60 protein-coding genes and 1 tRNA gene (2 of these 61 only partly in view) are annotated in these 54,337 nt (G+C 62.9%); 32 read left to right on the forward strand and 29 right to left on the reverse strand.

The genetic code is table 11. The features are described from left to right. On the reverse strand, positions 1–65 hold the beginning of the coding sequence (gene gnd, locus LSG43_RS08485) for an NADP-dependent phosphogluconate dehydrogenase (protein ID WP_231803077.1). Its footprint begins 1,351 nt before the window's first position; 65 of the gene's 1,416 nt are visible here — the first part of the coding sequence; its start codon is at positions 63–65; the stop codon falls past the left edge of the window. A 230-nt stretch (positions 66–295) separates the two neighbouring features. On the opposite strand from gnd, the gene LSG43_RS08490 reads away from it, so the two are divergent. Continuing rightward, positions 296–823 carry a gluconokinase gene (locus LSG43_RS08490; RefSeq protein WP_231803079.1) on the forward strand — a complete coding sequence of 176 codons (528 nt, stop codon included), beginning with the start codon at positions 296–298 and terminating at the stop codon, positions 821–823. Here the strand turns inward: LSG43_RS08490 and LSG43_RS08495 are convergent. The 5 genes from LSG43_RS08495 to LSG43_RS08515 all read right to left on the reverse strand — a co-directional run bounded on the left by LSG43_RS08495 (position 820) and on the right by LSG43_RS08515 (position 3,999). Beyond that, positions 820–1,692 (reverse strand): TraB/GumN family protein, encoded by an 873-nt coding sequence (locus LSG43_RS08495; RefSeq protein ID WP_231803081.1) that lies wholly within the window; start codon positions 1,690–1,692, stop codon positions 820–822. The genes LSG43_RS08490 and LSG43_RS08495 overlap by 4 nt on opposite strands. Before the next feature lie 118 nt (positions 1,693–1,810). Then, positions 1,811–2,065 carry a TfoX/Sxy family protein gene (locus tag LSG43_RS08500; protein ID WP_231803083.1) on the reverse strand — a complete coding sequence of 85 codons (255 nt, stop codon included), beginning with the start codon at positions 2,063–2,065 and terminating at the stop codon, positions 1,811–1,813. After that, on the reverse strand, positions 2,046–2,732 hold the full coding sequence (locus LSG43_RS08505; protein WP_231803085.1) for a helix-turn-helix transcriptional regulator: 687 nt from the start codon (positions 2,730–2,732) through the stop codon (positions 2,046–2,048). The genes LSG43_RS08500 and LSG43_RS08505 overlap by 20 nt, the downstream gene beginning before the upstream one ends. Before the next feature lie 115 nt (positions 2,733–2,847). Then, complete coding sequence (locus tag LSG43_RS08510) at positions 2,848–3,153, reverse strand: antibiotic biosynthesis monooxygenase family protein (RefSeq protein WP_231803087.1); 306 nt, start codon at positions 3,151–3,153, stop codon at positions 2,848–2,850. A 75-nt stretch (positions 3,154–3,228) separates the two neighbouring features. Next, entirely contained in the window at positions 3,229–3,999 is a 771-nt protein-coding gene (locus LSG43_RS08515) for a MerR family transcriptional regulator (RefSeq protein ID WP_231803089.1), read from the reverse strand. Positions 4,000–4,211: 212 nt separating this feature from the next. Here LSG43_RS08515 and LSG43_RS08520 point away from each other — a divergent pair, with 212 nt between their 5' ends. Then, complete coding sequence (locus LSG43_RS08520; RefSeq protein ID WP_231803091.1) at positions 4,212–4,529, forward strand: hypothetical protein; 318 nt, start codon at positions 4,212–4,214, stop codon at positions 4,527–4,529. Between the two features lie 207 nt (positions 4,530–4,736). Beyond that, a complete protein-coding gene (locus LSG43_RS08525; protein ID WP_231803093.1) occupies positions 4,737–5,006 on the forward strand; it encodes an EF-hand domain-containing protein in 270 nt (89 codons plus the stop codon). 52 nt (positions 5,007–5,058) lie between these two features. On the opposite strand, the gene LSG43_RS08530 is transcribed toward LSG43_RS08525, so the two are convergent. From LSG43_RS08530 to LSG43_RS08560, 7 genes are all read right to left on the reverse strand, one after another. Next, complete coding sequence (locus tag LSG43_RS08530; protein WP_231803095.1) at positions 5,059–6,024, reverse strand: NAD(P)-dependent alcohol dehydrogenase; 966 nt, start codon at positions 6,022–6,024, stop codon at positions 5,059–5,061. 5 nt (positions 6,025–6,029) lie between these two features. Further along, complete coding sequence (locus LSG43_RS08535) at positions 6,030–7,010, reverse strand: NAD(P)-dependent alcohol dehydrogenase (protein WP_231803097.1); 981 nt, start codon at positions 7,008–7,010, stop codon at positions 6,030–6,032. Between the two features lie 102 nt (positions 7,011–7,112). Beyond that, positions 7,113–7,198 (reverse strand) — tRNA-Leu (locus LSG43_RS08540). Positions 7,199–7,255: 57 nt separating this feature from the next. Beyond that, positions 7,256–8,167, reverse strand: coding sequence for a 5'-methylthioadenosine/S-adenosylhomocysteine nucleosidase (locus LSG43_RS08545; protein ID WP_231803099.1), 912 nt, complete (start codon positions 8,165–8,167; stop codon positions 7,256–7,258). A gap of 91 nt (positions 8,168–8,258) precedes the next feature. Further along, positions 8,259–8,834: an ASCH domain-containing protein gene (locus LSG43_RS08550; RefSeq protein WP_231803101.1), complete on the reverse strand. Its 576-nt coding sequence runs from the start codon at positions 8,832–8,834 to the stop codon at positions 8,259–8,261. 1 nt (position 8,835) lies between these two features. After that, entirely contained in the window at positions 8,836–9,333 is a 498-nt protein-coding gene (gpt, locus tag LSG43_RS08555) for a xanthine phosphoribosyltransferase (protein ID WP_231803103.1), read from the reverse strand. Continuing rightward, on the reverse strand, positions 9,330–10,103 hold the full coding sequence (locus LSG43_RS08560; RefSeq protein ID WP_231803105.1) for a competence/damage-inducible protein A: 774 nt from the start codon (positions 10,101–10,103) through the stop codon (positions 9,330–9,332). The genes gpt and LSG43_RS08560 overlap by 4 nt, the downstream gene beginning before the upstream one ends. Positions 10,104–10,177: 74 nt before the next feature. On the opposite strand from LSG43_RS08560, the gene sfsA reads away from it, so the two are divergent. Genes sfsA through radC form a run of 3 tightly spaced genes read left to right on the forward strand, consistent with a single transcriptional unit; the run spans position 10,178 to position 12,457 of the window. Then, positions 10,178–10,888 (forward strand): DNA/RNA nuclease SfsA, encoded by a 711-nt coding sequence (gene sfsA / locus LSG43_RS08565; RefSeq protein WP_231803107.1) that lies wholly within the window; start codon positions 10,178–10,180, stop codon positions 10,886–10,888. Positions 10,889–10,916: 28 nt separating this feature from the next. Further along, a complete protein-coding gene (gene map / locus LSG43_RS08570; protein WP_231803109.1) occupies positions 10,917–11,750 on the forward strand; it encodes a type I methionyl aminopeptidase in 834 nt (277 codons plus the stop codon). Then, entirely contained in the window at positions 11,747–12,457 is a 711-nt protein-coding gene (gene radC / locus LSG43_RS08575) for a RadC family protein (RefSeq protein WP_231803111.1), read from the forward strand. Before map ends, radC begins: the two co-directional genes overlap by 4 nt. 44 nt (positions 12,458–12,501) lie before the next feature. On the opposite strand, the gene LSG43_RS08580 is transcribed toward radC, so the two are convergent. Next, entirely contained in the window at positions 12,502–13,284 is a 783-nt protein-coding gene (locus LSG43_RS08580) for an alpha/beta fold hydrolase (RefSeq protein WP_231803113.1), read from the reverse strand. 204 nt (positions 13,285–13,488) lie between these two features. On the opposite strand from LSG43_RS08580, the gene LSG43_RS08585 reads away from it, so the two are divergent. Further along, positions 13,489–14,163: a class I SAM-dependent methyltransferase gene (locus LSG43_RS08585; protein ID WP_231803115.1), complete on the forward strand. Its 675-nt coding sequence runs from the start codon at positions 13,489–13,491 to the stop codon at positions 14,161–14,163. A gap of 238 nt (positions 14,164–14,401) precedes the next feature. On the opposite strand, the gene LSG43_RS08590 is transcribed toward LSG43_RS08585, so the two are convergent. Further along, entirely contained in the window at positions 14,402–15,139 is a 738-nt protein-coding gene (locus LSG43_RS08590) for a cytochrome c biogenesis CcdA family protein (protein ID WP_231803117.1), read from the reverse strand. Positions 15,140–15,327: 188 nt separating this feature from the next. Here LSG43_RS08590 and LSG43_RS08595 point away from each other — a divergent pair, with 188 nt between their 5' ends. The 6 genes from LSG43_RS08595 (at position 15,328) to LSG43_RS08620 (ending at position 20,536) form a co-directional block, all read left to right on the forward strand. After that, positions 15,328–16,500 carry an MFS transporter gene (locus LSG43_RS08595; protein ID WP_231803119.1) on the forward strand — a complete coding sequence of 391 codons (1,173 nt, stop codon included), beginning with the start codon at positions 15,328–15,330 and terminating at the stop codon, positions 16,498–16,500. Between the two features lie 53 nt (positions 16,501–16,553). Continuing rightward, complete coding sequence (locus LSG43_RS08600) at positions 16,554–17,396, forward strand: DMT family transporter (RefSeq protein ID WP_231803121.1); 843 nt, start codon at positions 16,554–16,556, stop codon at positions 17,394–17,396. Between the two features lie 81 nt (positions 17,397–17,477). Continuing rightward, positions 17,478–18,158, forward strand: coding sequence for a ribulose-phosphate 3-epimerase (rpe, locus tag LSG43_RS08605; RefSeq protein WP_231803123.1), 681 nt, complete (start codon positions 17,478–17,480; stop codon positions 18,156–18,158). 38 nt (positions 18,159–18,196) lie between these two features. Then, a complete protein-coding gene (purB, locus tag LSG43_RS08610; RefSeq protein WP_231803125.1) occupies positions 18,197–19,501 on the forward strand; it encodes an adenylosuccinate lyase in 1,305 nt (434 codons plus the stop codon). Between the two features lie 6 nt (positions 19,502–19,507). Further along, positions 19,508–19,921 (forward strand): GNAT family N-acetyltransferase, encoded by a 414-nt coding sequence (locus tag LSG43_RS08615; protein WP_231803127.1) that lies wholly within the window; start codon positions 19,508–19,510, stop codon positions 19,919–19,921. 63 nt (positions 19,922–19,984) lie between these two features. After that, positions 19,985–20,536 carry an RBBP9/YdeN family alpha/beta hydrolase gene (locus tag LSG43_RS08620; protein ID WP_231803129.1) on the forward strand — a complete coding sequence of 184 codons (552 nt, stop codon included), beginning with the start codon at positions 19,985–19,987 and terminating at the stop codon, positions 20,534–20,536. Positions 20,537–20,604: 68 nt separating this feature from the next. Here LSG43_RS08620 and LSG43_RS08625 read toward each other — a convergent pair whose 3' ends face one another. Continuing rightward, entirely contained in the window at positions 20,605–20,931 is a 327-nt protein-coding gene (locus LSG43_RS08625; RefSeq protein WP_231803131.1) for a DUF1476 domain-containing protein, read from the reverse strand. 286 nt (positions 20,932–21,217) lie between these two features. Between LSG43_RS08625 and purC the strand changes: the two genes are divergently transcribed. The 12 genes from purC to LSG43_RS08685 all read left to right on the forward strand — a co-directional run bounded on the left by purC (position 21,218) and on the right by LSG43_RS08685 (position 33,047). Next, on the forward strand, positions 21,218–21,982 hold the full coding sequence (purC, locus tag LSG43_RS08630; protein ID WP_231803133.1) for a phosphoribosylaminoimidazolesuccinocarboxamide synthase: 765 nt from the start codon (positions 21,218–21,220) through the stop codon (positions 21,980–21,982). Between the two features lie 66 nt (positions 21,983–22,048). Then, a complete protein-coding gene (gene purS, locus LSG43_RS08635) occupies positions 22,049–22,291 on the forward strand; it encodes a phosphoribosylformylglycinamidine synthase subunit PurS (RefSeq protein WP_231803135.1) in 243 nt (80 codons plus the stop codon). A gap of 339 nt (positions 22,292–22,630) precedes the next feature. After that, on the forward strand, positions 22,631–23,716 hold the full coding sequence (locus LSG43_RS08640; protein WP_231803137.1) for an acyltransferase family protein: 1,086 nt from the start codon (positions 22,631–22,633) through the stop codon (positions 23,714–23,716). A gap of 123 nt (positions 23,717–23,839) precedes the next feature. Beyond that, positions 23,840–24,517, forward strand: a complete 678-nt coding sequence (gene purQ / locus LSG43_RS08645) for a phosphoribosylformylglycinamidine synthase subunit PurQ (protein ID WP_231803139.1) — start codon at positions 23,840–23,842, stop codon at positions 24,515–24,517. 282 nt (positions 24,518–24,799) lie between these two features. Next, positions 24,800–27,010, forward strand: coding sequence for a phosphoribosylformylglycinamidine synthase subunit PurL (gene purL / locus LSG43_RS08650; protein WP_231803141.1), 2,211 nt, complete (start codon positions 24,800–24,802; stop codon positions 27,008–27,010). 53 nt (positions 27,011–27,063) lie between these two features. Next, on the forward strand, positions 27,064–27,297 hold the full coding sequence (locus LSG43_RS08655; protein ID WP_231803143.1) for a BolA family protein: 234 nt from the start codon (positions 27,064–27,066) through the stop codon (positions 27,295–27,297). Between the two features lie 26 nt (positions 27,298–27,323). Continuing rightward, positions 27,324–27,635: a DUF6665 family protein gene (locus tag LSG43_RS08660; RefSeq protein ID WP_231803145.1), complete on the forward strand. Its 312-nt coding sequence runs from the start codon at positions 27,324–27,326 to the stop codon at positions 27,633–27,635. Then, entirely contained in the window at positions 27,635–28,264 is a 630-nt protein-coding gene (locus tag LSG43_RS08665) for an HAD-IA family hydrolase (protein ID WP_231803147.1), read from the forward strand. Before LSG43_RS08660 ends, LSG43_RS08665 begins: the two co-directional genes overlap by 1 nt. A 661-nt stretch (positions 28,265–28,925) precedes the next feature. Then, positions 28,926–29,261: a Grx4 family monothiol glutaredoxin gene (gene grxD, locus LSG43_RS08670; RefSeq protein WP_231803149.1), complete on the forward strand. Its 336-nt coding sequence runs from the start codon at positions 28,926–28,928 to the stop codon at positions 29,259–29,261. Between the two features lie 84 nt (positions 29,262–29,345). Then, the gene (locus LSG43_RS08675) at positions 29,346–30,347 is read left to right on the forward strand and encodes an alpha/beta hydrolase (RefSeq protein ID WP_231803151.1); all 1,002 of its coding nucleotides are present in this window, start codon (positions 29,346–29,348) and stop codon (positions 30,345–30,347) included. Between the two features lie 108 nt (positions 30,348–30,455). Continuing rightward, a complete protein-coding gene (locus LSG43_RS08680) occupies positions 30,456–31,694 on the forward strand; it encodes an MFS transporter (protein ID WP_231803153.1) in 1,239 nt (412 codons plus the stop codon). 114 nt (positions 31,695–31,808) lie between these two features. Beyond that, positions 31,809–33,047, forward strand: coding sequence for a multidrug effflux MFS transporter (locus LSG43_RS08685; RefSeq protein WP_231803155.1), 1,239 nt, complete (start codon positions 31,809–31,811; stop codon positions 33,045–33,047). On the opposite strand, the gene LSG43_RS08690 is transcribed toward LSG43_RS08685, so the two are convergent. Further along, on the reverse strand, positions 33,044–33,487 hold the full coding sequence (locus LSG43_RS08690) for a MarR family winged helix-turn-helix transcriptional regulator (RefSeq protein WP_304622648.1): 444 nt from the start codon (positions 33,485–33,487) through the stop codon (positions 33,044–33,046). The two genes, LSG43_RS08685 and LSG43_RS08690, sit on opposite strands and share 4 nt — an antisense overlap. Before the next feature lie 102 nt (positions 33,488–33,589). Here LSG43_RS08690 and LSG43_RS08695 point away from each other — a divergent pair, with 102 nt between their 5' ends. Beyond that, the gene (locus LSG43_RS08695; RefSeq protein WP_231803157.1) at positions 33,590–33,916 is read left to right on the forward strand and encodes a rhodanese-like domain-containing protein; all 327 of its coding nucleotides are present in this window, start codon (positions 33,590–33,592) and stop codon (positions 33,914–33,916) included. A 9-nt stretch (positions 33,917–33,925) separates the two neighbouring features. On the opposite strand, the gene LSG43_RS08700 is transcribed toward LSG43_RS08695, so the two are convergent. Together LSG43_RS08700 and ttcA are read right to left on the reverse strand one after the other, a co-directional pair. After that, positions 33,926–34,738 carry an inositol monophosphatase family protein gene (locus LSG43_RS08700; protein WP_231803159.1) on the reverse strand — a complete coding sequence of 271 codons (813 nt, stop codon included), beginning with the start codon at positions 34,736–34,738 and terminating at the stop codon, positions 33,926–33,928. Beyond that, positions 34,735–35,598: a tRNA 2-thiocytidine(32) synthetase TtcA gene (gene ttcA / locus LSG43_RS08705; RefSeq protein ID WP_231803161.1), complete on the reverse strand. Its 864-nt coding sequence runs from the start codon at positions 35,596–35,598 to the stop codon at positions 34,735–34,737. The genes LSG43_RS08700 and ttcA overlap by 4 nt, the downstream gene beginning before the upstream one ends. 444 nt (positions 35,599–36,042) lie before the next feature. Between ttcA and sbmA the strand changes: the two genes are divergently transcribed. Then, positions 36,043–37,284, forward strand: a complete 1,242-nt coding sequence (sbmA, locus tag LSG43_RS08710; protein ID WP_231803163.1) for a peptide antibiotic transporter SbmA — start codon at positions 36,043–36,045, stop codon at positions 37,282–37,284. Between the two features lie 58 nt (positions 37,285–37,342). Here the strand turns inward: sbmA and rpsD are convergent, their stop codons facing one another. The 3 genes from rpsD to LSG43_RS08725 form a co-directional block, all read right to left on the reverse strand. Next, positions 37,343–37,960, reverse strand: coding sequence for a 30S ribosomal protein S4 (gene rpsD, locus LSG43_RS08715; RefSeq protein ID WP_231803165.1), 618 nt, complete (start codon positions 37,958–37,960; stop codon positions 37,343–37,345). 216 nt (positions 37,961–38,176) lie between these two features. Then, on the reverse strand, positions 38,177–39,124 hold the full coding sequence (locus tag LSG43_RS08720; RefSeq protein ID WP_231803167.1) for a DMT family transporter: 948 nt from the start codon (positions 39,122–39,124) through the stop codon (positions 38,177–38,179). A 57-nt stretch (positions 39,125–39,181) separates the two neighbouring features. Next, the gene (locus LSG43_RS08725; RefSeq protein ID WP_231803169.1) at positions 39,182–39,991 is read right to left on the reverse strand and encodes an RNA methyltransferase; all 810 of its coding nucleotides are present in this window, start codon (positions 39,989–39,991) and stop codon (positions 39,182–39,184) included. Between the two features lie 94 nt (positions 39,992–40,085). On the opposite strand from LSG43_RS08725, the gene LSG43_RS08730 reads away from it, so the two are divergent. Genes LSG43_RS08730 through LSG43_RS08740 form a run of 3 tightly spaced genes read left to right on the forward strand, consistent with a single transcriptional unit; the run spans position 40,086 to position 41,249 of the window. Next, entirely contained in the window at positions 40,086–40,511 is a 426-nt protein-coding gene (locus LSG43_RS08730) for a GFA family protein (protein WP_231803171.1), read from the forward strand. Positions 40,512–40,514: 3 nt separating this feature from the next. Then, positions 40,515–40,913, forward strand: a complete 399-nt coding sequence (locus LSG43_RS08735) for a GFA family protein (protein ID WP_231803173.1) — start codon at positions 40,515–40,517, stop codon at positions 40,911–40,913. Then, positions 40,914–41,249: a TfoX/Sxy family protein gene (locus LSG43_RS08740; protein ID WP_231803175.1), complete on the forward strand. Its 336-nt coding sequence runs from the start codon at positions 40,914–40,916 to the stop codon at positions 41,247–41,249. It abuts the gene before it with no gap. Here LSG43_RS08740 and fabF read toward each other — a convergent pair whose 3' ends face one another. After that, a complete protein-coding gene (gene fabF, locus LSG43_RS08745) occupies positions 41,250–42,521 on the reverse strand; it encodes a beta-ketoacyl-ACP synthase II (RefSeq protein ID WP_231803177.1) in 1,272 nt (423 codons plus the stop codon). 38 nt (positions 42,522–42,559) lie between these two features. Continuing rightward, positions 42,560–42,997, reverse strand: coding sequence for a MarR family winged helix-turn-helix transcriptional regulator (locus tag LSG43_RS08750; RefSeq protein WP_231803179.1), 438 nt, complete (start codon positions 42,995–42,997; stop codon positions 42,560–42,562). 238 nt (positions 42,998–43,235) lie between these two features. Between LSG43_RS08750 and LSG43_RS08755 the strand changes: the two genes are divergently transcribed. Then, complete coding sequence (locus LSG43_RS08755) at positions 43,236–44,447, forward strand: NADP-dependent isocitrate dehydrogenase (protein WP_231803181.1); 1,212 nt, start codon at positions 43,236–43,238, stop codon at positions 44,445–44,447. A 354-nt stretch (positions 44,448–44,801) separates the two neighbouring features. Beyond that, positions 44,802–45,914, forward strand: a complete 1,113-nt coding sequence (locus LSG43_RS08760; RefSeq protein ID WP_231803183.1) for an OmpP1/FadL family transporter — start codon at positions 44,802–44,804, stop codon at positions 45,912–45,914. 163 nt (positions 45,915–46,077) lie between these two features. On the opposite strand, the gene alaS is transcribed toward LSG43_RS08760, so the two are convergent. The 5 genes from alaS to fliR all read right to left on the reverse strand — a co-directional run. After that, positions 46,078–48,741, reverse strand: a complete 2,664-nt coding sequence (gene alaS, locus LSG43_RS08765; RefSeq protein WP_231803185.1) for an alanine--tRNA ligase — start codon at positions 48,739–48,741, stop codon at positions 46,078–46,080. A 196-nt stretch (positions 48,742–48,937) separates the two neighbouring features. Then, the gene (gene recA / locus LSG43_RS08770) at positions 48,938–50,005 is read right to left on the reverse strand and encodes a recombinase RecA (RefSeq protein WP_231803187.1); all 1,068 of its coding nucleotides are present in this window, start codon (positions 50,003–50,005) and stop codon (positions 48,938–48,940) included. A 295-nt stretch (positions 50,006–50,300) separates the two neighbouring features. Further along, a complete protein-coding gene (gene cckA / locus LSG43_RS08775) occupies positions 50,301–52,847 on the reverse strand; it encodes a cell cycle histidine kinase CckA (RefSeq protein WP_231803189.1) in 2,547 nt (848 codons plus the stop codon). A 134-nt stretch (positions 52,848–52,981) separates the two neighbouring features. Beyond that, positions 52,982–54,061 carry a flagellar biosynthesis protein FlhB gene (flhB, locus tag LSG43_RS08780; protein WP_231803191.1) on the reverse strand — a complete coding sequence of 360 codons (1,080 nt, stop codon included), beginning with the start codon at positions 54,059–54,061 and terminating at the stop codon, positions 52,982–52,984. A 9-nt stretch (positions 54,062–54,070) separates the two neighbouring features. Then, positions 54,071–54,337 carry the 3' end of a flagellar biosynthetic protein FliR gene (fliR, locus tag LSG43_RS08785; RefSeq protein ID WP_231803193.1) on the reverse strand. Its footprint extends 495 nt past the window's final position, so only the last 267 of its 762 coding nucleotides appear in the window; the start codon falls outside the window, past its right edge; its stop codon occupies positions 54,071–54,073.

Consider the following 54,337-nt stretch of genomic DNA (forward strand, 5'->3'; position numbering starts at 1 on the left):
ATATTGAGCGCGAGATTTTCGCCCATCACACCAAGCCCGATCAGGCCGATGTCAGCTTGTGCCATCGTTCATGTCTCCGAATATTATAGTTCGTGATCTTCCCAGAAAGTGCCGGTCGCGCCCAACCGAAGCGGGCGCATGCCACCACAAAGTCCCGGCGCGATAAAGCGAAAAGTGGCTTGATCTCAGAAACATCGCCAATGCCCTACCCCGCCCGGGTGATTGCGCACCCGCCGCCGGCGTGGCAGACAGGCGCAATATGTAATCGTGTACATTCATGTAGGGGGACGACGCCATGCCCGCAACCGATTCGGCCCTGGAGGCCGTCCGTCTCATCGTCGTGATGGGCGTTTCGGGCGCGGGAAAATCCACTGTGGGGTCAGCACTGGCCGATAAAATCGGCGTTTCTTTCATCGATGCCGACCACCTGCATCCAAAGGCCAACGTCGAAAAAATGCGCGGCGGCAAACCGCTTGCCGATGAAGACCGTTGGCCCTGGCTCGAACGCGTTGCCCAGGCCATGGTCAACGCCGCCGATCAGAACGGTCGGGTCGTATGCGCCTGCTCGTCTCTGCGATACGCCTATCGCGCTTTCCTCAGGCAGAAGGCCGGAGAGGCCATTTGCTTCGTTCTGCTGAACGGCGACAAGTCCACCATTGCCAGGCGTCAGGCTGACCGGCCGGGCCATTTCATGCCCGCCGCGCTGCTCGACAGCCAGTTCGCAACGCTCGAACCTTTCCAGGCAGACGAGTGCGCCCTGACGATGGATGTGGAGATGGAGCTCGCCGAAATCGTCGAAAAAATCGCCAAATCGATAGGTTAATCCAGGACGTCGACTGTAAATCCCCGCTCTTCGAGCAGGTCCGGGATTGAGCCTTCGCCGACAAAATGCCCAAGCCCCACCGCAATCAGCACCGTCCCCTCGCCTGCCAGAATCTCTTCGATGTCATCGACAAAGGCGACATTACGCTCGAGGAAAAGCGCCTCATGGAATTCAGGCGCGATCGCATAAGCCTCCGCAATCGCGTCCTCGAGTGCTGCAAGGTCCCCGTCGATCCAGGCTTCGACCTGCGTGACGAGCGTATCGCCGGCACGCTCGAATTCGATCAGGGTCTGGCGCAGCATCTCGATCTGCTCGTCTTCGCTTAGCCCGGCGAGCATCGATATCTGCTCCTCGGCCGTTTCGAACGCCCTCAGCCGCTTTCCCGCATTCTGCGCCTCACCCTCGATCATGAGGTCGAGGCTCATCGCCGGATCGAACCCTGCTTCAAGCAGTGGCAGGGTTGCCAATTGTATCGCCGCAAACCAGGGCCGCATTCCATCCATGCTTTCGAGTGGAATGCCGTAGGGTTCGAGCGCAGCTTCAAGCAAGGCCAGATCGTCGTCCGACAGGATGTCGGACAGCGGTTCGTCCGGCGACATGCCGTGCCGCATCACCATCGGGCCCAGTTCCGCCGCGTTGCCGGCGCCGAGAATTTCGAGCCAGACTTCGTCGGCCTGCGCAAACGCTTCCTCAAAAGCCTTGGTGCGCCATGCGCCGCCCTCGCGCATCAGATGAATGGTGCCCATCATGTAGACGGTGGAATTGGCGTCCTCGACCACCCAGATCGGCGGGGCTGCGGCGACAGGTCCTGCCACCAGCAAGCCCGCCGACGCCACGATGCGCGCCAGAATCGCAGATTTACTCAACATTACCGCACTCCTGTTGCCTCGATACTGGAGCAATCGGCCGCATCACGAAAGGGGTGCCCGTACGTGGCACGCAAGCGTGATGTGTCAATGACGGCGAATGCCGATGCAAGGGCGCCAATCAGCCGCCGGCTTCGGCCCGCAACGCCGCCTTGCGGTCCTCCGGGACCTCCCGCCAATCGCACCCAGAAAGCGCTGCATCCATCGCATAAAGCGCATTGAGCGAAACCCGCTTGCCAAAAACGAACTTGAGCCGCCGATACGCAACGGCCGCGCCGACGGCCCGCAGCGCATCGGCATCCGCGATTCCCGCCTCGATCAGCATGGCCTGCGTCACCGGCCCGAGATTGCGCAATTCAGAGAGCGCCTGTGCCATGCTTCATCGCTTCCATCTGCGCCACGAAATCCTCGAGCGTTTTGCCCTGCTCCTCACGGAACGGCGCACCGGGTTCCGCCTCGATGATCCGGTCGCACCGGAACACGCGGAAATCCGCGCGCAATTCACACCACGCCGTCAAGGTCCAGACGTGCCCCCAGAATTCGAGCCCCAATGGCCGCACGACCCGGCGCGTCTTCGCGCCACCCGCATCCTCATACGCGACGGCAAGCCGGTGCCGGCCCGTAACCGCAGCGCGCAGCCGGGCCAGCACCACACGCGCTTCCCGGCTGTTCGCCGTGGCGAAGACGCTCATGCCGCCCAGCGCGATGGCGCCCTTGGCCACCGCCCCGATCTTGACCAGAAGCTCGTCAGCCGCACCCGCCAGCGCTGCATCCGCATTGGCCCGCACCATGCGCACACCGAGATCGAGCGCCTCGAATTCAAGCGGCGTCAGCGCCAAAGGCGGCAGAAAATACTCGTCGCGCAACAGATAGCCGACGCCCCGCTCTCCATCGATAGGGACGCCCTGCGCCTGCAAGTCCGCAATGTCCCGATAAACAGTGCGCGACGACACCTCCAGCGCGTCCGCCAATTGCTCGGCCGTGCGCAGCCGACCGCCCCTCAGGAGCTGCAAAAGCTCGAAAAGGCGGTCGGCCCGGCGCATGGCTAGTGTCCCGCTTCGTTCAAATTATCGGGCGACAGCCCGGTGATTTGGACGAAGATCACAAGGCCACGCGGGGGAAAAGGAGAATGAACCCGCTCAATTCGATTGGATAGGTTCATTCGTGGCGCACCTTGATGTCGAGATGCCGCATCACGACGGTGTCCATGTCGATCGCCGCAAAGCACGGTCCGATCCCCTCGGCGTCGCCAATCGCGTTCGCCGCGGCCTCGGCGGCCCTCATATCGGTCCATTCGACCACGTCGATCCATCCGCCGTCCGCGTCGCGCGTCAGCCGCCGCGAGATAAAGCCGGGCTGTGCCTTGCAGAACCGCTCGACCGCGCCGTTGTCGGCGAGAAATTTCGCCTCGTCGGCACCCGGCTTAAGGGTGAAAGTGACCACTTCAAGAACTTCCGGGTTCATAAAAGAACGCTCCTCATTGCTGTAGACGAGGAGCGTTCTAACCTTACCCAACTGACAGCATTCTGTCAGGAGTGTTTATCCATCGAGCCGCCCGGCATAGGCTTTCATCGCCTTGGCGAGGTATTCGGCAAATCCTTCGGCAATGGCTTCATACCGAGCGACGAAATCCGGGTGGGCAAGGTACATATCCGCCAGCCCGGCATAGGCTTCCGCCGGGCATGGCCGGTCCCACATCCTGGAAACCCAGGCACGGTGCCGCTCGAGCAGTGCGTCGTTCGCACCACCCTCCGGCGCGGTGCCGTCCTTCATGGCCTGCGCAAGGCCCTGTTCGACGGCCTTGAGTTCGTCCATGGCAGCAGCCATCTCGGCTTCCGGCAGAGCCCCGGCGCGGGCTTTCGACTCCTCGATCTGCCGGGCAACCCCGGGACCATATCGCTTAGCGAGCCAATCCTCGTACTCGGCCTGTTTTCTCGGGTCCACAATGCCCGAATAGAGGTCTTCATCTTTCATACCGCGATCTCCTTTGAGTTCGGCGATCGTGCGGTCGATCGTCCTTAACATTTCGGCATAACGGTCCGCCTGTTGGGCGATGCGGGCCCGCTGGTGCACAAGCGCGTCGAGCCGATCGAAGCCCGGATCGTCGAGAATCGCCCCGATCTCGGCCAGAGGAATCCCGAGCTCACGATGAATCAGGATTTGCTGCAGCCGCAAGAGCTCGTCCCGCCCGTAGTAGCGGTAACCGTTCGTGCCGACATGCGCGGGCGAGAGAAGGCCGATCGCGTCATAATGGTGCAGCGTGCGGACCGACACGCCCGCCATCTGTGCCACCTGCTTGACCGTATGCATCGCCGTCTCCCGTACCCGCGCATTCCGCAAGGATCTCCGGATAGTCCCTCACGCCACGTAAGGGTCAAGCACTGCCGATCGATAAATTTTTATGCGCCGCGCAAATGGGGTGTTGAGCCTATGCACCGATTGTTCCGACGCACCCCTTCCGTATTTACCCTAAGTTCCGGCACACCCCCTACCGTTGGGCTGCAGCAGCGGAGGAACAAGCGATGCGGGCTTTGAGCCGGAGTGAATTGGCGATGCTTTTGACCTGGGCCTTCAACGAGCAGAAGGTCGAGACGGCGTCCAATCCCCACGCCGACGCGCTCACACTTTATTACAACGTCATGGCGCTGCCGGTAGCCGAAGCCGCGACCATTGTCAGCCACGCGCGCGCCGGCGGGCCGCCTGAAGATCCCGTGAAGCTTGCGATCTGGACGCGGGGGCTGAGCATGCTGTGCGAAATGCTCCAGCAGCCGCTGTGTGAACTCCAAATGTTTACGCGCAACACGAAGGCCGAAACCGCGCCCACCGCGTCGGCCGCCTGACGATACGTTCCAAAAAACGTCATTTTGCAGCCCGAATCGCTCGGGCTGCCACGTAATTTCCCATAAATCTCCCTCGCCTCGCCCCTTGACCGTCGCGCCGGCGCCATCTCGCCCGATCACGATCACCTCACGGTTTCGCGATCAGCGGGCCGCTGGCACGAACTCTTTCGCGCCGAAACGAAAAACGGAAACAATGGAGCCACTCCCATGAAGGCCACCCTTCTTTCTGCAACCACCCTCCTTGGCCTCGCTTTCGCCGGTAGCGCCGTCGCCCAGGGCGTCGACTTCGCATCGCTCGATGCGGACATGAATGGCGAAATCTCCTTTGAAGAGCTTCAGGCAGCCTTGCCCAATATCGTTGAAGAGGACTTCAGTGTACTCGACGTGGACGGCAGCGGCGGGCTGTCCGAGGACGAGTTCGCGACGCTGGTGACGCCGCCCTCCGGCGGGGCCGACACGACGACATCGCCTCAGTAAGGCCACTCGCGCCTGGCCGTCCCGCAACCGCTCCCGCGGGACGGCCGCTTTTCTAGCCGATCCGGATGACGAGTTTGCCCTTCGCGCGGCCCGCGCCCAGATGGCTGAACGCAGCCGCCGTATCCTTAAGCGCATAGACCCGCTCGACCGCGGGCGTGATCTCGCCCTCTGCCGCCAAATCCGCAAGCGTTGCGAAATCCTCCGCCCGCGGCCGCCACATCAGAACGCCGAGCGTTTTTCCGCTCCGTTTCGAAATAAGCGGACCCAGCAACCCCGCCTGAAGCAGTGCCGGGATCGTCCCGCCGACCACCGAAAGCTCACCGCCCGGATTGAGCGCTCTGGCATAGGCAAAGACCGAACGGTGCGCCACCGCGTCCAATATGAAATCGAAAGAAACGCCGGCCTTGGCAAAATCCTCGCGCTGATAGTCGATGGCGCGGTCGGCCCCGAGCGAGCGCATGAACGCGAGCTTCTCCCCTCGGTCGACGCCGGTCACCTCGGCGCCCTGGAGCTTGGCAAGTTGGACGGCGAACGACCCCATGCCGCCTCCCGCGCCGACAACCAGCACGCGTTTGCACCTGCCCGCCTGCGGCTTGCCCCACAAACCCTGCAGAGCCAGCGACCCGGCCTGCGGGATCGCCGCCGCCGCTTCAAAGCTCAACGCATCGGGTTTGCGCGTCAAAAAGATCTCCCGCGCGCAGGTATATTCCGCAAGCCCGCCCCAGCCGCTCTCGGAAATATCTCCCATGACGGCGTCGCCCGGCACAAACCGCGTCACGTCCCTGCCTACCGCCTCGACGATGCCGGCGATATCGGCGCCAAGGATGCGGTGAGGCGGCCGGATCGGCCCGCCGATCCGCCCCAGCGCACTTCCGACCAGCATGTCCCAGTCCCACGAATTGATCGAAGCCGCGTGAACCCGGACCAGAACCTCATCATTACGTGGAGCCGGCTTTGCCACTTCCGAAATTGTCAGGTCATCCGGCCCGCCATAGCGCTCATAGGTGACCGCGCGCATGCCGGTCAGTCCTCTTGCGGAATATCGATGACGACGATGCCCTTTTTGTGCCCGGCCTCGACATACCGATGCGCGGCGGCGATATCCGAAAGCGGGAAATGCCGGTCGATCGACATTTTGATGGCGCCGGAGGCCACCAAAGCCTTGAGATAGTCGAGATCGTCGATCGATTCCCCGGCGAGCTGGAACAGCACCTTCTTGTTCGGATGCCGCTTGGCCGTGAGAGCCTGGATCATGTGCGGAACGTAAGGGTTCCCCAGAAACAGCCGCCCGCCCTCGTTAAGCGCCTCGAACGTCGGACCGAACCTGATCTTGCCCACGACGTCGATGATGACGTCGTAGTGTTTGCCCGACGCCGTGAAATCCTCGGTCTGATAATCGATGACGTGATCCGCGCCGAGCCCTTTGAGCATCTCGAGTTTGTCGCCGCGGTCGACGGCGGTCACCTCGGCCCCGCGCTGCTTGGCCAGTTGCACGGCAAAGCTGCCGATGCTCCCGCCCGCGCCGTTGATGAGCACGCTTTCGCCCGGCTTGACCTCGCATTTGCGCACAAAATGCAACCCGTTGAGCCCGCCGGTAGGGATGCCGACCACCGTGGCGTAATCCACGCCTTCGGGAATGCCGGTAATCGGCGCGGATTTGGAAACGGCCTTGAACTGCGCGTATGCGCCCATTCCGAAGCTGGTACTGCCGAAAATCCTGTCACCCACCGCAAAGTTGCGGACATTGGCCCCCACCGCCACGACATCGCCGGCCATCTCGGTGCCCAGTATCGGCTGGCGGGGCTTCATCACGCCCAAAGCCAGACGCAGGGGAACGATGACCCATCCGGCAACCCTTGAGGCTCGCACCTCGCAATCGCCCAGCGTCACGCTCGCCGCGCGCATTTTGACGAGGATTTCATCGTCCTTGGGCGTAGGTTCGGGCACGTCGGTATATTTGAGAACCTCGGGCGGTCCGTACCGCTCGCAAACCACAGCTTTCATAAGCGCATCCCCCTCAGCGGCAAGCCGCCAGTCCCACCTAACTAGATCGGCATGACGCCCGGGGCAACCTGGGATACCCACCGCCGTCGTATCGGAGAAGGGTGGTGCGGGCGGCGGGACTTGAACCCGCACGAGGATACCCTCTCAGGATTTTAAGTCCTGTGTGTCTACCATTCCACCACGCCCGCGAGGCCGTAACCCTCTAGCGCGGTGCAAGGGGAAATGAAAGGGCAGAACCGCACCGCTCAGGGCAGTGCCGCGAGGAATGCGATGACGACAGCCGAAGAATTGTCCGACGCCAATCCCATGAACGTCCCCATTTCGTTTTCGCCTTCCCCGCCCCCGGCAAGATCCGAAAGGGAACGGAATGCGATGAACGGCACCTCATTCGTGTAGGCAACGTGCGCCACGGCCGCGGATTCCATGTCCAGCACTTTCGCCTCGAACGTGCCGAACACGTACTCGCGGAAATCGGCATTATCGACGAAGGCCTGCCCTGAAACGCCGTTGCCACCGACAATAACGGCGGGCTCTGCGCTCAGACAGGCATTCTCCCCGACGCATTCGAGGAGGTCGATTTCAGCGGCGACCTGGCGTGCGGTCTCAAGCAGGTCGGGATCGACGGGGAACCAGAACCGCTGCTCGATCTCACCGCCCGCGATTGCAACGTCGACCTCGCGGGGAAAGATCATGCCGTAATTGGGAAGGCTCGTGGGGATAAAGGGCGGCGGCGCGTAAGTCCCGTCGACCTCGCGCGCGAACACCGCCTCGAGATACTGCCCCCACTGGTCCGCCACAACGACGTCGCCGAGGTTGAGCTCGGGGTCAACGCCGCCCGCGATCCCCGAAAAGACAATGCTCTCGACGTTGAAGTGGTCGAGCGCCATCTGCGTGGTCATTGCGGCATTGACCATGCTGATCCCCGAAAGGAACAAGACGACCTCTTTGCCCTCGATTGTCCCGGTGACAAATGTCGTGCCGTTGATCTCGTAATCCTCGCGGCCTTCGAGCGCCTCCTGCAGCGCAATCCACTCGGGCGTGAAGGCCGACATAACCGCAATCCGCGGTGTATCCTCGATCGGTGCAAGCTCCTGGGCGAAAGCGGCAACGGGCGCGCTCATCAGCAGCGCCGCAGCAAATGTGGACAGTATGCGCATGGAATGCCTCCTCAAATTTGGAGGCTCAGAGTTCCGGGTTTCGAGCGCCATGACAACTGCGCCGGATGCATAGCACCCATCCCGACGCGGCTTACCCCAGCCTGGCCAGAAGCGCCTTGCCGCGCGGGGAGATCCGGTAGCCGGTCTCCAGGCTTTCAGTGAGCCCCAGCTCCTTGAGCTTGCGCACCCGGGTCTTGAACACCGCCTTGTCCTCGCCCGTCCAGAGGGCAAGCGTTTCGGCAAGAACACCTTCATTGTCCGCGATGAGCCGCAAGACCTCCGCGCTCCAACCGGTCTTCGCACCCGCATCGATCTTCTCGAGCGCAGCGCGCAACCCGGCGACATCGGCATCGGACAGCGCGGTGCTGTCCCGTAGCGCAACGCGCGGGTCCTCGCCCTTGTAGCTCACCTCGATCCGGTCGAGTTCCCCCGGCTTCATCGTATCGAGCCAGATGTGGAATTCGGCAACGCTCGAAAACCCGGCGCGCCTGGCATCCGCCTCGGTGACGTCATCTGCGGCAATCGGTGTGATCTCGCCGATCTGGAGCACGCCGACCGCAGTCTTGAGCGTCCCTCCCGCCTTGACCGTCCGCCGCCGCCAGCGCCGAAACTGCAACGAGATCTCGCCCGACTTGATCTTGTCGAGCACCTCGCGCTTGATGAGCATGTCAGTCCGTGCCGCCGGCAATCGGCGCGGCGTAGGTGAAATCCAGATCCCACGGGAAGAAAATCCACGTATCCTGGCTCACCTCGGTGATGAACGTATCCACCATTTCCCGCCCCTTGGGCTTGGCGTAGACGGTGGCGAAATGCGCGTGCGGGATCATTTCGCGCACGGCGCGGGCCGTCGCACCGGTGTCGACGAGATCGTCGATGATGAGGATCTTCTTTTCCTGCGCATCGGCGGCCAGAAGGTCGGCATTGATCGCCTTGAGAACCTGGATGTTGCCCTGGTTCTGGTGGTCGTAGGATTTGACCGACACGCATTCGATGACCCGGATGTTGAGTTCGCGCGCGATGATCGCCGCGGGCACCAGCCCGCCGCGCGTGATCGCGACGATGGCGTGGAACGGACCTTCGCTCGTCAGCCGCCAGGCGAGCGCCCGGGAATCGCGATGGAACTGATCCCACGAAACGGGAAACGACTTGTTGGGCGGTGGGTTCATGCTGATTTTTCCTCGGACAGGATAATGTTCTTTTCGGCGTGAATACGGTCGACCAGCGCCTGCACTTCGGCAGTAGCCATGTCGAGCCGCTCAATGTCGTGGCTGCGCAAAACGAGATAGGTCATGACCGGGGTCTGCCCCATCTGGGGATAAGACCCGATCTTCACCTCCGGATACCGCTCCTGGATCTTCCCCAGCGGATCGCCCAGAGCCCCTTCGCCGACCCCCGCGGGCACCGACCGGCTCTCGACCTTGCGTCCGCCCTCGAGCGTCGGCGCGATCGCTTCAAGCATGGCCTTCATGATCACCGGCACCCCGGCCATCACGTGCACATTGCCGATCCGGAACCCCGGCGCCGCCGAGACCGCGTTGACGATCAAGTCCGCGCCCTCGGGAATCCGCGCCATCCTGAGCCGCGCGGCGGTTACCTCGGTCCCCGTCTCCTTCCACCGCGCCTCGAGCATCGCCCGCGCCTCGGCGTTGATCGGCAGATCCACCCCGAACGCGTGCGCGACCGCATCCGCGGTGATGTCGTCATGGGTCGGCCCGATGCCGCCGGTTGTGAAGACATAGGTATACCGGGCCCGGAGCGCATTGATCGCCTCCGCGATCGTCTCGATCACGTCCGGCACCACGCGGACTTCGGCCAGTTCGATCCCCAGATCGGTGCAGAACACCGCCGTGGTGTTGATATTGACGTCCTTGGTGCGGCCCGAAAGGATTTCGTCGCCGATCACCAGAAGCGCTGCCGTGACTATGTTGTCGCTCATCGGGTTGACCGCTTTTTGAGAAGAGGCCATGGATGCCCGGCCCGCCTCGAAAAATCAAGCGACACTGACCGGATATGCACTTTTCCAGCCCGCTCGTCCCCGGCACGCTCATCAAGCGCTACAAGCGGTTCCTTGCCGACATCAAGCTCGAATCCGGCGAATGCGTCACCGCCCACTGCGCCAATCCCGGCGGCATGATCGGGCTCAACATGCCAGGGCTGCCCGTCTGGCTCTCGAAATCCGATGATCCCAAGCGCAAGCTTGCCTATTCGCTCGAACTCGTCGACCTCCCCTCCGGCCCGGTCGGCATTAACACCGCGCACCCCAACCGCATCGTCGCTGAAGCGCTCAAGGCGAAGGCCATCGCGCCGCTCGCGCACTACGAAACCATCCGCCCGGAGGTGAAATACGGCGAAAAGAGCCGCGTCGATTTCCTCCTCACCGGCGATGGGCTGGCCGACTGCTATCTTGAGGTCAAGAACGTCCATCTCGTGCGAGAGGCCGGGTTGGCCGAATTCCCCGACGCCGTGACGGCCCGCGGCGCGCGGCACCTCGCCGATCTCGCAAAAATGGTGCGCGAGGGGCACCGCGCGGTCATGCTCTATCTTGTCCAGCGCACCGATTGCACCACATTTGACCTCGCGCACGATATCGACCCCTCCTACGCCGCGGCCTTCGACGCGGCGCGCGCGGCTGGCGTCGAGGCGCTGTGCTACACCACCGCGATCACCCGCGAGGCGATTACGCTCGCCGAGCCTCTTCCCTTTGCGCGGCGGGAAAGCTAACCTTTACCGACGCGTCCGGAGTTGCCCGATGACCACCTATGTCGAAGCCACCGCGAAGAGAAAACGCATGCCGGGCGTCATCCCGCTGCACGGCGAGGAAGGCTTCGCCGGCATGCGCAAGGCAGGCGCGCTGACCGCGGAAGTGCTCGACCTTCTGGTCCCCATGGTCGAGCCCGGCGTCCCGACCGCAAAACTCGACAAATTCGTACTCGAATTCGCCCGCGACAACGGCGCCATTCCGGCGACGCTCAACTATCGCGGCTATCGCTATTCGATCTGCACGTCGATCAACCATGTCGTCTGCCACGGCATGCCCTCGGACCGCCCCCTGCGCGAAGGCGACATCGTCAATATCGACGTGACGCTGATCGTCGACGGCTGGCACGGCGATTCGAGTCGCATGTATCCCGTGGGCGCCATTTCGCGTAAAGCCGAGCGGCTGATCAACGTCACCTATGACAGCCTCGAGCGTGGCATCGCGGCCGCAAAGCCCGGCAACACCACCGGGGATATCGGTGCCGCCATCCAGCGTTATGCCGAGGCCGAGCGCACCTCCGTCGTGCGCGATTTCGTCGGCCACGGGCTTGGACGGCTCTTCCACGATGAGCCCAACATCCTGCATTTCGGCAACCCGGGTACGGGCGTGGAACTCAAGCCCGGCATGATCTTCACCATAGAGCCGATGATCAACCTCGGGCGCCCGCAGGTGAAAATCCTTAACGACGGCTGGACCGCGGTGACCCGCGACCGGACGCTTTCGGCGCAGTGCGAACACTCCCTCGGCATCACCGAGACCGGTGTGGAGATCTTCACGGCGTCCCCCCGCGGCCTCTTCAATCCTCTGGCAGCCCGCGCCTCATGACCAAAGGCGGGGGGCTCGACGACAGCGCGGCAGGCCAGCCGCACTATCACGGCCACCGCGACCGCCTGCGCGAACGCTTTGCGACAGTGGGGGGCGCGGGTCTGCAGGACTACGAGCTTCTCGAACTGCTTCTGTTCCGCCTCCTGCCGCGCCGCGACACCAAGCCCATCGCCAAGGCGATGCTCGAAAGGTTCGGCTCCTTCTCCGAAGCTCTCGGCGCCCCGCCGCATCTGCTCGAGGAAATCGAGGGACTGGGCCCCACGGCCATCACCGATTTGAAGGTCATCCTCGCGGCGGCCCAACGCATCGGTCGCGACGCGATCCAGAACAAGCCGATCCTCTCGTCCTGGAGCGAAGTGATCGACTACTGCAAGGCCCAGATGGCCTACGAAACCAAAGAGCAGTTTCGGATCCTCTTCCTCGACAAGAAAAACCGCCTGATCGCCGACGAGGTGCAGCAGACCGGCACTGTCGACCACACACCCGTCTACCCCCGCGAAGTGATCAAGCGCTCGCTCGAACTCTCCGCCACCGCCCTGGTTCTCGTCCACAACCACCCTTCGGGCGACCCGGCTCCCTCCTCCGCGGACATCCAGATGACCCGCCAGATCGCCGAGATCGCCAAACCGCTCGGCATCTCGCTCCACGACCACATCATCATCGGCCGTTCGGGTCACGCGTCGCTAAGGGGCATGAAGCTGTTTTAGGAGGCGATCGGGCGCTTGATCCCAGGGAGTTTCCGGTCGGCCGTCTAAGACCCCAGAAAATCCAGAACGGTATCCAGAAAGAGCTTTGGCGCCGTGGTCATCGCAACATGTCCCTGGCCTTCCAAAATCACAATTCGGCTGTGCGGCAATGCATTCTCGAGCGCCTGGGACGGCGCAGTGAGTTCCGCGGGGCTGATTTCGCCCACAAGCAACAACGTCTCGACCAACAAGCCACGAAACCGTTCGGGTATAAACACGTAATCCCCGTCCGCGAGCTCGCGCAGCGCCGTGTGCGCGGCCGCAATGCGCCCGGTCCATGAGGGATCTTTTCGAAGTGCTTCGATTTGCGCATCCGGCGTCCCGGCCGCTTCCTTGAAGAACGCAACCAGCATCGCATCGCGATCCCCGGTCTCCAAAATCGCCTTGAGGCGTGCGGGAAGGTCGGGCGGATAGAGCGGCCTGCCTCCGACCGGAAATACGGGCTCGTAAAGCACGAGCCGCTTCAGATCGTCCACGCGAAGCGCAGCCTCCATCGCGCACAAGGCGCCGAATGAATGGCCGATGAGGCTCACGTCGCGGCCAGCGGCGCGAACGACCGCGGCTACGTCCTCATATTCCCGCTCAAGGGCGTAGGCGACGGCATCCCCGCTCCCGCCGCGCCCCCGACGGTCCATCGCAAGGACGGTGAAATTGCGCTCGAGGTCCGGCAAAATACCCGCCCAGCGCGTGTGATCCGCCGTCGAGCCATGGACCAACACAAGAGGCGGTCCACTGCCACTGCGCCGATAGGCGATCCTGGTTCCATCCAGGGAAGTGACGACGTCCATGCCATAGCCTCACAAACTTGCGATGCGCTGATGATGGGAAGTCACGGCCTAGTGCATGAAGTTTAGTCCCGGACGGCTGCCCCGTCCATATAGCGACGCCGGGCCGGTCGATACGGCCTCCACCCCATCGCGTTGGACTGGACGCCTCGACATTCGCACATTATTGTAACTTATAAAGTTACAATATTGGGACACGGAGCAGAAATGTCTGCAAGCGGCCAGTCGGCATTCAACGCCAATCATGCAAGAACCTACGCCGAGGGACCGCCCCGGCAGGTTCCCGGTTTCGAAGGCCTGCATCGCATGACAGCGATGCTGCTCGGCGAACGCGTGCCCGATAATGGGCGCGTGATGGTGCTGGGAGCGGGCGGCGGGCTGGAGCTTAGATCCCTCGCCGACGTGCATCCGGGCTGGACGTTCGACGGCATCGATCCGTCCGCGGAGATGCTCGACGCCGCAAAACAAACGGCGGCCCCGCACCTGGCGCGCATCCGGCTCATCGAGGGCTATATAACCGCCGCGCCGGAAGGACCGTTCGACGGGGCGGCGTGCCTTTTGACTCTCCACTTCGTTCCGCGCAGCGAGCGCCTTGAAACCCTTCGGGAAATTCGCCGCCGCCTGCGTCCCGGCGCGCCATTCGTTGTGGCCCATGTCAGCTTCGCGCAGACCGAACCCGAGCGCTCGCGATGGATTGCCCGTCACGTCGCGTTCGCCGGTGTAGCCCCCGCCCAGGCCGAAAGCGCAAGGCACGCCATCGCAACGCGCCTGTCCGCTCTCACGCCCGAGGAAGACGAAGCCATGCTGCGCGGGGCCGGGTTCTCCGACGTCAGCCTATTTTACGCGGGCCTGAGCTTCAGGGGCTGGGTGGCCTACGCCTAGACACGCCCCAGCCCCATCAGGATCATCAGCGCGACAAGCAAGAGCAAAGGCGTTATCCGCGCCCCATGCTCCGCCGGGTCGGCGTCATCAAGGCCGCGCAAACCCTCGGTCTGTCGCTCGACATCATCGGCGATGCGCTCGCGGTTCTCCCGATGGACCGCGTCTCAATCCCGAAACATTGAAAGACCAGGTCGGCGCGATCATGGCCGCGATAGACCGCGCCGTCGCGCAAGAGCAATCAGCCGAACTGGCTGAGCGCCGGGAAGGTCTCGAGGAACCAGTAGGAAATCCGGGTGAAGTTTCCGGTGAGGAATAAGAGCCCCACGGCCACGAGAAACGCCCCCATCGCTTTCTCGACCGTCCCCAGATGCCGCCGGAACCCCTCAAAGAACGACAGAAACGGCCCGATCGCCAGCGCCGCGAGCACGAACGGCACACCGAGCCCCGCTGAATAGACGCCCAGGAGCGCCGCCCCTTCCCACGCCGTCTCCCGGCTCGCCGCAACCGTCAGGATCGCCGCGAGCACCGGCCCGATACACGGCGTCCAGCCGATGGCGAACGCCAGCCCGAGCAGAAACCCGCCCACCGGCCCGCTCGCGATCTTCGGCCCTTCCATCCGGAACTGCCGGTAGAGCGCGGAAATCCGGAAGACGCCCAGGAAATGAAGTCCCATCACGATGATGACGATCCCCGCCAGCGGCATCAACACTGGCAACGCCCGGCGCAAGAGCTGCCCGAACACCGTCGCCGTCGCGCCGAATGCGATGAAGACGAGCGAAAATCCCAGAACGAACGCGAGCGCCGTAACGATCGTCCGCCCATAGAGCGCCCCGCCCACGGTTCCGTCCGCCTGCAACCGCTCGAACGACGCCCCGCTCATATAACTCAGATAGGGCGGCACCAGCGGCAGCACGCACGGGCTAAGAAAACTCAGGATACCGGCGCCGAATACGACGGGCAGCTCAAAGCCGAACATGGCAACTCCTCGGTTCGCCCCTCAATACCGCCTCGCGGCCACAAGGCAATGGCTCAAAAGGCCGCTCCCCTCTTTGTGAATCGCGCCAACCGTGAGCCGCCACCTTGCCAACGGACCCGATTGCCGTAAGCTCACCGGTTCGCGAGCGCGCCTCCGCGCCGCAAACCCCAAAACGAGCGGAGCTCCTGGTGTCCTCGCATCGCCTTGTCATGGCAGCCTTTTTCCTGCAACCCATCACCATGGGCGCGTGGTTGCCGCGCATTCCGCAGGTCCAGGAAAAGCTCGGCCTCGATCACGCGACTCTCGCCATGGCACTGATCGGCCTCGCCGTCGGGACCCTGAGCGCCCTGCCCTTCGGCGGACGCCTGGTCAACCGTTTCGGCGCCCGCAAGATCATCCTCTGGGGTTATGCCGCGTTCCTCATGGCCATCTGCCTGCCCGTCTGGGCATGGAGCGCCCCGAGCCTGTTCGGCGCACTCATGCTGGTGGGCATGGCGATGGGCATCCTCGAGCTGGGCCTCAACGTCGAAGCGGATTCGGTCGAAAAGACCGGCGGCAGACTCATCATGAGCACCGCCCACGGCTTCTGGAGCCTCGGCATCATGACCGGCAGCCTGATTGGCGCAGTGCAGGCGGGGCTCGCAATCCCGCCGCACATCGCGGTCCCGGCGCTGGCGGCGCTGCTCTTTATCCCCTCGCTTGTCCTCGCACGCGCTCTTCCAAAGCCACTGCCCAGCGCCGAGGCTGCAGCCGGGGAGGCCGATCACCGCGTCACGATCCCGGCCCCCCTGCTCGCTGGCATCTGCCTGTGCACCTTCGGCATCACGGCGACCGAAGGCGCGGTTGCCGATTGGTCGGCGATCTACCTGCGTGACATCTTCGCCGCCAGCCCCGGCAGCGCGGGCATTGGCTATTCGGTCTTTGCCGCCATGGTCGCTGCCGGCCGCTTCGCCGGCGACGGGCTGCGCCGCAAGCTCGGCCCGGTCGTCCTTGCGCGCGGCTGCGCGGCGCTTGCCCTGTTCGGCACGGCGCTCCTGTTTCTCGCGCCCAACGGCACGGCCGCGATCGTCGGCTTCGGCTTCATGGGCATCGGCGTGTCCGTCGGTTTCCCGCTCGGCGTCACGGCAGCAGCCAACGCGCCGGGACGCTCCGCCGCGAGCAATGTCGCGCTGCTCTCCTTTACGGCGCTGACGGGTTTTCTCGTCGGGCCGCCGGCCATCGGCTTCGCCGCGGAGGCCTTCGACATTCGCATTGCCCTCATGCTGCTGCTGCCCGTCCTGGCGCTGAGCATGGCGCTGACCGGCCTGCTGCGCCCGCGCCCGGCCCCGCAGGCCACGCCCCAGCCGACCGCCGCGCAATAGCACCCGGCGGCGAAACCCGCTATCTTACGCCGGTAAACGGGACGCCTTAAAAAATGCGAATCGCACTGTTGACCGCTCTGGCGATGATCGCGTTTGCGGGCAATTCGATCCTTGCCCGCCTCGCGCTCGGCGGCAACGGCATCGACGCGCCGCAATATACCGGCATCCGGCTCGCATCCGGCGCCATCTGCCTTGCGCTGATCCTCGCGATGCGCTCCGGCGCGAAACCGAACCTCTTCAAAGGCAGCTGGCCGGCCGCCGCCGCGCTCTTTGGCTATGCCCTCGCCTTCTCGCTCGCCTATCTGATGCTCGGCGCCGGTCCGGGCGCACTCGTGCTCTTTGCCAGCGTGCAGATCGGCATGCTCTCCTGGGCCATTATCAAGGGCGATCGCCCCGGCTGGCCTGAATGGCTCGGCTTCGCTGTCGCCGTCGGCGGGCTTGTCTATCTCGTTTCCCCCGGCCTCGCTGCCCCCGACCCGCTCGGCGCGGCCCTGATGGTGGTCTCCGGCCTGTGCTGGGCCGCCTACTCCCTGATCGGCCGCAGCTCGAAGGCCCCGCTCGACGACACCACCGGCAATTTCGTCCGTTGCGCCCCGCCCGCGCTCGCCCTCATTGCCGTGGGCCTCGCCACACAAATGCCAACCGCGCCGGCCCTCGCCTACGCCGTTGCATCCGGCGCGCTCGCTTCCGGCGCCGGCTACGCGATCTGGTACGCGGCGCTTCCTGCCCTTTCGCGCAGCCAGGCGGCATTCGTGCAGCTCACGGTCCCCGCCATTGCCGCCGCCGGCGCCGTCGTCTTCATCGGCGAACCCGTTACCCTGCGGCTCGTTATCGCAAGCATCGCTATCCTGGGCGGCGTCGCACTCGCCCTCGCCGCCGCGCGCTACCGCCGCTAGACCGCACAATTACGCCCAAAGAGGGGTGGGATTCCCGCGCGGCTCGTAATATGACACCCGCATAACCTCCCGAGCCGGTCCATGCCCGAAAACACCATCAAGATCGCCCCCTCCATCCTCTCCGCCGACTTCGCACGATTGGGCGAGGAAGTCCGCGCCGTCGACCAAGGCGGCTGCGACTGGATTCATGTCGACGTGATGGACGGACACTTCGTCCCCAACATCACCATCGGCCCGCTGATCGTCGAAGCCATCCGCCCGGTCACCAGAAAGCCGCTCGATGTCCACCTCATGATCGCGCCCGCCGATCCCTATATCGACGCCTTCGCCAAGGCCGGCGCGGATTCCATCACCGTCCATGCCGAGGCCGGCCCACACCTCGACCGCACCCTCCAGGCCATCAAGGCGCATGGCAAGAAGGCCGGCGTCGCGCTCAACCCCGCGACCCCCGTCTCAGCCATCGCGCACGTTCTTGACCGGATCGACATCGTCCTCATCATGAGCGTCAACCCCGGCTTCGGCGGCCAGGCGTTCATCCCCGAGGCGATCACCAAGGCCGCCCAGGCGCGCGATCTGATCGGCGGCCGCGATATCGAGATCGAAGTCGACGGCGGCGTCGATCCCTCCAACGCCGAAGCCCTCGCCGCGGCGGGCGTCACCGCCTTCGTCGCCGGCTCGTCCGTCTATAAGGGCAACGACCCCGCCACCTACGCTCCCCGCATTGCCGCCATACGCGAGGCGGCACTCAAAGCCCTGCGCTAACGCCATGAATCACAATCTCAACGAGGTCCACTAACCCCATGATCCCGCGCTATTCCCGCAAAGAAATGGTCGACATCTGGTCGCCCGAGACCAAGTTCCGGATCTGGTTCGAAATCGAAGCCCACGCTGCCACCGCGCAGGCCAGGCTTGGCGTCATCCCCTCAGAGGCCGCTGAAACCGTCTGGGCCAAGGGCAAAAACGCGACCTTCGACGTGGAGCGGATCGACGAGATCGAGCGCGAGGTCAAACACGACGTCATCGCGTTCCTCACCCACCTTTCTGAAATCGTCGGCACCGAAGCCCGCTTCGTCCACCAGGGCATGACCTCGTCCGACGTGCTCGATACGACGCTCTCGGTCCAGCTCGCCCGTGCGTCGGACCTGCTGCTTGCTGACATAGATGCGCTCCTCGCCGCGCTCAAGAAGCGCGCTCATGAGCACAAGAACACCATCACAATCGGCCGCAGCCACGGCATCCACGCCGAGCCGACCACCTTCGGGGTCAAGCTCGCCCAGGCCTATGCCGAATTTTCCCGTTGCCGCGACCGCCTCGTGGCCGCCCGCAAGGAAATCGCCACCTGCGCGATTTCCGGCGCCGTCGGCACTTTCGCCAACATCGACCCCTCGGTCGAAGAATACGTCGCCGAACAGATGGGCCTCGAGATCGAACCCGTCTCGACCCAGGTCATCCCCCGCGACCGGCACGCGATGTATTTCGCCACGCTCGGCGTCATCGCCTCGTCCGTCGAGCGGCTGGCCACCGAAATCCGCCACCTCCAGCGCACCGAGGTCCTTGAAGCCGAAGAGTTCTTCTCCAAGGGCCAGAAGGGCTCCTCGGCCATGCCGCACAAGCGCAATCCGGTGCTGACGGAAAACCTCACCGGCCTCGCCCGCATCGTGCGCGGCATGGTGACCCCGGCGCTCGAAAACGTCGCCCTCTGGCACGAGCGCGACATTTCCCACTCCTCGGTCGAACGCATGATCGGCCCGGACGCCACCGTCACCCTGGATTTCGCGCTCGCGCGGCTGACCAACGTTGTCGAAAATCTCGTCGTCTACCCCGAGAACATGAAAGCCAACATGGACAAGCTCGGCGGCCTTCACAATTCGCAGCGCTTCCTGCTGGCCCTCACCCAGGCCGGCATGAGCCGTGAGGAAAGCTACGCCGCCGTCCAGCGCAACGCCATGAAGGTCTGGCGGGGCGAGGGCAAATTCCCGGATTTCCTCAAGGCCGACCCGGAAGTTTCGGCAAAGCTCAGCGATGAGCAGATCGACGCGAGCTTTGACGACGGCTACCATTTGAAGCACGTGGACACGATTTTCAGGCGGGTGTTTGGCGAATAGGATTCCATGGCAGTCACTTACGCGCTCGAACCGAATCTCTCCGTGAGCGAGTTCGTTCATATTCTCAAGTCCTCAGGCTTGGGCGCGCAACGGCCAATTCACGATCTGCCACACCTCGAGCGCGTGCTGCGAGGATCGGACATCGTGGTGGTAGCTCGAAACGACTCTGGTGGCATCGTTGGTATCGCACGATGCATCACCGATTTCGCGGCGTGCTGCTACTGTGCCGATCTAGGGGTGGCGGAAAGTGTAAAACGCCAGGGGATCGGTCGTCGCCCCTTGAAGGAGGTCCGCCACGCTGCCCCCGAGGTCATGACCTTACACCTTTTTGCAGCCGAGGATGCCGTCGGCTTTTACAACGCGCTTGGCTTTAGGGGCTCTGGAAATGCGATGACGATCGCCCCACAAAAGCTCGACTAGACCCACTGGCCGCCACGCGCGCGCCACTTGCGCGTCCGGCCGATTTCGCCCAAGTAAGATTTCATGAAAACCGCTGACGCCGACATTCTCATCGTTCCCGGCCTCGGGCATTCCGGCCCCGGCCACTGGCAGCGCCGCTGGGCGGAAAAAATCCGCACGGCCCGCTTCGTCGAGCAGGACGATTGGGACAATCCGACCCTCGAGGACTGGGTGGAGACGCTCCACAAGGAGATCATGATGGCGACCCGCCCCGTCGTACTGGTGGGCCATTCGCTCGGCGTGCCCGCCATCGTCGCGGCCAGCCAGCGCCTCGCCGACACCAAGGTGAAGGCCGCGTTCCTCGTTGCCCCGCCCGATGTGGACGAGCACCCGAACGTGCCCGAGGCCACAGCGCCCTTCAAGAACCTCTCCCGCGATCCGCTCCGCTTCCCCTCGATGCTGGTGGCTTCCAGCAACGACCCCTACTGCACCGTGGAACGGGCCGCCGAATTCGCAAGCTGCTGGGGCTCGGATTTCCACATCGCTGGCGAGATGGGCCACATCAACACCGAGTCCGGCCACGGCCCCTGGCCCGAGGGGCTGCTGATGTTCACCCGGCTGATGAGCCGAATCTGACCGGTTCGGGAACAAAAAAGCCCCGCGCCGGCCGGCGCGGGGTTTTTCCATTCGCGGAAATGGCGCGATCACGCCTCGGAAAGAATTTCCTTTTTCGCCTGCGCATCGAACTCGGCGACCTTGGCGCGGATGTCCTTGTCCGAAATATCGACGCCCTTCTCCTCGAAATCCGCGAGGATCTTGCGCACGACATCCTCGGGACCGGCTTCGGTCATGTCCACGGCGATGATCTCGGCGACATAATTGGCGCGCGCATCGGCATCCTCGACGCCCAAATGCGTGCAGGCCCAATACGCCAGATGCTTGTTGCGCCGCGCCTCGGCCTTGAACCGCAGATTGGCGTCGTGGGCGAATTTGGCTTCCTCGCCCCGTTCGCGTTCCTCAAAGCTGGACATACCCTTGCTCCCGATGTCGAACCGCGCGGGCGCGGTCGTTTGCATTACGAGTGTGCAATATGCGGTTCTCTTTCGCAAATCAACGCCGGTAATGCCGCAGCGATTAACCTTGCCTGCAGTCCGCCCGAGTTTTTGCCCAACAGGACATGGAATCGCTGTATCAATGCCGCCGAAAACGTCGCCGCCACCATCATGGGGCTTGCATTTTAAGGGCAAAAAGGCGCATGAGTGCGCCCAATTCCACAGATTGCCCGATCCACGACCGGATCATCAACGGACAGGTGAAATGAACCGTCGCCGCAAGATTTACGAAGGCAAGGCCAAGGTCCTCTACGAGGGCCCCGAACCCGGAACGCTGATCCAGCACTTCAAGGACGACGCCACCGCCGGCAACGGCGCCAAGCACGAAATCATCGACGGCAAGGGCGTCCTCAACAACCGGATTTCCGAGTTCGTTTTCTCCAAGCTCAATCAGCTGGGTATTCCGACCCACTTCGTCCGCCGCGTCAACATGCGCGAACAGTTGATCCGCGAAGTCGAGATCATCCCCATCGAGGTCGTGGTACGCAACGTTGCCGCCGGCTCGCTGTGCAAGCGCCTCGGGCTCGAATCGGGCACGCAGCTCCCCCGCTCCATCATCGAGTTCTACTATAAGGACGATGCGCTCAACGACCCCATGGTCTCCGAAGAGCACATCACCGCCTTCGGCTGGGCGACCCCGCAGGAGCTCGACGACGTGATGGCGCTCGCCGTGCGCGTGAACGACTTCCTCACCGGCCTGTTCATGGGCGTCGGCATCCAGCTCGTCGACTTCAAGATCGAGTGCGGGCGTCTCTATGAGGGCGACCTGATGCGCATTGTCCTTGCCGACGAGATCTCGCCCGACAATTGCCGGCTTTGGGACGTCAAGACCCGCAACAAGCTCGACAAGGATCGCTTCCGCGAGGACCTCGGCGGGCTCGTCGATGCCTATCGCGAGGTTGCGCAGCGCCTGGGCATACTCGTCGAGGCCGACAACGCACTCACCACCGGCCCCCGGCTGGTCCAGTAGCCAACAAGAGCGCTTCCGAACATTCAAGAGCGCAGAAAAATCAATCAAGGGAAGAAAACCGGAACCATGAAAGCCCGTGTCATCGTCACCTTGAAAAACGGCGTCCTCGACCCTCAGGGCCAGGCCATCGAAGGGTCTCTCGTGGGCCAGGGCTTCGAAGGCGTCCAGTCCGTCCGCCAGGGCAAGGTCTTCGATCTCGAACTCGAGGCTGCAGACGCGCTCGCCGCCGAGACGGAAATCCGGCGCATGTGCGAGAAGCTGCTCGCCAACACTGTCATCGAAAATTTCGACATCGAGATTATCGGTTAACCTCTAAACCTTAAACTAAATGCCGCGCGAACTCTGTTCGGCGCGCCCGAGGAGTTGTGACTAAATGCTGAAAACCGCCACCCTGTCCCTCTTGTTCTTTGCAGCCTTGGGGATCATGGTCGCCGCCTATGGGACCGTGCCGGCCTGACGGGCACAAGAATAATCCGGGACGTCCCGTCCCCATGCAAAGCCGGAAGTCACACTTCCGGCTTTTGCTTTTCGTGGCCGGCTTAACGGTCCCTGTTCACCATAACCGCTTCCCACCCGCGCAAGTTTACCGGCGAATGCTATGAGTAGTCCCGCATTTGCCACACGCCGGACTGCGCAAGGGACGCGAAAATGACAGCCGCACAAAAGCCCCGCCTCGATTGGGTAGACATCGCCAAGGGCCTTTCGATCATCCTCGTGGTGATGATGCACTCGACCTATGGCGTGGGTAACGATACCGGCGAGACCGGTTTCATGCACTACGTCCTCGCCTTCGCGACCCCCTTCCGGATGCCCGAATTCTTCCTCATCTCCGGGCTGTTCCTGGGCGCGGTCATCGCCCGCCCCTGGCGTCATTTCGCCGACCGGCGCATCGTGCACTACCTCTATTTCTACGTCCTCTGGGCCGTCATCATCATACTGTTCAAGCATCTGATGATCGACCGCGATCCCTCCGGCACCCTCGCCACCCTCGGCACCGCCGTTTACGACCCCTATTCGGTCCTCTGGTTCATTTACGCGCTCGCGGTTTTCGGGCTGATCGCCAAGCTCCTGTGGCAGTTCAAGGTGCCCCACTGGGCGGCCCTCGCCGCGGCCGCCGCGGTGTCGATCGCGCCGGTCGAAACCCCGGTCGCGATCCTCAACTACACGGCACACTACTTCGTCTTCTTCTACCTCGGCTACGCCGGCGCCCCCGGGATCATGCGTTTTGCTGAAGAGATCGGGAAACGCCCGGCGATTGCGCTGGCCGGCCTCGTGTTCTGGGCCATTGCCAACGCCGCCCTCGTCTTCGCACCCGGGCACGTGTTCGCCCCCGGCTTCGTCACCATCGGCGTCGCAGATGTCCCCGGCGCGACTTTCGCCCTTGCCGTCGCCGGCGCCCTTGCGGTCTGCACCACAGCCGTCCTCCTCGCCAAGACACCCCGCTTTGCGTGGCTGCGCTGGGTCGGCGCGAACTCGATCGTCATTTACCTCAGCTTCGTCATCCCCATGGGCGTTTTCCGCACGATCCTGCTCCGGGTAATGCCAAACATCGACGCCGGCATCGCAAGCCTCGCCGTCCTCTTCGTCGCGGTCGCGAGCCCGCTGGTCCTCTACTGGATCATCGGCAGGACCGGCTTCGGCAAATTCCTCTTCGAGCGCCCCGCCTGGGCTCACATCCCCGGCGCCCCGGGCAGCCGCTGGGGCACCCCTGCCCGGCCGCAGCCAGCCCAATAGCGCGAATTTGGAGCCAATAAGGGGGTTGTTGGTGCGAAAGCCCAACAACCCCCTTGCCTTTTGCGCGCAAAATCCCGAAAAGGCCCGCATCCGCCATTCCCCGCATGCAAGAGGCCACGCGAGATGAAGTCCGCCGTCGTCGTCTTTCCCGGCTTGAATCGCGACCGCGACATGGTCACGGCGCTCGAAAAGATCGGCGGCACCCCGCCTGTCGTCGTCTGGCACAAGGATGCCGAACTCCCCGATGTCGACCTGATCGTCATCCCCGGCGGCTTTTCCTATGGCGACTATCTCCGCGCCGGCGCCATTGCCGCCCGCTCGCCCATGATGGACACGATCCGCGAGCGCGCCGAAAAAGGCGTCCACGTCCTCGGCGTCTGCAACGGCTTCCAGATCCTCACCGAAGCCGGCCTCCTCCCCGGCGTTTTGATGCGCAACGCGTCGCTCAAATTCGTCTGCAAGGAAGTCAAGCTCTCGGTCGCCAACGCCAATACGCCCTTCTCGAAAGAATACGCATCGGGCCAGGTCTTCCGCTGCCCCATCGCGCACCATGACGGCAACTATTTCGCCGACGCCGAAACGCTGAAGTCCATCGAAGACAACGGCCAGGTGGTCTTCCGCTACGCCGAGGACACCAACCCCAACGGCTCGATCAACGATATCGCGGGCATCACCAACGCCAAAGGCAACGTGCTCGGAATGATGCCTCACCCGGAAAACCTCATCGAACCCGCCCATGGCGGCGAAGACGGCCGCGGCATCTTCGCCGGGCTTCTAGGGCCTGTTAACACTTATGGATAGGGGTTTGATTTTGCATAAATCGTTCAATGCCAAGCGTTTCGAGCAGGGCGGGGTTGGCCCCCGTTCTGTTCGAAACGCGCCGGCAGTGGGCGATTTATGCAAAACCCTCCGGGCGCGCCATCGTCCGGCCCCTTATCGCGAAAAATCCCGTTTGCAGGCATCAGCCTACGGCGCGGGATTTTCCACGAAAGTCGCTCGGACTATGGCGCGTCAAACCCCTATCCATAAGTGTTAACAGGCCCTAACCTGATCCTCACTCCGGCCCATCGGTTCTTGCGCTTCATGACCATCCCCAACGAACCCCAGATCACGCCCCAGCTCGTCGCCGATCACGGCCTCAAGCCCGAGGAATACCAGAAAATCCTCGACCTCATCGGTCGCGAGCCGAGCTTCACCGAACTGGGCATCTTCTCGGCCATGTGGAACGAGCATTGCTCGTATAAAAGCTCGAAGAAATGGCTCAAGACCCTGCCCACCAAGGGCCCGCGGGTACTTCAGGGTCCCGGCGAGAACGCCGGTGTGGTCGATATTGGGGACGGACAGGCTGTCGTCTTCAAGATGGAAAGCCACAACCACCCGAGCTTCATCGAGCCCTACCAGGGCGCCGCGACCGGCGTCGGGGGCATTCTGCGCGACGTCTTCACCATGGGCGCCCGCCCCATCGCCGCGATGAATGCGCTGCGCTTCGGTGAACCCGACCACGAAAAGACAAAGCACCTCGTCTCCGGCGTGGTGGCCGGCGTCGGCGGCTATGGCAATTCCTTCGGCGTGCCCACCGTTGGCGGTGAGGTCCAGTTCGACGCGCGCTACAATGGCAATATCCTCGTCAACGCCTTCGCCGCGGGGCTGGCGGACGCCGACAAGATCTTCCTCTCCGAAGCCAAGGGCGTCGGCCTCCCCGTCGTCTATCTCGGCGCCAAGACCGGCCGCGACGGCGTCGGCGGCGCCACCATGGCCTCGGCCGAATTCGGCGACGACATCGAGGAAAAGCGCCCGACCGTCCAGGTCGGCGACCCCTTCACCGAAAAGCGCCTCCTTGAGGCCTGCCTCGAATTAATGGCCACCGGCGCGGTGATCGCCATTCAGGACATGGGCGCGGCGGGGCTCACCTGCTCGGCGGTCGAAATGGGCGCCAAGGGCGATCTCGGCGTCGAACTGAACCTCGACGCGGTCCCCGTCCGCGAAGAGAACATGACCGCCTACGAGATGATGCTCTCCGAGAGCCAGGAACGCATGCTCATGGTGCTCCACCCCGAAAAGGAAGCCGAAGCCCGCGCGGTCTTCGAAAAGTGGGAGCTCGATTTCGCCACCGTCGGCAAGACCACCGACGATTTGCGCTTCCGCGTCCTCTGGCAGGGCACCGAGGTCGCCAATCTCCCCATCAAGGAGTTGGGCGACGAGGCCCCCGAATATGACCGCCCCTGGGTCGCTCCCACCGTGCCCGCACCCATCGCGCCCGACGCCGTCCCGCAGATGGACGTCGCGGACGCCGTTCTGGGGCTCCTCAATTCCGCCAACCATTCCTCGCGCCGCTGGGTCTACGAGCAGTACGACACGCTCATCCAGGGCAATTCGCTCCAGACACCGGGCGGCGACGCCGGCGTCGTGCGGGTTGAGGGCCATCCGCAAAAGGCTCTCGCCTTTTCCTCGGACGTCAACCCGCGCTACTGCGAAGCCGACCCCTATGAGGGCGGCAAGCAGGCCGTCGCCGAATGCTGGCGCAACCTCATAGCGACCGGCGCCGAACCGCTGGCGGCCACCGACAACCTCAATTTCGGCAACCCCGAGCGCCCCGAAATCATGGGCCAGATTGTCCACGCCATCAAAGGCATCGGCGAAGCGTGCACCGCGCTCGAGTTCCCCATCGTGTCGGGCAATGTCTCGCTCTACAACGAAACCAATGGCCGCGGCATCCTGCCCACGCCGACAATCGCCGGTGTCGGCCTGATCCCCGACCACAAGCATATGGCCCGCAAGGGGTTCGCCACTGAAGGCGACGCCATCCTCCTCATCGGCGCCCCCGAAGGCTGGGGCACGCATCTTGGCCAGTCCGCCTATCTGCGCGACCTCCACGGCCGACGCGAAGGCACCGCGCCGCATGTCGATCTCGACGCCGAAAAGGCCACCGGTCACTTCGTCCTCTCGCTGATCCGCGAAGGTACGGCCACCGCTGTCCACGATCTTTCGGACGGCGGGCTCGGCCTGGGCCTCGCCGAAATGGCCATAGCGGGGAAAATCGGCGCGACCATCGACGCCGCTGATGGCAACCCGGTCGCCGCCTTCTTCGGCGAGGACCAGAACCGTTACCTCGTCACCGTCAGGGCGGAAGATGCCGAAAAGGTGATTGCGTCGGCCCCGGTTTCCGCAGTCCGCATCGGCAAAACGGGCGGCGAATCCTTGAAGCTCGGCGCCGCGCGCGCCATATCCGTCGCAGACCTTGCAGCGGCCTACGAGGGCTGGTTCCCGGCCTTTATGGGCGCTACAATCAATTAGTTAGTGAGCGTTTTGGCAAAAACGCGACCAGCGAACAGTTCAAGGAGCCTTACATGCCGATGGATGCAGCCGAAATCGAGGGCCTCATCAAAAAGGCGCTGCCCGATGCCAAGGTTGACATCCGCGATCTGGCCGGCGACGGCGATCACTACGCCGCCACGGTCGTATCCGAGGCCTTCCGCGGCAAATCCCGCGTGCAACAGCATCAGCTCGTCTATGCGGCTTTAAAGGGCGATATGGGCGGCAAACTGCACGCCCTCGCGCTGCAAACGAGCGTACCCGACTAGGGCCACGCCCAAAAGGAGGACCGCCGATGACCTTAAGGGACTCCCTCGACCTCATCAAAGCCGTGAACCCCGAAGGCGGCCAGGCGGTTCTCGAACACGAAATTCTCGCCGAGCGCGCCTCCTCGCTCAACGCCGCCGAAGCGCGCGTTCAAAAAACCATGGCCGCACTCCACGCCGAAAATGGCGACCGCCCCACCCTTCTGGCCGACGCACGCGAGGCGGTGTGGGCTTATTTCGTCCAACGCGAGCTTGTGGGCTTCAGGCGTCATCAGGACGTGATTGCGGCGTTCAACATCCCCCGCGAAGTGCTCAACGGCCTGGGGATGGTCCGGCGATAATGGCGCGGCACGTTCTGTTCGATGTCGATGGTGTGATCGTGCACGGCTATCACGCCAGAGAAGACTTGCGGCGCCCTTGGGACACACATATCGAAGCCGATCTCGGCATCTCCAAGGACGATTTCTTTCGGCATTTCATCGCCGCACGGCTCATTCCAGAGGTCCTGACAGGCAAAATCGGCCTCGTAAAGGCCCTGGAAGAAACGCTGCCGGAGCTCGGCTATACCGGCTCTCCCATGACGATCATCTCGTATTGGCTCACGCGCGACACGCAGCTCAACTACCCGTTGATCGAACGCATCAAGCAGCTACGCGCCAGCGGCGACGCCGACCTCTTCCTGGCGACCAATCAAGAGGATATTCGCGCCTTCTATCTCTGGAACACTCTCGGGCTGCAGCACATCTTCTCCGACATTCTTCACGCCGCAAGACTCGGCGCCACCAAACCTGACCCGGCCTTTTTCGAGCGGGCCGCCGCTCTCCTGCCGCCCTCCAACGAAAAGCCGCTCATGTTCGACGACGCCCCATCCGTCGTGGAAGCCGCACGTGAATTCGGATGGGAAGCCGTGCTTTATAACCATCTCGAGGATTTCACGGGCCACCCCTGGATCGCCGAGCGCATTACCTGAAGCATCGACGAGCAAAAAGCGCCTGTTCGGCTGATCGCGACCTGCCATCTCCCGCGGACAATCGAGGAAGGTTCGTCAGCAATCGTAGCCCTTGCCGCAAACTTATCCCCGTCTCCCAACCCCATGCCATACTTCTCCTCACGGCCGCACCAAGGGCGAGGATGCATACGAGCTTCCGGTGAGGGCAGGATTGGAGAGACGGGATGCGTGGGGCCGGGCCGAGGTTCCATTTGATCCCGCGGCGCTCCGGGATTGTCCGCCAGGCCGGTTCGGGTCCGATGGAGGTCGCTCCAGCGGAGGCCCAAAGGGTGCTCACTCGCGCCAAGGCGACACGTCCCCCGATGCGTCGGGCCAGGATCAGCGCGCCATACCCTCGAAAGAGGGAGGGGATCGTCCCCGGCGGGGTATCCATAAGCCGAAAATCCCGGACGTATGCGGCGAGGCGTGCCTCGCTATCTATAACTATCCAGTATGAGGCCACGTCTCGCCGCATACCGCCCTACCCTAAAGACCGAGGCTTCACGACCGTCGGGCACTCGACCGTGCCCAGGAAGCAGGTTCAGCGTCACGCCGCCCCTCGACATTGCCCTATCGATCCCCTATCTATCGGAAAACACCGATGAACCCCGTCTCCTCTCCGGGTGAGAAAGGTTAGAATTTCATGAGCGATATCAACAACTTCATCGACGAGAAGGTCAAGTCCAACGACGTCTTCCTGTTCATGAAGGGCACCCCGGACTTCCCCCAGTGCGGGTTCTCTGGCCAGGTTGTGCAGATTCTCAACTATCTCGGCGTCGAGTACGACTCCGCCAACGTGCTCGAAAGCGACGAACTGCGCCAGGGCATCAAGGACTATTCGAACTGGCCGACCATTCCCCAACTCTACGTGAAGGGTGAATTCGTCGGCGGTTGCGACATCATCCGCGAGATGTTCCAGGCAGGCGAACTCCAGAGCCACTTCGAGAACGCCGGCATTCCGGTCAAGCAGACCGCCTGAGGCCTGCCCCGGCCACACGGACTTGCCCTCAGGCACTTCGTGACGCTAACCTTGCGGCTCAAGTTTGCCTAGGGGGCCTCGTCCGTGAAAATCTTTATTATTTCAGCGCTTGGTGTCGTCGCCGGGCTCGCACTTGTCGTCTATCTGGCGTTTCAGTTCAGCCCGTGGCCCTCGGTACTGATCATTCGCCACGTGTTTTCCCAGGGCGACCGCACGGCCATGGATGCCCTCGAAAAGCACGTCCCGCCCGGCATCGCCGAGCGGCAGGATCTGGCCTATGGTGACGGATCGGACGAGATTTTTGATCTTTACTACCCTGCGGGTACGGATCGCCCGCTGCCAACGATAGTCTGGACGCATGGCGGCGCATGGGTTGCCGGCTCCAAGGAAGGCGTCGGCAACTACCTCAAGATTCTCGCGGGTCATGGCTATACAACCGTGGGCCTCGACTACACCACGGCACCGACCGCAACCTATCCCACTCCCGTCCATCAGGTGAACGCGGCCCTGGCTCATCTTGTGGCCAATGCGGACGAATACAACGTCGACCCCGATAACATCGTACTCGCCGGAGATTCGGCGGGCTCTCAGATCACGGCCCAGATCGCCAACATCGTGACCGCGCCCGATTATGCCCGGCTGATGGGCGTCACACCGGCGCTCGAGGCCAGCCAGCTTGATGGCGTATTGCTTTTTTGCGGCGCGTACGACCTCGCACAGGTCAATTTGAAGGGCAGTTTTTCGTGGTTCCTGCACACCGTCCTTTGGGCCTATACCGGCACCAAGGACTTCATGAATGACCCCGGCGTCGCCAGCGCGTCGGTGATCGATTATGTGACCGGGGAATTCCCCCGCACCCTGATAACGGCAGGAAACGGTGATCCGCTCGAGTCGCAGTCTGTTGCCTTTGCCGACAAGCTCGAATCGGTCGGCGTTTCGGTGGATTCGATATTCTATCCCGCCGATCACGAACCCTCGCTTCCCCACGAATACCAATTCGACCTCGATGAAGAGGATGGCAGGGCCGTGCTTGAACGTACCCTGACCTTCCTGGGAACGGCTCTGCCCGCTCCATCGGGCCAGTAGGGGGCCATGACAGCATCAGTCGGCGTGATGGCTGCCATTCGACATTTTCGTTTGGCAGCACGTCTCCTACAATTTATCGTCAATCGGCGATAAAAAGAGACTGGTCCGATGTCGACACTTTCCGCCACCCGCCCGCCGCTGCGCATTCCCCTGCCAATCCTCATCGTGGCCGGGTGCGTCATCGCCATGATCACCTTCGGCGTGCGCTCGACATCCGGGCTGTTCCAGGCACCGATGACGGCCGAGCTCGGCTGGTCGAGCACGGGCTTTTCCATGGCCTTCGCGGTCCAGAACCTCATCTGGGGCGCGGCACAACCCTTTGCGGGCGGTTTCGCCGATCGGTACGGCACAGGCCGCACGCTCGCCATCGGTGGCCTGATCTATGCTGCAGGCGCGGTACTCGCCGCCTTCAGCCCCAGCGTCGAGATCTTCACGCTTTCGGCTGGTGTCATCATGGGCGTCGGGATCGCGGCGACCTCCTTCGGCATCGTCATGGCCGCCTTTGGGCGAGCGGTGCCGCCGGAGAAGCGCTCGACCGTCTTCGGCATCGCCACCGCCGCCTCCTCGATGGGCCAATTCGTCTTCGCGCCGCTCGGTCAGGCGTTCATCAGCCAGTTCGGCTGGCAGACGGCGCTCGTCTATCTCGGCGCAATCCTCCTGCTCGTCGTGCCGCTTTCGATCACCCTGCGCGGCCGCACCGAAAGCGCACCGGGCAGCGCCGATCTGCCCTTCATGCAGGCCCTCGCCAAGGCGCTCGGCCACGGCTCGTATCGGCTTCTGGTGGTCGGCTTTTTCGTCTGCGGCTTCCACCTAGCCTTTATCACGGTCCACTTCCCGTCCTTCCTGATCCAGTGCGGCCTCAGCCCGGCAGTCGGCTCCTGGGCGCTGGCACTGATCGGACTGTTCAACGTCGTCGGATCGCTTCTTGCGGGCTGGCTGGGCGACCGCATGCCCAAGCGCTACCTGCTGTCGGCGATTTATTTCCTGCGTGCCGTCGGCACGATGGCCTTCCTGTTCCTGCCGATCACGGAGGCCTCGACCTATATCTACGCGGCTACTCTCGGCATTCTCTGGCTCGCCACCGTGCCGCCCACCGCGGGCCTCGTGAGCCTCTTCTTCGGCCCGCGCTATATGGGCATGCTCTATGGTGTCGCCTTCCTCTCGCACCAGATCGGCTCGTTCCTCGGCGTCTGGCTCGGCGGTTTTGTCTTCGATGCCACCGGAAACTATGACCTCGTCTGGTATCTCGGCATCATGATCGGCTTGGGCTCCGCACTCGTGCACCTGCCGATCAAGGAAAGGCCCGCCCCGCTCTTCCTCGCCCCGGCGCAGACGGCAGCCGAATAGATCGCATATTGTATGCTCTGAGCACGTTTTTTGGGTTGCCTTCGCCAACGCACGGGTTCAGAGTTCGATCTCAATGGCCGGGCCTCAACCCGGCCAAAACCGTTCGAGAATCCAATGACCACTTCAGCTGTTGCAAAGCGGGACGTTTCCCGCCCCGAATTCATTGCGCTGATCGCATCTCTGATGGCGCTCAACGCGCTTGCAATCGATGTCATGCTGCCGGCCCTGCCCAACATGGCCGAGGCGCTCAGCGTCGCCAGCGAAAACGAAGCGCAACTTGTTCTGGGCACCTACATGCTTGGCTTCGGCGCCGCTCAACTCCTCTTCGGCCCGCTCGCCGACCGTTTCGGGCGCCGTCCCCCGCTTCTTGTCGGCATGGTGATCTACATCACCGCCGCTGCGCTTGCTGTCGTCGCACCCAATTTCGGCACGCTGCTCGCGATGCGCTTCGTGCAGGGTTTGGGCGCTGCGAGCACCCGCGTCATCGCGGTTTCAGCGGTGCGTGACAAGTTCGGCGGCCGGGCGATGGCGGAAGTCATGTCGCTCGTATTCATGGTCTTCATGATCGTGCCGGTCGTAGCGCCATCGGTCGGCCAACTCCTGCTTGCGGCAGGACATTGGCAATGGATCTTCCTCTTCATGGCCGGACTTGCGGTCGTGATTTTCGTCTGGGTCTTCCTGCGCCTTCCCGAAACGCTCGCGCCCGAGAACCGCCGCAAGTTGCGCCTTGGAACCGTCATTGAAGGGTTCCGGCTGGTCTTCAGCAATGTGTCGGCCATGAGCTACGGGCTCGGCGGCGCTTTCATTTTCGGCGCCCTTTTCGGCTTCATCTCGACGTCGCAGCAGATTTATGTCGGGATTTACGAGACCGGCGCGCTGTTCCCCATCTACTTCGCGGCGGGCGCTGGCATCATGTCGGTGTCGTCCTACACCAACTCGATCATGGTGCGTAAGATCGGCATGCGCCGGCTGGCGCATGGTGCGCTGCTGTGCTTCATAACGTTCAGCCTGTTGTGGCTCGTCCTGGCGATGACGCTCGATGTACCGTTGTGGATGTTCTTCACCCTCGTGTCCGCCGCCATGTTCATGTTCGGCTGGACTGCGCCCAACATGAACGCGCTCGCCATGGAGCCGCTGGGCAACGTCGCGGGCACCGCATCCTCGGTCTTCGGCTTCATCCAGACCGCCGGCGGCGCTTTGCTGGGCACCTATATCGGCCAGCAATTCGACGGAACGCTGGTGCCGGTGGCTGCGGGTTATTTCATCTTGGGCCTGACGACCCTGATGCTGGTGCTCATCGCGGAAAAAGGCAGGCTCTTCGGCGTGGGCGACGCCTATAAGTCGGCGGCCTAGCCTTCGGCCAAGCGCGCCTTCACCTTGCGTAATGCGGCGGTCAGCGCTGCCGCATCCGCTCCTGTTAGCGCATCGGAGAATTCCGAATCGATGGCCGCGCGGTAGTGTGGCCACATGTCCGCGCGCTTTGCCCTGCCCGCTTCCGTAATGACTGCCAGCGCCCCACGCCGGTCCGTCGGGTCCGGCCTGCGCTCGACAAGCCCCTCGCCCGCCACGCGGTCGAGCAGCCTCGTCATGTTGTAGCGCTCGACGACGAGGCGCTCGGCAAGATCGCCAATGCGCATTTCGCCCCCGCCCCGCTCTAGCTCGAGGAGCAGATCGTACCAGGCCAGGGGCGGCTGCCCCGCCGCCTTGAGCTTTCCCTCGATCGCCCGCAACGCCATCGCGTGCGTCCGCAAAAGCTGGCTCCAGGCCAGACGCTGTCGTTCGTTATCCGTCATCGGTCACCTCTCCCGTTCACATTTAATTGCACTTGCAATCATTGTCCATGTTCTTATATATGCAAATGCAATCATAGCAATTGCAACCATAAGGAGATCATAATGACCAAGGAAGTTTCGCGTTCTGACCTCGCCCAGGCCATGCTGAGCAAGGAGCCGCCTATCGTGTTCGAAGCGCTGGACAAGAAATATTTCGACCACGGGCACCTGCCCGGGGCAATCATGATGCCGCCCGCGGAGGTCGTGGCCACAGCGCAGTCGTATGTGGCCCGCAAGAACGCCCCGGTCGTGATCTATTGCGCGTCCGACACCTGCGCAAACTCGCATGAAGCCGCCAGCGAACTCTCCGCCTTGGGCTATTCCAACATCGCCGTCTACACCGGCGGCAAGAAAGATTGGTCCGAGGCCGGACTCAAGCTCGAACGCTGAGACCGTCGGCTAAACCGTGAAAACCGTCTGACGCAGGACCTTCCAGCTCTCTGCGTCAGGCGCGATCAGAAGTCCGCCGTCATGGTGCTCGGGCCGATAGGCCGAGCCGTCGAACCGCGCCACATGCGCACCGGCTTCGGCCATCATAAGCGCCCCGGCCAGATGATCCCAGGGCATCAGCTTGTTGAACATCATGAAATGCAAATGGCCTCCGGCCCCTAGCCGGTATTCATGTCCCGCACAGCGATAGCCGGCAAACATCTGCACTTTCGCAAGATTGCCCAGAACGGTACTGCGCACACCCTGCGACAGATAGGATGTCGAGGCCACTCCACCCATTTCCTGCAAAGGCACGGCATGCGCAAATTTCTGACGCGCCCGCTTGCCGTCGGGACGGACATACCAGGTCCCGCATCCCTTCTCGGCCATCATCCAGTCATCGCCCACTGGATCGTAAATCACCCCCGAAACGGTTTCCCCCCGCTCAACGACTGCTGCCATCACCGCGAACAGCGGCAGCCCGGACGCGAAATTCCACGTCCCGTCCACCGGATCGATAAAGATCGTGGTGCCCTCTTCGAGGGATTGCGAAAGCAGACCAGGATCGGCCGCCACCGCTTCCTCCCCGATTACATTCACATGCGGAGAGGCTTGTGAAATCGCCTGCGTAATGGCGATCTCGGCCCGTTTGTCGGCCTCGGTTACCAGATCGTAGGGATGGGACTTGGCCTCGACGCTGCTCTCTTCGAGTTGCCGGAAACGGGGCATAATCTCCTGCCGCGCGGCGTCGCGCAGGATGTGCGCCAGCCTTTCGATATTCATTGTGTCCCCCTGGGCTGAGCCATCAGCCCGGCAAAGTCGAAAAGGCGCGTGTCGAGCATGTGGCTGGGATTGATATTGCCCAGTGCCCGGATCATCACGTCCTTGCGTCCCGGCATCTTGCGCTCGAAATCGTCGAGCATCGCCTTCATGGCGTTGCGCTGCAGCCCGTCCTGGCTCCCGCAAAGGTCGCAGGGAATAATCGGAAATTCGAGCGCCTCGGCGAACCGGGCAAGGTCGGCCTCGGCGCAAAACGCCAGCGGCCGCAAAACCTCGAGGTCCCCTTCGTCATTGAGCAGCTTGGGCGGCATCGCGGCGAGCTTGCCGCCGTGAAAAAGGTTCATGAAGAACGTCTCGAGAATGTCCTCGCGGTGGTGCCCCAGCACAAGCGCCGAACACCCCTCCTCGCGCGCAATACGATACAGATGCCCCCGCCGCAGCCGCGAGCACAGCGAACAATACGTGCATCCTTCGGGGAGCTTGTCGGTGACGATCGAATAGGTGTCCTGATATTCGATCCGGTGCGGAATGCCGTGCCGGTCAAGAAATTCGGGGAGGATGTGCTTGGGAAAGCCCGGCTGCCCCTGATCGAGGTTGCACGCCAGTATCTCGACCGGCAGAAGCCCGCGCCACTTGAGGTCCATGAGGATGGCAAGCAACCCGTAGCTGTCCTTGCCGCCCGAAAGCGCGACGAGCCATTTCTGCCCCGGCCGCACCATACCATAGGCCTCGAGCGCCTCGCGCGTGAGCCGGATCAACCGCTTCCGCAACTTGTTGAATTCCACCCCGCCCGGCGCATTGCGATAAAGGCTGTGCCCGCTGGCATCGTCATTGTCGAGAACAAGAGGTTCGGCGCTGCTCATGGTTCGCACTCCCTCGCGCAGCTGCTAGCGCCCCGCGCACAAAAAAAGCCCCGGGCATTGCTGCCCGCAGGCTTGATATAGGCTATCGCCTTAAGAAGAAAGCCCCGCAGGATGGATGCGCTCTCCGGGGCGCATGGGGGAGAACACAACCATCCATTGGGTGACGCATTTGAAGCCAGAGGAAACCTCTGCCCGATGCCGGAACCGCTCCCAATGCGCGCTCCGGCACACCACGGACCCTATGGCTCCCATCTTGTTGCGAATTAAATCTCCGGCGGGCAATTTGCCTCGAAAGCGATGAATCCTCGGTCACACGGGGTCACAATCCCGTTCATGAGCGCCGCGGAGGCCTTGCTTTAATTACTCCCTGACTCTTAGCTATTCGCACCGGTGACGCGCCGTCCGGGCGTTTCTCCACCCATCGACCACAAAGAGGACGCTAACGTGTTTCGTTCCTTCTTCCCTGTACCGCGCCTGTTCTTCGGCTCTGCCGTCGTCTGGTTCCTGCTCTTCCTGGCCCTGTGGTTTTTGGCCGGCCCTGCATTGCAATCCGTCCTCAGCCTCGGAGCATGGCTCGCAGTCGAACCCTCCGAATTCAATCCCGAGCCTTTTTTCAACGCGGACCGGATCTGGCTCTACCAATACGTGGTCATGGTTGCTTACGGCTTTTGCATTCCGTGGTTCTTCTATAAGCGCAATCACTGGTACTGGTGGAGCGTCGTCGGCTCGGTCACGATCCTCCTGTTCATCTATTTCCAGGTCCAGATCAGCGCCTGGCTCAACGACTGGTATGGCGACTTCTTCAACCTCGTGCAGGAAGCGCTGACCAATCCCGGAAACATCACGCTGGGGCAGTATTTCGGCGAGATGGTCACCGTCTCGGTTGTCCTCATCCCCAACATCATGGTTTCCGTGATCATCTCGTTCTATGCCGCGCACTATGTCTTCCGCTGGCGGCGCGCCATGAGCTTTTACTACATGAGCTTCTGGCAGGAATTGCGCTTCACCGAAGGCGCGGCCCAGCGCGTGCAGGAAGACACCATGCGCTTCGCCTCGATCGTGCAGGGTCTCGGCACCTCCTTCATCGGCTCGATGATCACGCTGATCGTCTTCCTGCCGCTGCTCTACAGCCTGTCCGAGCAGGTGGGCACGCTACCCATACTCGGGGACGTCGATGGCGGTCTCGTTTTTGTCGCGCTGATGTCCGCGATGTTCGGAACGGTAGTTCTGGCCCTCGCCGGCTACCGGCTGCCGGGCCTCGAATTCGAGAACCAGAAGGTCGAGGCCGCGCTGCGTAAGGAACTCGTCTATGGCGAGGACAATGCTGAACGCGCCGACCCCGTCTCGTTCCGCGAATTCTTCCAGGCCGTCCAGCGCAACTACTTCCGACTCTACAAGCACTACCTCTACTTCAACATCGTGCGCTACGCCTACCTCCAGGGCGCCAACTTCGTAACGCTGATCGCGCTTGGCCCCGCCATCGTCGCCGGCGCCATCACCCTGGGCGTCTACCAGCAGGTCTCAAACGCCTTCGACCGCGTGGAAAATTCCCTGCAGTACCTCGTCAATTCCTGGACCACGATCATCGAACTGATCTCGGTCTACAAGCGCCTGCGGGCCTTCGAAAGCCACATCCCGGCCGACCTCGAAGACCCCGACGCCGACTGGAACGAGGCCGTCGCCTGATCCAACAAAAAAGGCCGCCCAACCGGGCGGCCTTTTCCATAAGCTCTCGTCGCTTCGCTTAGCGCGAATAGAACTCGACCACGAGGTTCGGTTCCATCTGGACCGGATAGGGCACGTCCGACAGCGCGGGAACGCGCACATAGGTCGCGGTCATCTTGTTGTGGTCGGCGTCCACATAGTCCGGCACGTCCCGCTCGGCGAGCTGGGTGGCTTCGAGCACGATGGCGAGCTGCTTGGACTTTTCGCGCAATTCGATAACGTCGCCCGGCTGGCAGTTGTAGGACGGGATGTTGACCCGCTTGCCGTTGACCAGTACGTGGCCGTGATTGACGAACTGGCGCGCCGCGAAAACGGTCGGCACGAACTTCGCGCGGTAAACGATCGCGTCGAGGCGGCTTTCGAGAATGCCGATGAGGTTCTCGCCGGTGTCACCCTTGCGGCGGGCGGCTTCGGCATAAACGCGCTTGAAGGCCTTTTCGGTGATCGAGCCGTAATAGCCCTTGAGCTTCTGCTTGGCGCGCAGCTGCACACCGAAGTCCGAAAGCTTGCCCTTGCGGCGCTGGCCGTGCTGGCCGGGGCCATAGGCGCGCGTGTTGAGCGGGCTCTTGGGACGGCCCCAGACGTTCTCGCCCATGCGGCGATCGATTTTATACTTCTGCGAATGACGCTTTGACATCGCGTGTCCTTTTAAAATGACAGATAAAGACAGCGCCCTCCTCTGCCACGCTCGAAAGCGAGGCTGACAGACCGTACGAAAAAACGTCCTGCGGCTCGGAAAAAGAACCGAACCGGAAACGGCAAACCGACGGTCTCGGGTGCGTCCTGATGGGATAAGCCGATCAGGATGGCCGGTTTCTATGAGGCAACGGGCACAAAGTCAAGCGCAGCCGGCCTATTCGGTGCGGCCGCTGGCCTCCACCCTGTCGATCCGGCCCTGCTTGCGCTCACGCTGGAACACGTAGAGCCCCGAAGCGAAAATGATTGCGGTGCCGACCCACGTCCAGAGGTCCGGAAAATCGCCGAACACCACATAACCCACAATGGTCGCGCCTATGATCTCGAGATACTGGAACGGAGCCAGCGTCGAAGCCGGTGCGCGCCGGAACGCTTCCGCAAAGAGGAAGAACGTGAAGCCCGACCACATGCCCATGAAGAACAACTGCCCCCAGGGCCCTTGCGGATCGAATCCACCGCTGAGGCTGATGAGCTCGAAGTGTCCGAAGACCAAAAGTCCCGTTCCAATGATCGCCATGGCGATCAGCGAGAACCAGAACTGGATCGAAATCGCATCCATCGACCGCGAAAGCTTGCGGATGACGATGGCGTTTGAGGCGAACCCCGTCGCGGCGACGAGCGGCAAAAGCGACGCCCAGCCGAAGATGTCCCAGCTCGGCCGGATCACGATCACCGCACCAGTTAGCCCCACAACGACCGCCGCATAACGCCGCCACCCCGTCTTTTCGCCGAGCAGCAGGCTCGAAAGCACGGTGAGGATCAGCGGTTCGACAAAAAAGATCGCAATCGCCGTCGCGATCGGCATGGTGACGAACGCCCCGATCAGCGACGATAGCACCATCGCCATCGTCAGTCCGCCCATGACCATCAAGTGCCACGGCCCCCGTGCCAACCGCCGTCGCATGACCACGACGAAGAGCCCGAGGACCAGCATCTGAAATCCAAATCGCCAGAACGCGATCTCAAACGGACTGAGAACGCCGGTCAGGCTCTTGGACATGGCGTCGCTGATCGGCACAAGCAGCACCGCCGCGATCATGAACGCCATGCCGCTCTCAGGCGAATAGGTCTTTTCTGGAGCGGGAGCCGAAGATGAGCTGGTCATGCCGGACCTGAGCACAAACAGAGAGGATCAGACAACTAACATGTTGCCATCCGACGCTCAATCGTCGACCGGTCCCGTCCCCTTGCGTTGCCGATGGGGATTGGGCCGCTCGTGCCGCCTGTCGAGCGACGCGATCATCCCCCGCAGCGTCCGCACTTCCTGGTCGTTGAACCCGGCGCGGGCGAACATCGAGCGGATATTGTTCATCATCCCTGGCCGCTTGTCGGCAACTTTGAAATAGTTGGCCCTGTCGAGTGCCTCTCCCAACTGCTCGACAAGCCCCACAAGCTGCTCGCGCGGCGCCGGCGTGCCGGTATCGCCGCTGATCGGCAGCGGCGCATCGCTGAGCGCCGCCCGTCGCCATTCATATGCCAGAACCAGAACCGCCTGCGCGATATTGAGCGAGGCGAAGGCCGGCTCGACGGGCAGCGTCACGATGGCGTCGGCCAGCGCCACCTCTTCGTTGTTGAGCCCCCACCGCTCGCGGCCGAACAGAATGCCCGCCTTCTGCCCTGCCCCGATATGCGCCGCCATGCGGTCCGCCGCCTCATCGGGGCCGATCACCGGCTTGAACATCTCGCGGCTGCGCGCGGTCGTTGCATAAACGAGATTGAGATCGGCAATCGCTTCGGCCAACGTATCGAACACCTGCACCCGCTCGATCACATGATCGGCCTTCGCCGCCGCCGCCACGGCCTTGTCGTTCGGCCACCCGTCGCGGGGGGTTACCAGCCGCAGATCCCAGAGCCCGAAATTCGCCATCGCCCGCGCCGCCGCGCCGATATTCTCGCCAAGCTGCGGCTCGCACAGAATGATCGCCGGCGTGGGGCGAAAAACGAAATCCTTGCTCGTATCGGTACCGGCCATTGCGGGCTGTCTCCTTGGTCTGGCGCCCCGCTTACGCTGCACAGCACGGCAAATCAAGATTGCCAGCAATGCGCCTCCATGCCAGCTTGGCGCGATGACGACCCGCCCCATCATCGACACCCAGGCCACCTGCTCCTGCGGCGCAACCACCCTGACCGTAAAAGGTCCGGTCCTTTCGATGCTCCTGTGCGCCTGTCTCGACTGCCAGAAGGAAACCGGCACCGGGCATTCCGCGGTCGCACTCGTCAAAGCCGTCGACGTCACCACCTCCGGAACGCTATTGGCCTTTTCCCGCCCCGCCGCCTCCGGCGCGACGACAACGCGCCATTTCTGCCCGCAATGCGGTGTCACGCTCTACGCACAATCCTCCCGCGCGCCGCAAACCATGCTTGTTCCGGCCGGGCTTCTTGGCGGCGACTGGTTCAATCCCAATCAGGTGATCTTCGCGCGCAGCCACACCGAATGGGATACACTCCCCGAAACGATTCCCCACTACGAGACCTACAGGGAGGGTCTATAACCAATGTTCGCATCCGGACGATGCCTGTGCGGCGCCATCACATTTACCGTCGAAAACCCTCCCTTGCGCATGGCCCAGTGCCATTGCGAGCAATGCCGCCGCTCGACCGGCACCGGCCATATCGTCCAGGCCTTCTTCAAGCGCGAGGACGTCGCAGTAAAGGGTACGACCGCGACCTATAAATCTACAGCCGACTCCGGTTTTGAGCGCACCCGGCACTTCTGCCCCAATTGCGGCTCCCGCCTTTTCGCCGAAAACGCCAAGAACCCCGCCGTTATCGGCATAGCGGCGGGCGCCTTCGACGATTCGAGCTGGTTCAAGCCCATGGTCAACCTCTATGCCAGCCAGCGCCCGGTCTGGGACATCGTCGATCCCGAGATCGAGTCTCACGCCGAGATGTAGATGAGCCTCGCCTCCGAAGAACTGGCCGAACGCATCCGCGTCCAACTCGCCAACCGCCCCAATATCGTTGAGAAAAAGATGTTCGGCGGCATCGCCTTCATGGTCGACGGCAATATGCTCGTCGGCCCCATGAAGGACGGCAGCCTTCTTGTCCGCGTCGGCAAGGACGGCTATGAGGCCGCCCTCGCCCAACCCGGCTGCAACCCGATGACCATGGGCGAAAAGACCATGTCGGGCTTTGTCGAGGTCGACGGCGACTTCATCGAGGACGACGACACCCTCGCGGAGTGGATCGTCCGCGCGTGGGACTTCGTGAAGACGCTGCCGCCGAAGTGATCAGACCGCGCTGAACACCAGCGAGGCATTCACCCCACCGAACCCGAACGAGTTCGAAAGCACGTGCTTAAGCGGCTTTTGTTTCGGCGTGTTGGGCACCAGATCGAATTTGTCTGCTACAGGATCCGGTTCCTCGAGATTAAGCGAGGCGGGAATGGTCTGGTCGCGCAAGGCCATCACAGAATAAACTGCCTCAATGCCGCCGGCAGCACCCAGCAGATGCCCCGTGGAGGACTTGGTCGAGGTCACGGCAAGCGACTTTCCGCGTGCTCCGAACACGCCCGAAATCGCCGCAATCTCCGCCGCATCGCCAACTTCGGTCGAGGTGCTGTGTGCGTTGATATAATCCACTTCGTCTGGCGAAATCCCCGCCATCTTGAGCGCATGCCGCATCGCCACCTGCGCCCCCAACCCCTCGGGATGCCCCGCCGTCAGGTGATAGGCATCCGCCGATGTCCCATACCCCGAAAGCACCGCCAGCGGCGTCGCCCCGCGCTTTTGCGCATGGCTGAGCCTTTCTATCACGATCATGGCAGCGCCCTCGGACAATACGAACCCGGCCCGCTTCGCATCGAACGGCCGCGACGCTTCTTCGGGCGCATCGTTGTAGCTCGTGCACAACGCCCGAGCGGCGGCGAATCCGCCAATTGAGATCGGGTCGACCGAGCCTTCGGCCCCGCCACACACGACGACATCGGCTTCCCCCGTATGGATCAGCCGCAGCCCGTCCCCGATCGCCTGCGCCGACGCCGCGCACGCGGTTACCGGCGTCCCGATCGGGCCGGTGAACCCATACCGGATCGAAACCCACCCCGCCGCAAGATTGGCGAGAAACGCCGGAACGGTGAACGGCGACAAGCGTCGTGGCCCCTTTTCGGCAATCGTCTGCGCGGTCTGCGCCATGATCGGCGACCCGCCGACGCCCGAAGCGATAATCGTCGCCGTCGCTGCCTTGTCCTCGTCACTCTCGGGCATCCACCCGGCCTGCTCCAGCGCCTCCTGCGCGGCACCAAGGCCATACTGGATGAAGACATCCATCTTCTTGACGTCCTTTGGGTCGATGAAATCGGTCGGATCGAACCCCTTCTCGTCCCGCGATTTGGACGGCACCAGCCCCGCGATCTGCGAAGCGAACGCGCTCACATCGAACCGGTCGTTGCGTACGATCCCGCTCTTGCCCGCAAGCAACCGTTCCCAATTGGTGGCAACGCCCACCCCGAGCGGGCTCACGGCGCCCATACCGGTTATGACAACCGGATCATCGCTTTGCATCGAAAGTCTCCATCAATGGTTGTGGATAGATAATGCGGTCAGGCGTTCATGCGTTCTTGCTCGCCCGCCGTCAGCGCCCGCAGCCCGCTCAGGAAATCCTCCGGCCCAGGGTCGGCAACAAGCGCCCGCAATTCGACCTGCGATTCCCGCCAAAGCGGCAAAATCTCTTCGAGGAGATCCGCACCCTTCTCGGTCAACTCGTAGTGCCGGACATTCCCCTTATCGGGCCGCGCGACGACCACAAGCTCGCGCTTCCGCAGCGGCTCGAGATTGCGCAGGAGCGTCGTTCTATCCATCGAAATCCGCGCCGCCATCGCATTGACGGACATGCGCGGCGAGTTCCGCACTGTCATCAGAACGGTGAACTGCACAACGGAAATCCCGAACGGCCGCAAAACCTTGTCATACCGCCGCGTCAGCGCGCGGGCCGCCATCACGGTGTTGAGCACAAGGCAATCGAAGAAGGCATAGGTCATGGTGGCAAACTATAGTGCAGTTACACAATGTGTAAATACACTATCTTTGGCTCTCCGCTCCACCGCGCCTCGGCAAGGCCCCCTTCGCGGCGCGAGACTTTGCGCCTTTTGAATGCTCTGCTATAGGGGCGCAGATTTCGGCTGACCGCCCGTCAGCCGCCATTTCACCATTGGAGCGACCTGTTCTCAGCCCGAACGGGACGCTCCGGGACACATTGCGCGCCGAGGAGCAAAATTTATGAGCAAGATCAAAGTCGCCAACCCCGTCGTCGAGCTCGACGGCGACGAGATGACCCGCATCATCTGGCAGGCCATCAAGGACAAGCTGATCCACCCCTATCTCGACATCGATCTTGAATATTACGACCTCAGCGTCGAAAACCGCGACGCCACCGACGACCAGGTCACCGTCGACTCGGCCAACGCCATTAAAAAGCACGGCGTCGGCGTCAAATGCGCCACCATCACCCCCGACGAAGCCCGCGTCGAGGAATTCGGCCTCAAGAAGATGTGGCGCTCGCCCAACGGCACCATCCGCAACATCCTCGGCGGCGTGATCTTCCGCGAGCCCATCATCTGCAAGAACGTCCCGCGCCTCGTGCCCGGCTGGACCCAGCCCATCATCGTCGGCCGTCACGCCTTCGGCGATCAGTACCGCGCTACCGACTTCAAGTTCCCCGGCAAGGGCAAGCTGACGATGAAGTTCGTGGGCGAGGACGGCACCGAGATCGAGCACGAAGTGTTCGACGCGCCCGCTGCCGGCGTCGCCATGGGCATGTACAACCTCGACGAATCCATCCGCGACTTCGCCCGCGCCTCGATGAACTACGCGCTCGGCCGCGGCGTCCCTTGCTACCTCTCGACCAAGAACACCATCCTCAAGGTCTATGACGGCCGCTTCAAGGATATCTTCCAGGAAATCTACGAGACCGAATTCAAGGACAAGTTCGAAGCCAAGAAGATCTGGTACGAACACCGTCTGATCGACGACATGGTCGCCGCCGCGCTCAAGTGGTCGGGTGGATATGTCTGGGCCTGCAAAAACTATGACGGCGACGTCCAGTCCGATACGGTCGCGCAGGGCTTCGGTTCGCTGGGCCTCATGACCTCGGTTCTGATGACCCCGGACGGAAAGACGGTGGAAGCCGAAGCCGCCCACGGCACGGTGACCCGTCACTACCGTCAGCATCAGGAGGGCAAGGAAACCTCGACCAATTCCTGCGCTTCGATCTTCGCCTGGACCCGTGGCCTCGCCCATCGCGCCAAGCTCGACGATAACGCCGAACTCGCGAAATTCGCCGAGACGCTCGAAAAGGTCGTCGTCGACACCATCGAAGGCGGCCAGATGACCAAGGACCTCGCGCTTCTCGTCGGCCCGGACCAGCCCTGGCTTACCACCATGGGCTTCCTCGATGCCATCGATGAGAACCTGCAGAAGGCCATGGCGTAAAGCCATCGCGACATTGAACGCGAAAGCCGCCCTCACCAGGGCGGCTTTTTTGTCCGCCCCCTTTGACAGAGGCGCCGCCGCGGGCCAGCGCCGAGGAACGCGATCGCCTCGGCACCGTCAGCGCATTGCCGCGCGAATACCCGGGCTGGTGGCCCACACCACCCCTCGCTGCACCTTTCTGGGGGTACGCGCTGCCCGCAGCTTTCTCCGTTTCCACAAAAATGCCATATTGACGCCACCTCCAAAGCCCAAGTATGACGTAAGCGTCAATGCGGGAACCTATGGAGGAATGGTTGCCGGATCGACCTTCGACCAAGGGGACGGCCACAAACCCAGTGACCGCAGGAGGGCAATATGAGACTTGATTACTTGGCCGGCGCGATTTCGGCAGCAGCACTTGGTGTGTTCGGCGCCGGGGCGGCATATGCCGGCGGGCTTGAGGCCAATGGCTACGATTGGGATCTTCTCTTTGATCCCGGCACCTACGCAGCGCGCGCCTCCACGAGCTACGTGCATGTGAACCACGAGATCTCCAACACCGCTTACGACCCGAGTGGCGGCACCGTCGCCAGTTCGCTGGACCGCGTCTATTTCAACGTCGGCGCGAAAGGCGATCTCTTCGACAACACGTCCTGCCTCGTCTCCGCCCAGAACCCCTGGGGGTCGGGCACAGAGCGCGATACGACCTACGCGGCGGTAACCACCCAGGCCGCGCGCGAGCGGCTGCATTCGATCGACCTGGGCCTCACATGCGCCTTTGGCATCGAACTTGGCGCCGGCGTCGTAAGCGTCATCGGCGGCATTTCGGCACAGCAACTGCGCTATGAGGCCGATATCCCGACCTCCCCGACGACCACGACGCCTCTCTCCATCGACGGTTGGGGCACCGGCTGGCGGGCCGGTGTCGCCTATGAGATCGAGGAATACGCGCTGCGCGTGAGCGCCATCTACAACGCCGCGGTCGACCACAACCTCAATGGCTCGGCCTTCGGCGGCGACGCGACCGCCGACGTCACGGCGCCACAGACCGTCGAGATCAAGGCACAGACCGGCATTGCTCCGGGCTGGCTCGCAATGGCGTCTGTCAAATGGATCGACTGGTCCATTATCGAAACCCTCGACGTCGATACGCTCGCGGGAACGATTTCATCGGACTATTTCTACCGCGACGGTTGGGCCGTCTCTGCCGGCATTGGCCATCAACTCACGCCGGACCTGACGGTGCTCGGCCGCGTGACCTGGGACCGCGGCACGTCGACCCCCGGCGACAGCGATGTCCTGGTCGCCGGCTCCCAAACCGACCGCTGGGGCCTGACTCTGGGCGCGGCCTACGACGCGGCCGAAGGCGTGCAGTTCTCCGGCGGGGTTTCACTGAGCACACTGGCCGACGGCACCAACGCCGCCGGCGAAAGCTGGGACCGCGGCTACGTGCTCGCCGTAAGCGGCGGGTTCAAGGGCACGTTCTAGGTCAGCCCGCAATTCCTCCTCGACCAAAAGGGGCCGTCCCATGGGACGGCCCTTCTTTTTGCGCAGCGGCTCAAAAATGCGCGAACGGGCATATTGCCCGCGCCGTCGGCCGCTTCCATAAGCCCAAGGGTCAGACATAAACGCCGCCCCCGTGGAGAAAACCCTACGCGCCGGCCAGTTGCGCCCTGATCGCGGCGATGGCGTCGGCAGCCTTGCTGCCGTCCGGCCCGCCGGCCTGCGCCATGTCGGGCCGCCCGCCGCCGCCCTTGCCTCCGAGTGCGCCCGAACCGAGCCGCACCAGATCGACGGCGCTGACTTTGCCCGTGAGATCCTCGCTCACGCCGACCGCGATCCCGGCCTTGCCGTCCTCGGTCACGCCCACGATCGCGACGATACCCGATCCGACCTGCTTTTTACCCTGATCGACGAGACCGCGCAGGTCCTTGGGCTGTAGCCCCTCGACCACGCGGCCCAGAAAGGTCAACCCGTTGATCTCTTCGGCAGCCGCACCGCCCGGGGCGCCACTGCCGCCCATGGCGAGCTTCTGGCGCGCGTCGGCAAGCTGACGCTCGAGTTGACGGCGCTCCTCGATCAGCGCTTCAACGCGCGACACCGCGTCGCGCGGCGTGACCTTGAGAGCGGCGGCCACGGCGCGCAACTGCGCGTCCTGCTCTTCGAGATAGGCCCGTGCGCCATCCGCCGTGAGCGCCTCCACACGCCGCACCCCGGCGGCGACGGAGGTTTCCTGGATAATGGTGACAAGCCCGATCTCACCGGTGCGCTTGACATGGGTGCCGCCGCACAGCTCCATCGAATAGGTCTTGCCCGCCCTGCTCCCCTCGAGCGCGGTGCCCATCGATACCACGCGCACCTCATCGCCATACTTCTCGCCGAAAAGCGCCATGGCGCCCGCTTCAATAGCGTCATCGACCGCCATCAGCCGCGTTTCGACCGGCGCATTCTGCAGCACGATCGCGTTGGCCATGCGCTCGACATCCTTGAGCTCCGCCTCGCTCATCGGCTTGGTATGCGAGAAATCGAACCGCAGGCGGTCCGGCGCGACGAGCGATCCTTTCTGCGCCACATGCGACCCCAACACCTCACGCAGCGCTTCGTGCAGGAGGTGCGTCGCGGAATGGTTTGCGCGGATGGCGGTACGGCGTGCGTGGTCGACGCTGAGCGTCAGCGCGTCGCCGACCGCAAGCGAGCCCTCGGCTACCCTGACGCGATGCGCATAAACGCCGCCAGGCTGCTTGGTCGTATCGAGCACCTCGGCCCGGCTTCCCTCGCCGGCAACTGTGCCCGTGTCGCCCACCTGTCCGCCGCTTTCCCCGTAGAACGGCGTCTGATTGAGAACGACGAACCCCTCTTCGCCCGCCTTCAACGCGTCGACCGCCTGTCCGTCCTTGACCAGCGCGACGATGGCGCCGTCGCTGCTCTCGGTTTCATAACCCAGGAATTCGGTCGCACCATGCTTTTCGGCGATCTCGAACCAGACGGCACTGGTTGCGGCCTCACCCGAGCCGGCCCAGTTCTTGCGGGCTTCGGCCTTTTGCGCCGCCATGGCGGTATCGAACCCGCTCTGTTCGACCGTGATCCCGCGCGTGCGCAGCGCGTCCTGAGTCAGATCGAGCGGAAAGCCGTATGTGTCATAGAGCTTGAAGGCGGTTTCGCCGGCCAGCGTATCGCCCTCACCGAGCCCGGCCGTTTCGTCTTCGAGGATCTGCAGCCCGCGGCTCAGCGTCTTGAGGAAGCGCTCCTCTTCGAGCCGGATGGTTTCCGAAATCATCGCCTCGCCCTGGACGAGCTCCGGATACGCCTGCCCCATTTCCCTTACCAGCGCCGGCACGAGCTTGAAGATCGTGGGCCCGCTGGTGCCCAGAAGCGTCGCGTGCCGCATCGCCCGGCGCATGATACGCCGCAGTACGTATCCGCGCCCCTCATTGGCCGGCAGCACGCCCTCGGCGACGAGGAACGCCATCGAGCGCAAGTGGTCCGCGATGACGCGATAGGACGCGACCGTCTCGGCCGTCGGTCCCTTGCCGATCGCAGAGGCAGCCGCATCGATGATGTGATCGAACATATCCGTCTCGAAGACGCTGTCGACGCCCTGCAGAATCGAAGCCATGCGCTCGAGCCCCATGCCCGTGTCGATCGATGGCCGCGGCAGCGGTTCGGTCGATCCGTCCTCGGCCTGCTCGTACTGCATGAAGACGAGGTTCCAGAACTCGAGGAAACGGTCACCGTCCTCCTCGGCCGACCCCGGAGGGCCGCCCCAGATATGCTCACCCCGATCGATGAAGATTTCCGAGCACGGACCGCAAGGCCCGGTGTCGCCCATCGTCCAGAAATTGTCCGACGTCGGAATGCGGATAATGCGGTCGTCCGAGAACCCCGCCACCTTCTTCCAGTATTCCGCCGCCTCGTCGTCGGTATGATAGACGGTCACCAGGAGCTTGTCGGCCGGCAGACCGAATTCCTTGGTGACGAGCGTCCAGGCGAACTCGATCGCCTCGGCCTTAAAATAATCCCCGAACGAAAAATTTCCCAGCATCTCGAAGAAGGTGAGATGTCGTGCGGTAAACCCGACATTGTCGAGATCGTTGTGCTTTCCGCCCGCACGCACGCATTTCTGGCTCGTCGTCGCGCGATTGTAGGGACGCTTTTCAAGACCGGTGAAGACGTTCTTGAACTGCACCATCCCCGCATTGGTGAACATCAGCGTCGGATCGTTGCGCGGCACGAGCGGGCTCGATGCGACGACTTCGTGCCCGTTGCGCGCGAAATAGTCCAGAAATGTCGAACGGATGTCGTTTACGCTAGTCATTATCGGATCCGAGAAGATGAATACGGCGAAAACCGCCTGAGACGCTGGAACAGCCTTCTATCGTCATCACAGCGCAAGCGCAATGCGTGCAGAGCCGCCGCCCGCCCGCAATTCCTGTCATTTTGCCCCGCCCGCAAAAAAGGCACCGGTTGCCCGGCGCCTTAAACTGCTGCTGCCATTTCGGATGCGGTCCGGATCAGTCCTCGCTCGACCCCGAATCCTCGCCCGCCTCGATCAGATCCTGCGCCAAAAGGCCCGCGCTTTCGCGCACCCCTGCCTCGATCTGCTGGGAGATATCGGGGTTGTCCTTCAAGAACTGCCGCGCATTCTCGCGCCCCTGCCCAAGCCGCTGGCTGTCATAGGAGAACCACGACCCCGACTTTTCGACGATCCCGGTCTTCACCCCAAGGTCGAGCAATTCACCGGTCTTGGAAATACCCTCGCCATACATGATGTCGAATTCGACCTGGCGGAACGGCGGCGCCATCTTGTTCTTGACCACCTTGACGCGGGTCTGGTTGCCCACCACTTCATCGCGGTCCTTGATCGAGCCGATGCGGCGGATATCGAGGCGCACCGAGGAATAGAACTTCAATGCGTTGCCGCCTGTCGTCGTTTCGGGCGAACCGAACATCACCCCGATCTTCATGCGGATCTGGTTGATGAAGATGACCATCGCCTTGGACCGCGAGATCGACGCCGTCAGCTTGCGCATCGCCTGGCTCATCAGCCGCGCTTGCAGTCCCGGCAGCGAGTCGCCCATCTCGCCTTCGAGTTCGGCACGCGGCGTCAGCGCCGCCACCGAGTCGACGACAAGGATATCGATGGCCCCGGACCGCACCAGCGTATCCGCGATCTCGAGCGCCTGCTCGCCCGCGTCGGGCTGCGAAATCAGAAGATCGTCGACATTCACCCCGAGCTTGCGCGCATAGGACGGGTCGAGCGCGTGTTCGGCATCGACGAACGCGCAAATCCCGCCGGCCTTCTGCGCCTCGGCGACCACATGCAGCGCCAGTGTCGTCTTGCCCGAGCTTTCCGGCCCGAAAATCTCGATGATACGCCCGCGCGGCAGCCCACCGATCCCGAGCGCGATATCGAGCCCCAGCGATCCGGTGGAAACGGATTCGACATTGACGGCTGTGTTTTCCCCCAGCCGCATGATCGAACCCTTGCCGAAATTTCGCTCGATCTGCCCCAGAGCCGCCTCGAGCGCCTTGTTTTTATCCATGGACCCTTCCACCACGCGAAGCTGTGAAGCCGACATAACTTCTCTCCTTATTTCACCTTAGGCCGGTGCAGGCAACGCGCCGGTGTGTCCTCAACAGAATTTCATTTTGTATTTGTTTTGTTCTCATAATTTGCCGCCGCCCGTCAAGTACAAAATGTGAACATTTCGCGGATTGGAGTGCCGTCAGGCCACAATCGTCGGCCCCGTATACAAAGGAACGCACCGGGATTTGGAATAACGATAGGCATCGCCATCGGCGCCGGTATGGGCGTTGCGCACGACACCATCGCCATGCCCGACGAGCCACCGGACGACAAGGGCGAACGATGACCTAAGCGTCGTCGTCGGTCCGTTCCGCGCGCGCGCCCGAAAGCACTTCCTTGACCTTGGAATTGATCTGGTCGAGCGAATACGGCTTGGGCAGGAATTCGACGCTCCGGTCATCCTCGAGACCCTGCCGCACGCTTTCCTCCGCGTAGCCGGAAACGAAAATCACCTTGATGTCCGGATAGATCTTGCGCACTTCGGTCAGAAGCGTCGGCCCATCCATTTCGGGCATCACCACGTCCGAAATGATGAGGTCTACCTCGCCGGTCTCCGCGAGCACCTCGAGCGCCTCTTCCCCCGAATCGGCCTCGAAAACCTCATAGCCCGTCGTCGACAGGGCGCGCGCCGAGAACATCCGCACGCTCTCCTCGTCCTCGACGATCAGGATGCGCTCGTTCCCCGTCAGATCCTTGACCGGCGAGGCGGCCTTTTCGATCTTCTCGACCTCCACCGGAATGTGCCGCGGCAGGAAGATGCGGAACGTCGTGCCTTTGCCCACCTCCGATTCGGGATAGATGAACCCGCCGGTCTGCTTGATGATCCCATAGACCATCGATAGCCCGAGCCCCGTCCCCTTGCCCAGTTCCTTGGTCGAAAAGAACGGTTCGAAAATCTTTTCCATCACGTCGGCGGGCATGCCCGTGCCGGTATCCGCCACTTCGATCAGAACATAGTCCGCGGGCACCATCCCGCGATAATCGAAGGTCGCCGCCTCGGCCTCCTCGACATTGCGTGTCCGAAGCGTGATCTCCCCGCCTTCGGGCATCGCGTCACGCGCATTGACTGCCAGATTGATGATCACCTGTTCGAGTTGCACGAGGTCCGCCCGCACCGGCCACACGTCCCGTCCGTGTTCGACATCGAGCGAAACATGCTCCCCGATCAGCCGTTTCAAAAGCACTGTCAGATCGTCGATATGCTGCGGCACATCGAGCACCTGCGGCCGCAGCGTCTGCCGCCGCGAAAAAGCGAGCAGCTGCCGCACCAGCCCCGCCGCGCGGTTGGCGCTCTGCTTGATCGACATGATGTCGCCGAAGGAGGGGTCGGACGGCTTGTGCTTGATCAGCAAAAGGTCCGAGAACCCGATAATCGCGGTCAGGACGTTGTTGAAGTCGTGCGCAACCCCGCCCGCGAGCTGGCCCACCGCCTGCATCTTCTGGCCCTGGGCGAACTGCTCTTCGAGCATGCGTTGCTCGGTCATGTCGAGCGCGTAGAGAATCGCCGCCTCGTCGCTGTCGCCGCCCTTTTCCACCCCGGAGATATACATCCGCACGCTTAGGGGCTTTTCCCCCGGGACGGTCGCATCCACCGGATCGATCTCGGACTTGCGCGCCCGCGCCTCATCGAGTGCGATCCCGAGCCGCCGCCGGCTCTCCTCGTCCACGAGGCTCGCCATATCGAGCCCCTCGATCCCGCGATCTCCCGAAGTCAGCCCGAAAATCCGGGTAAACGGCGCATTCGTTCGCACCACCCGCCCCGCGCTGTCGAGCGCCGCAATGGCAATCGGGGTATTGTTGAAGAACCGCGAGAACCGCACCTCTGCGGCCCGCAGCGCCTCCTCGGTATCCACCCCGCGCGAGCGGTCGAGCACGAGCGTGCGCGTCTCCCCAAGTTCACCCTCGGCCAGCCGCGCCGCACGATGGAGCAGACGCACCGGCAGGTTCGTCCCGTCCCGGCGCACGAGGTCGAGATCGATGATCTCGGTCTTGACCGTTCCGTCCTGCCCGCCACCCATGAGAAGCCCGGCACCGTCGCCATGGACGATCTCGCCAAGGTCCAGGTCCCCCGCCTCGAAGGCCGCGAGATCATAGCCCAGCCAATCGGCGAGGGTCGAGTTGATGTACTGTATCCGCCCGCGTGCATTGGCCGAAAAGAACCCGGCCGGTGCATGGTCGAGATAGTCGATCGCCTTTTGCAGCTCGACGTAGAAATTCTCCTGCGCGTCCCGGTCGCGCGTGATGTCCTCGACCGACCAGATCACCGCCTTGCCCGGCGCACCGTCGAAATCGGGCAGGCTCCGAACGCTCACCCTGTGCCAGCGCGCGCCCGAAACGCCAGGAATACGAATGTCCTCGACAATGCTCCGCCCTTCGCGCGCGGCCCGGGATAGCCTGTAGACCGCTTCGGACGCCTCCGGCTGGCTGGCGAAGAGCCGCGGCACGCCGACAGGCATCGTGCTCGAGATCGATTTCGTCATCTCCGCGTAGCGCGCATTGGCGTAGAGGATCTTGCCCTCCCGGTCGGTCACCAGCGCGCCGGCGGGCATGGAGTCGACGATCGCCCGCGAAAGCGTCCGCTTCTCGTCCCCGCCCGCGAACCGGAACAACCCTGCCGCCAGCGCGAAAAGGCAAAAGACGCCCACAACCGCGAGCAGCCCCAAAAACAGCAGGATCATATCGGAGGGAACCGTATCCCCCATCATCGAAAAGCCGACGGCGACAGCGACGAAAACCAGCGACAGCGCCACGACGCGCCACAACGCCCCGTTGGACGACGGCCGTGTGACCACAGGCTCGGGGTAATTGTCCTCGTCGATTGGAGCCACCGTCATTTGAGCCTTCCACCTGCCCGGCTTATCCGGGACGAATCGCCGCCCTTCTTACCTAGCAAAAGCCGCTTCGGCTTGGGTAGTACACATTAAGCGCAAGTTAACAGCCAAGCTGCTCCGGCGCCATCCTCGCCGCATTATGTGCTCCGCCAGCCCTTGCGCGATTTGAGCCGCATCACATAGCCGATGATCTGCGCGACGGCCTTGAAGTGCTCGGCCGGGATCTGTTCGCCCACCTCCGCTCCGGCATAAAGCGCGCGCGCCAGCGGCGGGTTTTCGACGATCGGAATATCGTGATCCTTGGCCAGCCCGCGAATGCGCAGCGCAATCGCATCGACACCCTTGGCGACCACCTCCGGCGCCGGCATCGCACGGTCGTATTTAAGCGCAACGGCAAAGTGCGTCGGGTTGGTAACGACCACGGTCGCATCGGGCACCGCCGCCATCATCCGCTTGCGCGAGCGCTCCAGCCGGACCTGACGGATGCGGCCCTTCACATGCGGGTCGCCCTCCATCTGCTTGTACTCGTCCTTGACCTCCTTGACCGTCATCATCTGCCGCTTCCACCATTTGTGGCGCATATACATGTAGTCCAGAAGCGCCACGATGGTGATCGTGATCAGGGTCGCGATGAAAAGCTGGATACCGATTTCCTGGAAAAATTCGAGGATCACAACCGGATCGGCCCGCGTCATGGCCTCCAGATTGTCCCGGTGCGGCCAGACAACGAGGAACATCACGGTCGAAAACACAACGAGCTTGAACAGCCCCTTGGCGAAATTGACGAGCGCTTCGGTCGAAAACAGCCGCTTGGCCCCCGAGACCGGCGAAACCTTGGAGAGTTTGGGTTTGAGCGGTTCGGTCGAGAACACCATCTGGTGCTGCACAATATTGCCCGCGATCCCGAATAGCGCCATCAGCACCATCGGGATGATGAGCGCGCCCAATACTGCAACGGTGATCGCCTGCATCACCTGCCCGAACGCCGGCCCGCCCACCTCGAACTGATCGGCCTGTGCGATAATGCCGCCAAGGCTTTCCATCACGGACTGGCTCGTCATCGGCGCGACAAAGGCAAAAACGAGCGCCGAGCCCATGATCATGAACCAGGTCGTCACCTCCTGGCTCTTGACCACATCGCCTTTCTTGTGCGCGTCTTCGATCCGTTTTTGGGAAGGGTCTTCTGTCTTTTCGCTTTGTTCGGGTTGGTCGCTCATTGGTCGCGCCTATCCTCTGAACAAGGCGAAGTTGGTTTCGAGGTGGTTCATATACCACCCCATGATAAGCCCCAGCAGCACCGCGAACAGGATCAGCCCGACGATGATATTGGCGGGCATGGCCATGAAGAACACCTGGATCTGCGGCATCAGCCGCCCCAGAATCCCCAGCCCCAGATAAAAGACCAGCCCGAAGACCAGAAGCGGCGCCGACATTTGCACGCCCACGACGAACGACCCGGCGATGAACCGCACGGCCATGTCCGCCGCATCGCC

The organism is Pelagibacterium xiamenense, from assembly GCF_021166475.1.
GTDB lineage: Bacteria > Pseudomonadota > Alphaproteobacteria > Rhizobiales > Devosiaceae > Pelagibacterium > Pelagibacterium xiamenense.

Coding starts and splice junctions, on each gene's coding strand:
- LSG43_RS08490 (WP_231803079.1), top strand. CDS start 296: ATGCCCGCAACCGATTCGGCCCTGGAGGCCGTCCGTCTCATCGTCGTG.
- LSG43_RS08495 (WP_231803081.1), bottom strand. CDS start 1,692: ATGTTGAGTAAATCTGCGATTCTGGCGCGCATCGTGGCGTCGGCGGGC.
- LSG43_RS08500 (WP_231803083.1), bottom strand. CDS start 2,065: ATGGCACAGGCGCTCTCTGAATTGCGCAATCTCGGGCCGGTGACGCAG.
- LSG43_RS08505 (WP_231803085.1), bottom strand. CDS start 2,732: ATGCGCCGGGCCGACCGCCTTTTCGAGCTTTTGCAGCTCCTGAGGGGC.
- LSG43_RS08510 (WP_231803087.1), bottom strand. CDS start 3,153: ATGAACCCGGAAGTTCTTGAAGTGGTCACTTTCACCCTTAAGCCGGGT.
- LSG43_RS08515 (WP_231803089.1), bottom strand. CDS start 3,999: ATGCATACGGTCAAGCAGGTGGCACAGATGGCGGGCGTGTCGGTCCGC.
- LSG43_RS08520 (WP_231803091.1), top strand. CDS start 4,212: ATGCGGGCTTTGAGCCGGAGTGAATTGGCGATGCTTTTGACCTGGGCC.
- LSG43_RS08525 (WP_231803093.1), top strand. CDS start 4,737: ATGAAGGCCACCCTTCTTTCTGCAACCACCCTCCTTGGCCTCGCTTTC.
- LSG43_RS08530 (WP_231803095.1), bottom strand. CDS start 6,024: ATGCGCGCGGTCACCTATGAGCGCTATGGCGGGCCGGATGACCTGACA.
- LSG43_RS08535 (WP_231803097.1), bottom strand. CDS start 7,010: ATGAAAGCTGTGGTTTGCGAGCGGTACGGACCGCCCGAGGTTCTCAAA.
- LSG43_RS08545 (WP_231803099.1), bottom strand. CDS start 8,167: ATGCGCATACTGTCCACATTTGCTGCGGCGCTGCTGATGAGCGCGCCC.
- LSG43_RS08550 (WP_231803101.1), bottom strand. CDS start 8,834: ATGCTCATCAAGCGCGAGGTGCTCGACAAGATCAAGTCGGGCGAGATC.
- gpt (WP_231803103.1), bottom strand. CDS start 9,333: ATGAACCCACCGCCCAACAAGTCGTTTCCCGTTTCGTGGGATCAGTTC.
- LSG43_RS08560 (WP_231803105.1), bottom strand. CDS start 10,103: ATGAGCGACAACATAGTCACGGCAGCGCTTCTGGTGATCGGCGACGAA.
- sfsA (WP_231803107.1), top strand. CDS start 10,178: ATGCACTTTTCCAGCCCGCTCGTCCCCGGCACGCTCATCAAGCGCTAC.
- map (WP_231803109.1), top strand. CDS start 10,917: ATGACCACCTATGTCGAAGCCACCGCGAAGAGAAAACGCATGCCGGGC.
- radC (WP_231803111.1), top strand. CDS start 11,747: ATGACCAAAGGCGGGGGGCTCGACGACAGCGCGGCAGGCCAGCCGCAC.
- LSG43_RS08580 (WP_231803113.1), bottom strand. CDS start 13,284: ATGGACGTCGTCACTTCCCTGGATGGAACCAGGATCGCCTATCGGCGC.
- LSG43_RS08585 (WP_231803115.1), top strand. CDS start 13,489: ATGTCTGCAAGCGGCCAGTCGGCATTCAACGCCAATCATGCAAGAACC.
- LSG43_RS08590 (WP_231803117.1), bottom strand. CDS start 15,139: ATGTTCGGCTTTGAGCTGCCCGTCGTATTCGGCGCCGGTATCCTGAGT.
- LSG43_RS08600 (WP_231803121.1), top strand. CDS start 16,554: ATGCGAATCGCACTGTTGACCGCTCTGGCGATGATCGCGTTTGCGGGC.
- rpe (WP_231803123.1), top strand. CDS start 17,478: ATGCCCGAAAACACCATCAAGATCGCCCCCTCCATCCTCTCCGCCGAC.
- purB (WP_231803125.1), top strand. CDS start 18,197: ATGATCCCGCGCTATTCCCGCAAAGAAATGGTCGACATCTGGTCGCCC.
- LSG43_RS08615 (WP_231803127.1), top strand. CDS start 19,508: ATGGCAGTCACTTACGCGCTCGAACCGAATCTCTCCGTGAGCGAGTTC.
- LSG43_RS08620 (WP_231803129.1), top strand. CDS start 19,985: ATGAAAACCGCTGACGCCGACATTCTCATCGTTCCCGGCCTCGGGCAT.
- LSG43_RS08625 (WP_231803131.1), bottom strand. CDS start 20,931: ATGTCCAGCTTTGAGGAACGCGAACGGGGCGAGGAAGCCAAATTCGCC.
- purC (WP_231803133.1), top strand. CDS start 21,218: ATGAACCGTCGCCGCAAGATTTACGAAGGCAAGGCCAAGGTCCTCTAC.
- purS (WP_231803135.1), top strand. CDS start 22,049: ATGAAAGCCCGTGTCATCGTCACCTTGAAAAACGGCGTCCTCGACCCT.
- LSG43_RS08640 (WP_231803137.1), top strand. CDS start 22,631: ATGACAGCCGCACAAAAGCCCCGCCTCGATTGGGTAGACATCGCCAAG.
- purQ (WP_231803139.1), top strand. CDS start 23,840: ATGAAGTCCGCCGTCGTCGTCTTTCCCGGCTTGAATCGCGACCGCGAC.
- purL (WP_231803141.1), top strand. CDS start 24,800: ATGACCATCCCCAACGAACCCCAGATCACGCCCCAGCTCGTCGCCGAT.
- LSG43_RS08655 (WP_231803143.1), top strand. CDS start 27,064: ATGCCGATGGATGCAGCCGAAATCGAGGGCCTCATCAAAAAGGCGCTG.
- LSG43_RS08660 (WP_231803145.1), top strand. CDS start 27,324: ATGACCTTAAGGGACTCCCTCGACCTCATCAAAGCCGTGAACCCCGAA.
- LSG43_RS08665 (WP_231803147.1), top strand. CDS start 27,635: ATGGCGCGGCACGTTCTGTTCGATGTCGATGGTGTGATCGTGCACGGC.
- grxD (WP_231803149.1), top strand. CDS start 28,926: ATGAGCGATATCAACAACTTCATCGACGAGAAGGTCAAGTCCAACGAC.
- LSG43_RS08680 (WP_231803153.1), top strand. CDS start 30,456: ATGTCGACACTTTCCGCCACCCGCCCGCCGCTGCGCATTCCCCTGCCA.
- LSG43_RS08685 (WP_231803155.1), top strand. CDS start 31,809: ATGACCACTTCAGCTGTTGCAAAGCGGGACGTTTCCCGCCCCGAATTC.
- LSG43_RS08690 (WP_304622648.1), bottom strand. CDS start 33,487: ATGACGGATAACGAACGACAGCGTCTGGCCTGGAGCCAGCTTTTGCGG.
- LSG43_RS08695 (WP_231803157.1), top strand. CDS start 33,590: ATGACCAAGGAAGTTTCGCGTTCTGACCTCGCCCAGGCCATGCTGAGC.
- LSG43_RS08700 (WP_231803159.1), bottom strand. CDS start 34,738: ATGAATATCGAAAGGCTGGCGCACATCCTGCGCGACGCCGCGCGGCAG.
- ttcA (WP_231803161.1), bottom strand. CDS start 35,598: ATGAGCAGCGCCGAACCTCTTGTTCTCGACAATGACGATGCCAGCGGG.
- rpsD (WP_231803165.1), bottom strand. CDS start 37,960: ATGTCAAAGCGTCATTCGCAGAAGTATAAAATCGATCGCCGCATGGGC.
- LSG43_RS08720 (WP_231803167.1), bottom strand. CDS start 39,124: ATGACCAGCTCATCTTCGGCTCCCGCTCCAGAAAAGACCTATTCGCCT.
- LSG43_RS08725 (WP_231803169.1), bottom strand. CDS start 39,991: ATGGCCGGTACCGATACGAGCAAGGATTTCGTTTTTCGCCCCACGCCG.
- LSG43_RS08730 (WP_231803171.1), top strand. CDS start 40,086: ATGACGACCCGCCCCATCATCGACACCCAGGCCACCTGCTCCTGCGGC.
- LSG43_RS08735 (WP_231803173.1), top strand. CDS start 40,515: ATGTTCGCATCCGGACGATGCCTGTGCGGCGCCATCACATTTACCGTC.
- LSG43_RS08740 (WP_231803175.1), top strand. CDS start 40,914: ATGAGCCTCGCCTCCGAAGAACTGGCCGAACGCATCCGCGTCCAACTC.
- fabF (WP_231803177.1), bottom strand. CDS start 42,521: ATGCAAAGCGATGATCCGGTTGTCATAACCGGTATGGGCGCCGTGAGC.
- LSG43_RS08750 (WP_231803179.1), bottom strand. CDS start 42,997: ATGACCTATGCCTTCTTCGATTGCCTTGTGCTCAACACCGTGATGGCG.
- LSG43_RS08755 (WP_231803181.1), top strand. CDS start 43,236: ATGAGCAAGATCAAAGTCGCCAACCCCGTCGTCGAGCTCGACGGCGAC.
- LSG43_RS08760 (WP_231803183.1), top strand. CDS start 44,802: ATGAGACTTGATTACTTGGCCGGCGCGATTTCGGCAGCAGCACTTGGT.
- alaS (WP_231803185.1), bottom strand. CDS start 48,741: ATGACTAGCGTAAACGACATCCGTTCGACATTTCTGGACTATTTCGCG.
- recA (WP_231803187.1), bottom strand. CDS start 50,005: ATGTCGGCTTCACAGCTTCGCGTGGTGGAAGGGTCCATGGATAAAAAC.
- cckA (WP_231803189.1), bottom strand. CDS start 52,847: ATGACGGTGGCTCCAATCGACGAGGACAATTACCCCGAGCCTGTGGTC.
- flhB (WP_231803191.1), bottom strand. CDS start 54,061: ATGAGCGACCAACCCGAACAAAGCGAAAAGACAGAAGACCCTTCCCAA.